At 69.6% G+C, this 55,220-nt stretch carries 53 protein-coding genes and 3 pseudogenes (1 of these 56 running past the window's edge); 19 read left to right on the forward strand and 37 right to left on the reverse strand.

Annotated elements, in window-relative coordinates:
• The first annotated feature begins 220 nt into the window (after positions 1-220).
• Positions 221-1,063, forward strand: a complete 843-nt coding sequence (locus ACIRF9_RS38460) for an alpha/beta fold hydrolase (RefSeq protein WP_403832196.1) — start codon at positions 221-223, stop codon at positions 1,061-1,063.
• Positions 1,064-1,170: 107 nt separating this feature from the next.
• Here the strand turns inward: ACIRF9_RS38460 and ACIRF9_RS38465 are convergent, their stop codons facing one another.
• Positions 1,171-1,710: a hypothetical protein gene (locus tag ACIRF9_RS38465; RefSeq protein WP_403832198.1), complete on the reverse strand. Its 540-nt coding sequence runs from the start codon at positions 1,708-1,710 to the stop codon at positions 1,171-1,173.
• A 365-nt stretch (positions 1,711-2,075) separates the two neighbouring features.
• On the opposite strand from ACIRF9_RS38465, the gene ACIRF9_RS38470 reads away from it, so the two are divergent.
• The 3 genes from ACIRF9_RS38470 to ACIRF9_RS38480 all read left to right on the forward strand — a co-directional run bounded on the left by ACIRF9_RS38470 (position 2,076) and on the right by ACIRF9_RS38480 (position 6,405).
• Positions 2,076-4,295, forward strand: a complete 2,220-nt coding sequence (locus tag ACIRF9_RS38470) for an MMPL family transporter (protein WP_403832200.1) — start codon at positions 2,076-2,078, stop codon at positions 4,293-4,295.
• A 140-nt stretch (positions 4,296-4,435) separates the two neighbouring features.
• Positions 4,436-5,749, forward strand: coding sequence for a sensor histidine kinase (locus ACIRF9_RS38475; protein WP_403832202.1), 1,314 nt, complete (start codon positions 4,436-4,438; stop codon positions 5,747-5,749).
• Positions 5,746-6,405, forward strand: a complete 660-nt coding sequence (locus tag ACIRF9_RS38480) for a response regulator (protein WP_403832204.1) — start codon at positions 5,746-5,748, stop codon at positions 6,403-6,405. Before ACIRF9_RS38475 ends, ACIRF9_RS38480 begins: the two co-directional genes overlap by 4 nt.
• Before the next feature lie 60 nt (positions 6,406-6,465).
• On the opposite strand, the gene ACIRF9_RS38485 is transcribed toward ACIRF9_RS38480, so the two are convergent.
• Entirely contained in the window at positions 6,466-6,792 is a 327-nt protein-coding gene (locus ACIRF9_RS38485) for a hypothetical protein (protein WP_403832206.1), read from the reverse strand.
• On the opposite strand from ACIRF9_RS38485, the gene ACIRF9_RS38490 reads away from it, so the two are divergent.
• Positions 6,779-6,985, forward strand: a complete 207-nt coding sequence (locus ACIRF9_RS38490) for a hypothetical protein (RefSeq protein ID WP_403832208.1) — start codon at positions 6,779-6,781, stop codon at positions 6,983-6,985. The genes ACIRF9_RS38485 and ACIRF9_RS38490 overlap by 14 nt on opposite strands.
• Before the next feature lie 31 nt (positions 6,986-7,016).
• Here ACIRF9_RS38490 and ilvY read toward each other — a convergent pair whose 3' ends face one another.
• Positions 7,017-7,907, reverse strand: coding sequence for an HTH-type transcriptional activator IlvY (gene ilvY / locus ACIRF9_RS38495; RefSeq protein ID WP_403832211.1), 891 nt, complete (start codon positions 7,905-7,907; stop codon positions 7,017-7,019).
• Positions 7,908-7,981: 74 nt separating this feature from the next.
• On the opposite strand from ilvY, the gene ACIRF9_RS38500 reads away from it, so the two are divergent.
• Positions 7,982-8,698 carry a class I SAM-dependent methyltransferase gene (locus ACIRF9_RS38500; protein WP_403832213.1) on the forward strand — a complete coding sequence of 239 codons (717 nt, stop codon included), beginning with the start codon at positions 7,982-7,984 and terminating at the stop codon, positions 8,696-8,698.
• Positions 8,699-8,710: 12 nt separating this feature from the next.
• Here ACIRF9_RS38500 and ACIRF9_RS38505 read toward each other — a convergent pair.
• Positions 8,711-9,105: pseudogene (locus tag ACIRF9_RS38505) on the reverse strand (transposase); the annotation flags it as partial.
• Between ACIRF9_RS38505 and ACIRF9_RS38510 the strand changes: the two are divergent.
• Positions 9,103-9,563, forward strand: a pseudogene (locus ACIRF9_RS38510) (transposase); the annotation flags it as partial. The pseudogenes ACIRF9_RS38505 and ACIRF9_RS38510 sit on opposite strands and share 3 nt — an antisense overlap.
• A gap of 342 nt (positions 9,564-9,905) precedes the next feature.
• On the opposite strand, the gene ACIRF9_RS38515 reads toward ACIRF9_RS38510, so the two are convergent.
• On the reverse strand, positions 9,906-10,316 hold the full coding sequence (locus tag ACIRF9_RS38515; RefSeq protein WP_403832216.1) for a hypothetical protein: 411 nt from the start codon (positions 10,314-10,316) through the stop codon (positions 9,906-9,908).
• Between ACIRF9_RS38515 and ACIRF9_RS38520 the strand changes: the two genes are divergently transcribed.
• Both ACIRF9_RS38520 and ACIRF9_RS38525 read left to right on the forward strand, forming a co-directional pair.
• Complete coding sequence (locus ACIRF9_RS38520) at positions 10,309-10,395, forward strand: DUF3761 domain-containing protein (RefSeq protein WP_225075656.1); 87 nt, start codon at positions 10,309-10,311, stop codon at positions 10,393-10,395. The two genes, ACIRF9_RS38515 and ACIRF9_RS38520, sit on opposite strands and share 8 nt — an antisense overlap.
• Before the next feature lie 188 nt (positions 10,396-10,583).
• Positions 10,584-12,446 (forward strand): TerD family protein, encoded by a 1,863-nt coding sequence (locus ACIRF9_RS38525; protein ID WP_403832218.1) that lies wholly within the window; start codon positions 10,584-10,586, stop codon positions 12,444-12,446.
• A 110-nt stretch (positions 12,447-12,556) separates the two neighbouring features.
• Here ACIRF9_RS38525 and ACIRF9_RS38530 read toward each other — a convergent pair whose 3' ends face one another.
• Positions 12,557-13,672, reverse strand: a complete 1,116-nt coding sequence (locus tag ACIRF9_RS38530; RefSeq protein WP_403832221.1) for a serine hydrolase domain-containing protein — start codon at positions 13,670-13,672, stop codon at positions 12,557-12,559.
• A 348-nt stretch (positions 13,673-14,020) separates the two neighbouring features.
• Here ACIRF9_RS38530 and ACIRF9_RS38535 point away from each other — a divergent pair, with 348 nt between their 5' ends.
• Positions 14,021-14,914 (forward strand): GyrI-like domain-containing protein, encoded by an 894-nt coding sequence (locus tag ACIRF9_RS38535; protein WP_403832224.1) that lies wholly within the window; start codon positions 14,021-14,023, stop codon positions 14,912-14,914.
• Positions 14,915-15,243: 329 nt separating this feature from the next.
• On the opposite strand, the gene ACIRF9_RS38540 is transcribed toward ACIRF9_RS38535, so the two are convergent.
• Positions 15,244-16,383, reverse strand: a complete 1,140-nt coding sequence (locus tag ACIRF9_RS38540) for a PucR family transcriptional regulator (RefSeq protein ID WP_403832226.1) — start codon at positions 16,381-16,383, stop codon at positions 15,244-15,246.
• Positions 16,384-16,470: 87 nt separating this feature from the next.
• Between ACIRF9_RS38540 and ACIRF9_RS38545 the strand changes: the two genes are divergently transcribed.
• From ACIRF9_RS38545 to ACIRF9_RS38555, 3 genes and pseudogenes are all read left to right on the forward strand, one after another.
• On the forward strand, positions 16,471-17,526 hold the full coding sequence (locus ACIRF9_RS38545; protein WP_403832229.1) for a ferredoxin reductase: 1,056 nt from the start codon (positions 16,471-16,473) through the stop codon (positions 17,524-17,526).
• A 7-nt stretch (positions 17,527-17,533) separates the two neighbouring features.
• Positions 17,534-18,652, forward strand: a complete 1,119-nt coding sequence (locus tag ACIRF9_RS38550; protein WP_403832231.1) for a fatty acid desaturase family protein — start codon at positions 17,534-17,536, stop codon at positions 18,650-18,652.
• Between the two features lie 69 nt (positions 18,653-18,721).
• Positions 18,722-19,048 (forward strand): annotated as a pseudogene (locus ACIRF9_RS38555) (DUF6207 family protein); the annotation flags it as partial.
• A 381-nt stretch (positions 19,049-19,429) separates the two neighbouring features.
• Here ACIRF9_RS38555 and ACIRF9_RS38560 read toward each other — a convergent pair.
• The 4 genes from ACIRF9_RS38560 to ACIRF9_RS38575 form a co-directional block, all read right to left on the reverse strand.
• Positions 19,430-20,563, reverse strand: coding sequence for an alpha/beta hydrolase (locus ACIRF9_RS38560; RefSeq protein ID WP_403832234.1), 1,134 nt, complete (start codon positions 20,561-20,563; stop codon positions 19,430-19,432).
• 708 nt (positions 20,564-21,271) lie between these two features.
• Positions 21,272-22,273 (reverse strand): alpha/beta hydrolase, encoded by a 1,002-nt coding sequence (locus ACIRF9_RS38565; RefSeq protein ID WP_403832237.1) that lies wholly within the window; start codon positions 22,271-22,273, stop codon positions 21,272-21,274.
• A 249-nt stretch (positions 22,274-22,522) separates the two neighbouring features.
• A complete protein-coding gene (locus ACIRF9_RS38570; protein WP_403832239.1) occupies positions 22,523-23,566 on the reverse strand; it encodes a zinc-binding dehydrogenase in 1,044 nt (347 codons plus the stop codon).
• 55 nt (positions 23,567-23,621) lie between these two features.
• Entirely contained in the window at positions 23,622-24,890 is a 1,269-nt protein-coding gene (locus ACIRF9_RS38575) for an MFS transporter (RefSeq protein ID WP_403832242.1), read from the reverse strand.
• A 135-nt stretch (positions 24,891-25,025) separates the two neighbouring features.
• Between ACIRF9_RS38575 and ACIRF9_RS38580 the strand changes: the two genes are divergently transcribed.
• Positions 25,026-26,006: a helix-turn-helix transcriptional regulator gene (locus ACIRF9_RS38580; RefSeq protein WP_403832245.1), complete on the forward strand. Its 981-nt coding sequence runs from the start codon at positions 25,026-25,028 to the stop codon at positions 26,004-26,006.
• 68 nt (positions 26,007-26,074) lie between these two features.
• Here the strand turns inward: ACIRF9_RS38580 and ACIRF9_RS38585 are convergent, their stop codons facing one another.
• From ACIRF9_RS38585 to ACIRF9_RS38600, 4 genes are read right to left on the reverse strand one after another with little or no spacing between them, the layout of a single operon-like run.
• Positions 26,075-26,482 carry a hypothetical protein gene (locus ACIRF9_RS38585; protein WP_403832247.1) on the reverse strand — a complete coding sequence of 136 codons (408 nt, stop codon included), beginning with the start codon at positions 26,480-26,482 and terminating at the stop codon, positions 26,075-26,077.
• A complete protein-coding gene (locus ACIRF9_RS38590) occupies positions 26,479-28,563 on the reverse strand; it encodes a hypothetical protein (RefSeq protein WP_403832249.1) in 2,085 nt (694 codons plus the stop codon). Before ACIRF9_RS38590 ends, ACIRF9_RS38585 begins: the two co-directional genes overlap by 4 nt.
• Positions 28,560-30,377, reverse strand: a complete 1,818-nt coding sequence (locus ACIRF9_RS38595) for a hypothetical protein (RefSeq protein WP_403832252.1) — start codon at positions 30,375-30,377, stop codon at positions 28,560-28,562. The genes ACIRF9_RS38590 and ACIRF9_RS38595 overlap by 4 nt, the downstream gene beginning before the upstream one ends.
• Positions 30,374-31,804: an integrase gene (locus ACIRF9_RS38600; protein WP_403832255.1), complete on the reverse strand. Its 1,431-nt coding sequence runs from the start codon at positions 31,802-31,804 to the stop codon at positions 30,374-30,376. Before ACIRF9_RS38600 ends, ACIRF9_RS38595 begins: the two co-directional genes overlap by 4 nt.
• A gap of 263 nt (positions 31,805-32,067) precedes the next feature.
• Here ACIRF9_RS38600 and ACIRF9_RS38605 point away from each other — a divergent pair, with 263 nt between their 5' ends.
• Positions 32,068-32,286 (forward strand): hypothetical protein, encoded by a 219-nt coding sequence (locus ACIRF9_RS38605; protein ID WP_403832257.1) that lies wholly within the window; start codon positions 32,068-32,070, stop codon positions 32,284-32,286.
• Between the two features lie 452 nt (positions 32,287-32,738).
• On the opposite strand, the gene ACIRF9_RS38610 is transcribed toward ACIRF9_RS38605, so the two are convergent.
• Together ACIRF9_RS38610 and ACIRF9_RS38615 are read right to left on the reverse strand one after the other, a co-directional pair.
• On the reverse strand, positions 32,739-32,990 hold the full coding sequence (locus ACIRF9_RS38610; RefSeq protein WP_403832259.1) for a hypothetical protein: 252 nt from the start codon (positions 32,988-32,990) through the stop codon (positions 32,739-32,741).
• A gap of 45 nt (positions 32,991-33,035) precedes the next feature.
• Positions 33,036-33,407: a transposase gene (locus ACIRF9_RS38615; protein ID WP_403832262.1), complete on the reverse strand. Its 372-nt coding sequence runs from the start codon at positions 33,405-33,407 to the stop codon at positions 33,036-33,038.
• A 428-nt stretch (positions 33,408-33,835) separates the two neighbouring features.
• Between ACIRF9_RS38615 and ACIRF9_RS38620 the strand changes: the two genes are divergently transcribed.
• Positions 33,836-33,970 carry a hypothetical protein gene (locus ACIRF9_RS38620; RefSeq protein ID WP_403832264.1) on the forward strand — a complete coding sequence of 45 codons (135 nt, stop codon included), beginning with the start codon at positions 33,836-33,838 and terminating at the stop codon, positions 33,968-33,970.
• Positions 33,971-34,057: 87 nt separating this feature from the next.
• Here the strand turns inward: ACIRF9_RS38620 and ACIRF9_RS38625 are convergent, their stop codons facing one another.
• Both ACIRF9_RS38625 and ACIRF9_RS38630 read right to left on the reverse strand, forming a co-directional pair.
• Entirely contained in the window at positions 34,058-34,246 is a 189-nt protein-coding gene (locus ACIRF9_RS38625) for a hypothetical protein (RefSeq protein WP_403832266.1), read from the reverse strand.
• A 15-nt stretch (positions 34,247-34,261) separates the two neighbouring features.
• On the reverse strand, positions 34,262-34,921 hold the full coding sequence (locus tag ACIRF9_RS38630) for a polysaccharide lyase family 7 protein (protein ID WP_403832268.1): 660 nt from the start codon (positions 34,919-34,921) through the stop codon (positions 34,262-34,264).
• Between the two features lie 426 nt (positions 34,922-35,347).
• On the opposite strand from ACIRF9_RS38630, the gene ACIRF9_RS38635 reads away from it, so the two are divergent.
• Positions 35,348-35,542, forward strand: coding sequence for a hypothetical protein (locus ACIRF9_RS38635; RefSeq protein ID WP_403832270.1), 195 nt, complete (start codon positions 35,348-35,350; stop codon positions 35,540-35,542).
• A 102-nt stretch (positions 35,543-35,644) separates the two neighbouring features.
• Here the strand turns inward: ACIRF9_RS38635 and ACIRF9_RS38640 are convergent, their stop codons facing one another.
• The 3 genes from ACIRF9_RS38640 to ACIRF9_RS38650 all read right to left on the reverse strand — a co-directional run bounded on the left by ACIRF9_RS38640 (position 35,645) and on the right by ACIRF9_RS38650 (position 36,865).
• Positions 35,645-36,436, reverse strand: coding sequence for a hypothetical protein (locus ACIRF9_RS38640; RefSeq protein WP_403832272.1), 792 nt, complete (start codon positions 36,434-36,436; stop codon positions 35,645-35,647).
• A gap of 70 nt (positions 36,437-36,506) precedes the next feature.
• A complete protein-coding gene (locus ACIRF9_RS38645) occupies positions 36,507-36,725 on the reverse strand; it encodes a hypothetical protein (RefSeq protein WP_403832275.1) in 219 nt (72 codons plus the stop codon).
• Entirely contained in the window at positions 36,722-36,865 is a 144-nt protein-coding gene (locus ACIRF9_RS38650; RefSeq protein WP_403832278.1) for a hypothetical protein, read from the reverse strand. Before ACIRF9_RS38650 ends, ACIRF9_RS38645 begins: the two co-directional genes overlap by 4 nt.
• 345 nt (positions 36,866-37,210) lie before the next feature.
• On the opposite strand from ACIRF9_RS38650, the gene ACIRF9_RS38655 reads away from it, so the two are divergent.
• Positions 37,211-37,984, forward strand: coding sequence for a sulfite exporter TauE/SafE family protein (locus ACIRF9_RS38655; protein ID WP_403832280.1), 774 nt, complete (start codon positions 37,211-37,213; stop codon positions 37,982-37,984).
• 228 nt (positions 37,985-38,212) lie between these two features.
• On the opposite strand, the gene ACIRF9_RS38660 is transcribed toward ACIRF9_RS38655, so the two are convergent.
• The 10 genes from ACIRF9_RS38660 to ACIRF9_RS38705 all read right to left on the reverse strand — a co-directional run bounded on the left by ACIRF9_RS38660 (position 38,213) and on the right by ACIRF9_RS38705 (position 49,115).
• Positions 38,213-38,371: a hypothetical protein gene (locus tag ACIRF9_RS38660; protein ID WP_403832282.1), complete on the reverse strand. Its 159-nt coding sequence runs from the start codon at positions 38,369-38,371 to the stop codon at positions 38,213-38,215.
• A 1,810-nt stretch (positions 38,372-40,181) separates the two neighbouring features.
• The gene (locus ACIRF9_RS38665; protein WP_403832285.1) at positions 40,182-40,508 is read right to left on the reverse strand and encodes a hypothetical protein; all 327 of its coding nucleotides are present in this window, start codon (positions 40,506-40,508) and stop codon (positions 40,182-40,184) included.
• A 1,143-nt stretch (positions 40,509-41,651) separates the two neighbouring features.
• Positions 41,652-42,227, reverse strand: a complete 576-nt coding sequence (locus ACIRF9_RS38670) for an isochorismatase family protein (protein ID WP_403832287.1) — start codon at positions 42,225-42,227, stop codon at positions 41,652-41,654.
• A gap of 216 nt (positions 42,228-42,443) precedes the next feature.
• On the reverse strand, positions 42,444-43,205 hold the full coding sequence (locus ACIRF9_RS38675) for a 3-hydroxyacyl-CoA dehydrogenase (protein ID WP_403832290.1): 762 nt from the start codon (positions 43,203-43,205) through the stop codon (positions 42,444-42,446).
• Positions 43,206-43,257: 52 nt separating this feature from the next.
• The gene (locus ACIRF9_RS38680; RefSeq protein WP_403832292.1) at positions 43,258-44,448 is read right to left on the reverse strand and encodes a thiolase family protein; all 1,191 of its coding nucleotides are present in this window, start codon (positions 44,446-44,448) and stop codon (positions 43,258-43,260) included.
• A 37-nt stretch (positions 44,449-44,485) separates the two neighbouring features.
• On the reverse strand, positions 44,486-45,271 hold the full coding sequence (locus ACIRF9_RS38685; protein ID WP_403832294.1) for a crotonase/enoyl-CoA hydratase family protein: 786 nt from the start codon (positions 45,269-45,271) through the stop codon (positions 44,486-44,488).
• A 17-nt stretch (positions 45,272-45,288) separates the two neighbouring features.
• Complete coding sequence (locus ACIRF9_RS38690) at positions 45,289-46,554, reverse strand: cytochrome P450 (RefSeq protein WP_403832296.1); 1,266 nt, start codon at positions 46,552-46,554, stop codon at positions 45,289-45,291.
• Positions 46,555-46,594: 40 nt separating this feature from the next.
• Positions 46,595-47,815 carry an NAD(P)/FAD-dependent oxidoreductase gene (locus tag ACIRF9_RS38695; protein WP_403832298.1) on the reverse strand — a complete coding sequence of 407 codons (1,221 nt, stop codon included), beginning with the start codon at positions 47,813-47,815 and terminating at the stop codon, positions 46,595-46,597.
• Positions 47,812-48,003 carry a ferredoxin gene (locus tag ACIRF9_RS38700; RefSeq protein WP_403832301.1) on the reverse strand — a complete coding sequence of 64 codons (192 nt, stop codon included), beginning with the start codon at positions 48,001-48,003 and terminating at the stop codon, positions 47,812-47,814. Before ACIRF9_RS38700 ends, ACIRF9_RS38695 begins: the two co-directional genes overlap by 4 nt.
• Positions 48,004-48,017: 14 nt before the next feature.
• Positions 48,018-49,115: an NAD(P)-dependent alcohol dehydrogenase gene (locus tag ACIRF9_RS38705; RefSeq protein ID WP_403832303.1), complete on the reverse strand. Its 1,098-nt coding sequence runs from the start codon at positions 49,113-49,115 to the stop codon at positions 48,018-48,020.
• Between the two features lie 242 nt (positions 49,116-49,357).
• Between ACIRF9_RS38705 and ACIRF9_RS38710 the strand changes: the two genes are divergently transcribed.
• Complete coding sequence (locus ACIRF9_RS38710) at positions 49,358-49,996, forward strand: TetR/AcrR family transcriptional regulator (protein ID WP_403832305.1); 639 nt, start codon at positions 49,358-49,360, stop codon at positions 49,994-49,996.
• Positions 49,997-50,228: 232 nt separating this feature from the next.
• On the opposite strand, the gene ACIRF9_RS38715 is transcribed toward ACIRF9_RS38710, so the two are convergent.
• The 5 genes from ACIRF9_RS38715 to ACIRF9_RS38735 all read right to left on the reverse strand — a co-directional run.
• The gene (locus ACIRF9_RS38715; protein WP_403832307.1) at positions 50,229-50,924 is read right to left on the reverse strand and encodes a maleylpyruvate isomerase family mycothiol-dependent enzyme; all 696 of its coding nucleotides are present in this window, start codon (positions 50,922-50,924) and stop codon (positions 50,229-50,231) included.
• Positions 50,925-51,374: 450 nt separating this feature from the next.
• On the reverse strand, positions 51,375-52,475 hold the full coding sequence (locus tag ACIRF9_RS38720; RefSeq protein ID WP_403832310.1) for a phosphotransferase family protein: 1,101 nt from the start codon (positions 52,473-52,475) through the stop codon (positions 51,375-51,377).
• On the reverse strand, positions 52,472-53,212 hold the full coding sequence (locus ACIRF9_RS38725) for an SDR family NAD(P)-dependent oxidoreductase (RefSeq protein WP_403832313.1): 741 nt from the start codon (positions 53,210-53,212) through the stop codon (positions 52,472-52,474). The genes ACIRF9_RS38720 and ACIRF9_RS38725 overlap by 4 nt, the downstream gene beginning before the upstream one ends.
• Entirely contained in the window at positions 53,209-54,417 is a 1,209-nt protein-coding gene (locus ACIRF9_RS38730; protein WP_403832316.1) for an acyl-CoA dehydrogenase family protein, read from the reverse strand. Before ACIRF9_RS38730 ends, ACIRF9_RS38725 begins: the two co-directional genes overlap by 4 nt.
• Positions 54,414-55,220: the 3' portion of an AMP-dependent synthetase/ligase gene (locus ACIRF9_RS38735; RefSeq protein ID WP_403832318.1), read on the reverse strand. Its footprint extends 999 nt past the window's final position; 807 of the gene's 1,806 nt are visible here — the last part of the coding sequence; its start codon lies beyond the right edge, outside the window; its stop codon occupies positions 54,414-54,416. The genes ACIRF9_RS38730 and ACIRF9_RS38735 overlap by 4 nt, the downstream gene beginning before the upstream one ends.

A 55,220-nucleotide genomic window follows, 5' to 3' on the forward strand; every position in this document is an offset into this window, starting at 1 on the left:
GATCTCGACGTCGGAGCCGTGGGGAAACTTCTGCAGAGCCTGCGCAAGCAGCATGTCGGGGGGCCGGCCTGTAGCAGAACGGACACTTGACTTCCTCCCCCCGCCTAGAGTTGATTGCAGTTGTTCTCCACGTGAAAATTCCTTCACCTGCGACGCCGGTCTCTCCTGAAGCGCATGCTCCTGCCCGCAGCCCCGCCTCCACTGGAACAAAGGAGTGGCCATGACCTTCACACCACTGCTCTTCCTGCACGGTTACTGGCACGGTTCCTGGTGCTGGAGCGAGGTCATCACCAAGGTGGCGGCGGCCGGTCGGCAAGCAGCCGCAGTGGACATGGCGGGGCATGGGCTGTACAGCCGCCGTCCGGAGTGTCTCTCCCGGCGCCCCTTCGATCCCGACGCGGTCGCCACGGAGGCCTCTCCGGTAGCGGGCGTCGGCCTGGACGAAGCGGCCGAGCTCCTCGTCTCGCAGATCAGACAGGTCGGCCGCGGAGGTCCGGTCACCGTGGTGGCACACAGCATGGGTGGCACGGTGCTGACCCGTGCGGCCCAGCAAGTGCCGGAGTTGGTCGGACACATGGTGTACCTGACGGCGTTCATGCCGGCCTCGGACGTCCCGGCCTTGGCGTACATCCAGTCGGCCGACAACGAGGGCGAACTCGTGGGGCCGTCGCTGCGTGCCGACCCCGCCGTGATCGGCGCACTGCGCTTCGACCTCGCGTCGGATGACGCCGCCTACCGGCAGCAGTTGCGTCAGGCGTTCTTCGGCGACGTGGATCCAGCCGTAGCCGACGCCGCCCTCGGTCTGCTGTCACCCGACGCCCCGGTCGGTATCGCGCTGGGTGCCACCACCCTGACCCGAGATGGCTGGGGATCGATTCCGCGCACCTATGTCACGTGCGCGCAGGACATGGCGGTACGCCCGGCGGTGCAGCGCAGATTCATCACCGAAGCCGACGCCGCTTTCCCGGACAACGCGACCTCCGTGGTGGCGCTGGACGCCTCCCACTCCCCGTTCCTGTCGATGCCGGACCAGGTTGCGGAAATCGTCACCAAGTTGGGCTGACACCAGGACGGCTGGAGGTCGAAGTTGGCCCCGGCCGTACATCTGTCTCGTCAGCAGTCTGATTCTGATGACGTTGCCCTCGACCGCTCCCGAGGTGTGGGTGGTGGTCAAGGCGGCGAGTACGGCTGCGCGGTCGCGCCGTATGCCGCGGCCAGGGTGCGGAGTTCTCGTTGTCCGTCGAACGGGACATCGGCGAGCCAGACGTCGAGGGCCAGGTGCTCGCCGCGGCGTTCGCGCACCATCGCGGCCAGGCGCCGGGCGTACTGGGTGGTCGTGGCCAAGGCGGGGCTGCGTTCGCACAGCTCGTCGAGACACTCGCGCTCGGTGGCGGTGAGTCGCTCGGGCCGGCGCATGATCCAGTCGGTGACCCCGCGGACGGTCGAGTGGGGCAGCGGGGCAGCGGTCGGGATCGTCCCGCTGCGGTAGGGCCGCAGACGGCGGCGGACGGTGTTGATGTGGCCGCGGTAGCCCAGTTGCTGAATCTCACGGGTGAGCGCGGCAGCGTCGATGCAGCCCTCCATCCACCGGTGATGCAGGCCGATCCGTACCTCGGGGTGTTCGCGAGCCAGGCGGCCCAGATCGCGCTCGGCCGGACCGGCACGATCCGTGAGGCCGCGGACGCCGTCTTCTGGCTCTGGCTCCCCCATGTCGGACTACGTCACCGGGGCGCGTATCGTGCGGGGGCGGCCCGTCCTTCGGTGTGGGTGCCGCCTGTCGGCCTGCGCTCCCCGTCCTTGGTGACGCGCCGAGGCGCCCAGGCAGCCCGGCGCGGGCATCGACGCCCAGTTCGTCGGTGACGCCGGCGCGGTGCGGATTCCGGCGAGGCGAGCCGTACCAGCACACCAGTACCGCGGTACCGCCCCCCGCAGTACCGCGGTACTGGCCGCCGCCCGGATTCGGTCCCGTGGTGCCGGGTGGACGCCGGGAGCCGCCCATAGCTTGGCACCGGGCCCGGCCGAGAGCTTGGTCCGATGCCCTCAGCGACCCTCTTTCTCCTGGTGGGAGTACTTCCGTGGCCACGTTCCTGTACCGCCTGGGCCGGCTGGCCTTCCGGCGACGACGACTCTTCCTGATGGTGTGGATCGTGGTACTCGCCGCCGTCGGTATCGGTGCCGGCAGTGTCTCCGCGACCACGACCGACGACTTCACCCTGCCCGGCACACAGTCGCAGAAGGCCATCGACCTGCTGGGGAAGGAGTTCCCGCAGGCGTCCGCCGGCGGAGCGACGGCGCGGGTCGTCTTCGAGGCCCCCAAGGGGCAGAAGCTGACCGACGCGGGCAACAAGAGCGAGATCGGCACGCTCATCGAGGAGCTGAAGGCCGCTCCGCAGGTGGGGAACGTGTCCGAGCCGTTCTCCAGCGGCCTGGTCAGCAAGGACGGCACCATCGCCTACACGCAGGTCACCTACAAGGTGCCCAAGGCCGACATCACCGACGCCGCGTCCGACGCCCTGCATGAAGTCGCCAAGGACGGAGAGAAGGCCGGTCTGAGCGTCAGCCTCGGCGGTAACGCCGTACAGGAAGAGGGTGGCAACACGGCCGCCGAGCTGGTCGGGCTGGTCGTCGCCGCGTTTGTCCTGGTCATCACCTTCGGGTCCATGCTCGCGGCGGGGCTGCCGCTGCTCACGGCGATCGCCGGGGTCGTGGCAGCGGTCTGCGGCATCACCATCGCGACCGAGTTCGTCTCCCTGTCCTCCGCCTCCACGACACTGGCGCTGATGCTGGGCCTGGCCGTGGCGATCGACTACGCCCTGTTCATCGTCTCCCGGTACCGCGGTGAGATCCGGGAGGGGCACGATCCAGAGGAGGCCGCCGGGCGGGCCCTGGGTACCGCCGGTTCGGCCGTGGTGTTCGCCGGTCTGACCGTGATCATCGCGCTGGCCGGGCTCAGCGTCATCGGCATCAAGATGCTCACCACCATGGGCCTGGCCGCCGCCTTCGCGGTCGCCGTCGCCGTCGTGATCGCCCTGACCCTGCTGCCCGCCGTCCTCGGCTTCGCCGGGATGCGGATCATGAAGGGCAAGCTCACCACCAAGCGGCACCGCGACGAGGAGCGCGGCGAGCGCGAGACGATGGGCACGCGCTGGGGACGGTTCGTCACCCGCAACCCGGTGAAGCTGCTCGTGGTCTCCATGCTCGGCCTCGGTGTCCTCGCCCTTCCGGCCACGGACCTGCGGCTGACCATGCCCGACGACAGCATGTCCTCCCCGGGCTCGACCCAGCGGATCGCCTATGACACCCTCAGCAAGGGCTTCGGACCCGGCTTCAACGGCCCGCTGACCGTGGTCGTCGACGCCCGCAACAGCGACGATCCGAAGGCGGCCGCCGAGGACGCGCGCACCCTCATCAGCAAGCTCGACGACGTCGCCACCGTCAGCCCGGCCAACTTCAACCAGGCCGCCGACGTCGCCCTGATCGCCGCGATCCCCGAGAGCTCCCCCTCCAGCGAGGCCACCAAGGACCTCGTCACCACCATTCGCGACAACAGCGCCGAGCTGAAGAAGGACACCGGCGCCGATCTCATGGTCACGGGCACGGCCGCCGTCAACATCGACGTGTCGCAGAAGCTGAGCGACGCCATGATCCCGTACCTCGCCATCGTCGTCGGGCTCGCCCTCCTCCTGCTGCTCCTGGTCTTCCGCTCGATCCTGGTCCCGCTCAAGGCCGCCCTCGGCTTCCTGCTCAGCGTGGTCGCCACTCTGGGCGTAGTGGTGGCGGTCTTCCAGTGGGGCTGGCTCAAGGACCTCTTCGGCGTCGACCAGACCGCACCGATCATCAGCATGCTGCCCATCCTGCTGATCGGCGTCGTCTTCGGCCTCGCCATGGACTACGAGGTCTTCCTCGTCACCCGCATGCGGGAGGAATATGTCCATGGCGCCGAACCCACCGAGGCCATCGTCTCCGGGTTCAAGCACAGCGCCCGGGTCGTCAGCGCTGCCGCGGTCATCATGATCTCCGTGTTCGCCGGGTTCCTCCTCGACGACGTGGCGCTGATCAAGTCAATCGGCCTGGGCCTGGCCACCGCGGTCCTCCTGGACGCGTTCGTGATACGCATGACCATCGTGCCGGCCGTGATGGCACTGGTCGGCCGCAAGACCTGGGCGCTGCCGGAGTGGCTCGACCGAATCCTGCCCTCGGTGGACGTCGAGGGCGAGAAGCTCCGGCATGTCCTGGAAGCCCGGGAGGCGTCGGACAACGAGCTGGCTCCCGCCACGGCGACACCACGGGGCTGACCCCTACGGCCGCCGCGGCAGCCGTACGATCCACACCGCGGCGGCCGGTCACCCACCGGCCGTGTCCCCCAGCCCGTCCGCCGGTCCACCTCCCCCGGGACCGGCGGGCGGCCCCGCCTGCACCTCGAAGGGCGCACACCGTGACCGCACCGTCCGCGCCGGCCGCCGGGCCCGACCGGCAGCCCCGGATCCTCATGCCGCTGCCGAGCGAACCCGAGCAACAGGTGATCGTCTCGATCATCGCCCGGCTGGCCCGCTGGCGGCTGGCCGACCAGGCCCACCCCCGGGTACGCCGGTGGGGCGTTCCCGCCCTGTGCGCCACGCTGGGCATCCCCTCTCTGCTCAACCCGGCCAACACCGCCCAATGGCCGGTCCAGGTGGCGCTGACCTTCGCCTTCGTCGTGCCGATGCTGTGGCGCGAGCGCCGTCCCATGCTCGTCTTTCTCGCCACCACCGCGGTGTCCGTGATCGCCATCGCCATCGATGTCTTCAACGGCGCCGACGCCGCACGCGCCGTGGCCCTGTACAACGTCGGCCGTCGCGGCAGCCCCCGGCAACTGGCCATCGCCTACGGCATCACCTGCGCGCAACTCCTCACCTGGGCCGCCGCCTACTGGAGAGGCGGCCAGCTCCACTACGCCACCCGCCCCGAGGTCGTCACCGTCCTCGCCATCGCAGCCATGGGCGCCTTCGCCGGACTCGGCCTGGCCGGACGACTGGTCAACACCATCATCGCCGCCCTGGACAAGGACCGAGAACAGCAGGCCCGCCTGGCCGCCGCTCAGGAACGCGCCCGCGTCTCCCGCGAGATGCACGACATCCTGGGCCACACCCTCGCCGTCATCGTCGGCCTCGCCGACGGCGCCGCCGCCCTGTCCGAGACCAAGCCCCAGCACGGCACCAACACCCTGCGCATCATCGCCGACAGCGGCCGCGACGCCCTCGGCGAGCTGCGCCGGCTGCTCACGGTGATCGGCACCGACGACACCCCGCGGCGCGGGGAAGCCCCGCTCGCCCCGCAGCCGGGGCTCGGCGACCTCGACGCTCTGCTGGAACCCTTCCGAGCCGCCGGCCCCACCGTCACCCTGCGCAGGGAGGGCGACCTGACCGCCCTCTCCCAGGGCCTTCAACTCGCCGTCTACCGCATCGTGCAGGAGGCCCTCACCAACACCCTCAAGCACGCCGCACCCGACACCGGCGTCACCATCATCCTCACCGCGGACTCCGACGCCGTCCGGGTCACGGTCGAGGACACCGGACCTCCGCGCACCACTCGGACCAGCGGCGGCGGCAAGGGCCTGGTCGGCATGCGCGAACGCGCCGCCCTCTACCAGGGCGAGATCGCCTCCGGCCCCAACCAGCACGGCGGCTGGAGCGTCCACGCCCGCCTCGTCCCCACCACGCCCGCACCGTCCCCCGGGCAGCGGGAGAAGCCGGAGAATCCGCTCGCATGACCACTGTCCTCATCGTCGACGACCAGACCCTCCAGCGCCTCGGCTTCCGCATGCTCCTGGAGGCCCAACCCGACATGACCGTCGCCGGGGAGGCCGCCAACGGCAGCGAAGCCGTCCGCATGGCCGCCGAACTGCACCCAGACGTCGTCCTGATGGACGTCCGCATGCCCGGCATGGACGGCATCGAGGCCACCCGCCGCATCGCCGAGTCCGGCGGCCGCTCCCGCGTCCTCGTCCTGACCACCTTCGACCTCGACGAGTACGCCTACGAAGCCCTGCGCGCCGGAGCCAGCGGCTTCTTCCTCAAGGACGCCCGCCCCGACGAGCTCGTCGTCGGCATCCGAGCGGTGGCCGCCGGCGACTCCGTGATCTCCCCCGGCATCACCCGCCGCCTCATCGACACCTACACCCAGCGCGTCCCCGCCGGACGCACCGTCGCGCAGGAACACCGGCTCGCCCAGCTCACCGAACGCGAACGCGACGTCCTCACGGCCCTCGCCGTCGGCGCCACCAACGCCGAGATCGCCGACCAGCTCCACCTCGCCGAGTCCACCGTCAAATCCCACGTCAGCCGCATCCTCACCAAGATCGACGCACGCGACCGCGTCCAGGCCGTCATCTTCGCCTACGACACCGGACTGGTCCGGCCTGCCTGACGGCGGTCCTCCCCACTGCAGTCCCCACCGCTCATGTCCCGCAGCCCACCACTCCCCCCTTTACGGGTCCGGCGGTTCTTGTGCACGGCCACGGTCTGCGGTCGGCGGACGTTCGTCGAACAGGTACCGGGGCTGACCCGCCGCCACGGCCGAGCCACCGAGCGGCTGCGGCAGGCGATGGGCGCCATCGGCCTGCCCCTGGCCGGCCGGGCTGACACTCGCCTCGCCCATGTGATGGGGATTGTTACCAGCCGCACCACGCTGCTGCGCCGCGTGATGCACCTGCCCGACCCAACCGCTTCGGACCCTCGTGCCGTCGGCGTCGATGACTTCGCCCTTCGGCGCGGTCACGTCTACGGAACCGTCGTGATCGATGCCGAGACCCACCAGCCTCGACCTGCTGCCCGAACGGGACGCCACCGCCCTCGCCCCGTGGTTGCGTGCCCACTTCGCCATCGAGGCCATCTGCCGTGACCGCTACGGCGCCTACGCCGCCGCCCACCGCTCCTGCCTGGGCGGCCTGCCGCCAGCCAGCCCGGAACCCGAGCCCGAGTGGGAGACGCATATCGAGGCGACATAAGTGCGTGCTTTCAAACCCCTTCGTAACTGGGCTAGGCGGTCTGCTCTGCCTGGGTGCGCCGGTCGGGCCGAGTTGCCGCCCAGGCTGCGGCGACCAAGGGCCGGTGTACGTCGGCCCGTCGGATGCAGACGCCGATCGCGAGCCGATCTGGTACGGATGAGGCGTTCACCGGGCAAAGTCTGGCGCGGAGTCCGCTGTGTTGCAGGACAAGATCGGGCACGATGCCCGTGCCGTAGCCCAGAGCGACCAGGGTGAGCAGCGCTTCATGGCCGTCGGTCTCGGCAGCGATGTGCGGACGGATACCCAGCTCTCGGAACCAATGGTCTGCGGCAGCGCGCACGAGTCCCTGCCGTGGCAGGACGAAGGGCTCCGCCACGGCGGTGAACTCCTCGTCGGCCACCGCGGGACCGGCTTGGACGAGGACGAGCGGGGTCTGTGTGATCTGCCGGGCGAGCACGGTGGCGGGAATCCGGGCTGGGAGGGCTGCGACGGCAAGGTCGGCCTCGCCCTGGTCGAGCAGGGCAAGGGCTGCTGCGGCGTCACCGGTGCGTAAGGAGATACTCACGCGCGGGTGCGCGTCGCGCAGGGGGGTAAGCAGGTCGGGCAGGAGGGTTTGGCATGCGGTGACGGACGCGAACACCCGCAAGTGTCCGCTGAGGTCGTCGTCCGCTGCACCGTCGCTGCGGTAGCGAGCCCAGAGGTCCAGGGCTTCGGCTGCGTATTGGCGGAAGGCGCGGCCGTGCGTGGTCAGGCATACCCCATGAGGACCGCGGTCGAGGAGGCGATGTCCGGTGGCGGCCTCAAGCCGCTGCACGGTGCGGGACAGCGTGGCAGGGCTGACGTGGCAGTCAGCCGCGGTGCGGGTGAAGCTGAGCGTCTCTGCGAGGTGGAGGAAGAGCCGGTACTGGTCGTGGTCCTGCACCTTTCACCTTTCGCAATGCCATGGTGCGCAAGTTGCCGTTGCCGTAACTCCTGCGGGGAGCCTACAAACAAGGCATGCCACGAAGCGACACCACACATCCCCGTCCCGTCTGGTACTTCTCCGAATATGCGCCGGTCGGCATCGACTTGGGCAGCAAAGCCGCAGTCGCTGCCTACGACCGCAACCAGGGCACTGACCCGCAAGCTGACAACGCGCTGCTGGACCGTTTGGGCGTCACCGAAGGCACCCAACTGATCGATCTCGCGTGTGGTACCGGCTCACTAGCTGTCCAGGCCGCACGGCGCGGGGCCGTCGCGCACGGTGTGGATGTCTCCGAGGAAATGCTGGCCTTCGCCAAGGCGCGGGCCGATCGGTTCGGTGTTGCACCGCAGTGGCACCACGCCGGCTTTCTCGACTACACCCACCAGGGTCCTCTCGCCGACGTGGTGACCACCAAGTCGGCCCTGCACCAGCTCCCGGACTTCTGGAAACAGCAGGCCCTGCTCAACGCAGCCGGGATGCTCCGTCCCGGCGGGACCTTCTACTTGTGGGACGTGATCTTCAGTTTCGAGCCCTCCAGCGCAGAGACACACCTGCAGCAGTGGATCAACACAGCTGGCCGCCCGGACGGCGAGGGCTTCACCAAGGCCGACTTCGAAGCCCACGTCCGAGAGGAGTTCTCCACCTACACCTGGATCATCGAGGGCATGCTGCGCCGAGCCGGGTTCGACATCGTCTCCCGCGCTTTGCCCCGTCCCACTCATGCAGAGTTCTGCTGCAGCCGCCGATAGCCGCTCACACCAGGCCTCGTTCGGCTGGGCCACAGGCTCAAGCGTCGGCGGCGCCGACTTCCTCGGCCCGCTGGGGGTGGCGCCTTTCCGGGCGAGGCGCCTGGTCATGAGAGTGACACGCGAGGGCGACCTCCCGACGACCCAGCGGCGGGGCAGCACGACGAAGCCGGAAGCGTCCATGGGACGGCTGACAGGCTTGATGGTGAGGTTGAGGTGCTGTTTGGCCGAGTCGACGAGCTTGCCGGCGTATGCGGAGTCGGCCCACACGATCGTGATCTCGGGTGCATCAGGCGCAGGCGGAAGAGGACTCCCTTCGCTGCTGCGGCGTCGTGCAGGTCAGCGGGGGTGACCATGACCATGAGGGGCAGGTCGCGGGGGGGGGTGTCGACGACCATGTGGCGCTTGCGGACTCTTCCCACGTCCGGGCCGCACGCAGGGGCCCGAAAGCGGCCCCAGCCCGGTCGACCGCGCACGCCCGGGCAGCAAGCGCCACATCATCACCGATGGCCAGGGCATCCCGCTCGCGGTGTCGCTGACCGGCGGCAGCCGCAACGACGTCACCCGGCGACTGCCGCTGTTGGACAAGATCCCGGCAGTGGCCGGAGTCGTCGGCCGGCCGCGCGGGTGGCCCGAGATGCTCTTCGCCGACCGGGGGTACGGCCACGACGAGTACCGCCGGTTCCTGCGGCAGCGCGGGATCCGGCCGGTGATCGCCGAAGGGGGACAGCCGCACGGCACCGGTCTGGGTGCCTTTCGTTGGGTCGTCGGGGGGACGATCTCCTGGCCGCACGGCTTCCGCCGCCTACGGATCCGCTGGGAGCGACGCGACGACATCCACGAGGCGTTCCTCGGAAGGCTTTGTTAGGGCCAGTTAGCGCACGATCTGACATGGCTGTTCCTCAACCCCGAGTACCGTACCTGTCACGAACTGCACCCTCCTGGATCCACTGGGCCCAGTCCTCGATGCGTTCAGCGGTTACGGGTGTGACCAACGTACCCGCCGGATGAGCAGAAGCGATGGTCCTGAACCTGCCTCGCCGAATGCGCCGACGCTTGCCCGGCATCGGTTCGCCTGCCACGACCTGAACCACCTCGCATGTCGGCTCCCCGGGTCCGCCAAGTAGGTAATTCAGGCCCGGCTTCAGCTCTTGTGCAGGGACAGAGACGCGCGTGTCCGGGTGTCCGTTTGGGGGGATCATCGCGTGAGTCAGTACCAGCCCGGCCCGTGGGCCGTCCGTCCACCTGAGCCTGTCCGCATGCCTGATATGCGCCCACTCCACAAGCGCAAGCGCGTATGGGCCGGCGGTTTCGTGCTGCTCGCGGTCGGTGCCGCGTTCGGCGGCGGTAGTTCCAGCGCGGCCAGTCCCGCGCCGCGCCCTACGGTCACCGTCACCGCGACCGCCACGAAGACGGCAGCACCTGCCCCGACGGTCACTGTGACGGAGTCGGCAGCGCCGGCCCCCACGGTCACCGTGACCAAAACGGCCAAGCCGGCATCTACGACCACGCGCAACTCAAGTTCCGGCTCCTCGGGCAGCGGCGGCACCGGTTCGTCATCGGGCGGCTCGTCGAGCTCCAGCGGCACGACCGAGTCGGCAGGGGCTACCGCCTTGTGCAATGACGGCACCTACAGCTACGCCGCTCATCACCAGGGCGCGTGCTCCCACCACGGCGGTGTTGCCGTCTTCTACAGGTAGCAGGCCGCCGCGGCGGCCGGGCGAAACAGCGCACCGCCGGGGCAGCCCCGTCGGCTCGCCAGTCCTCATGGGTGGTGCCGACCGGTACAGCCGGATCGTGCGGGGCAGCCAGGGTGCGATCTGGCAGCGAAGTGGTCACGTCGAGAGCAGTGTGCCTTGCGTGAGGAAGGCAGGAACGGAGAAAAACCATGGCATTCGGCTTTCGCGTGGGCGTGCCGGGCATGAGCGTGCGAGTCTCCACCCGGGGTGTACGCACCTCCGTCGGGCCCCGTGCAGCGCGTATCAGCGTGGGCAGCGGCGGCACGCGGATCTCGTCGGGAGTGGGCCCGCTCTACGCCTCCAGCTCCCTGGGCGGAGGGCGCCGCCGCACGAGTACGACCCGCTCGCGGGCCGCCGCCCCGTCGGCAGCGCAGCTGGAGCGGGCTCGCCGGCAGGCCGAGCGGGCCCAGCAGGAAGCGGAACGGGACGCGGCGATTGCCCAGTTGAACGAGCTGCGACGGCAGGCGACCAGCGTCCACCTGCAGTCCTTCGGGCCGGCCCGCCCGCCGGTGGTGCCCGGGCCTCCGCAGCTGAGCCTGGCCTGGGCCCTCGCGGAAACCCAGGCCCACCACTTGGCAGGGCTGGGGATCTTCGCCCGCGCTGAGCGTGCCGCGGCCAAGCGCAGGGCCGAGGAAGACGCGCCAACCTACCTGGCCGCCGAGGAGACGCGCCTGCACGCCGTCCACAGCGAGTTGACCGCCGAGGCCGGTCGGTGGTGGCAAGCCTTGGTCGCCAACGACGAGGAGACCGTGTGCGAGGCGGTCAACCACGCCTTCTGCGACAACCCTGCCGCGGGCTGCGCGGTGGGAGTCGACGGGGCTGTCCTTTCCGTGGTCATGCGACAGCAGGACATCGACTCGCTGCCCGATCAGATGCCAGGAGTCACCCCCAGCGGGCGCCCCACTCTCAAGACCCTGAGCAAGCGCGACCGCACCCTGTGGTGGCTCACCTCCATGGGGTCGAACATCGTCGCCACACTCAAGGAAGCGTTCGCTGTCGCGCCGGGGATCATGGCCATCGACCTGGCCGTGCTCACGCGCCTGCCGGCCACTCAGCGTCTGGGATTCGTGGCCTACGGCCGCTGGACGCGCCAGGCCATCGAAGCAGGCCCCTGGCGGGAAACAACCGACGCGCTGCGGTTCCTCGACATCGGCCAGGACGTCGCGTGCTCGGTCACCACCACCGCTTCCGGGAACCTGTCCAGCACCATCAAGCCCCTCGACACCAGTAGGCTGCCCGGCCTGCAATGCCTTCTCGACCACGCCCAGGACGATGCCGAATCTGGCGATGCGACCCTGGCCGGCCTCGACGGAGACCTGCGCGCCAACACCCCTGCCGCCCACTCGGCTCCCCTGCCGGATCACTACCGGATCCACTCCGTCGCCGAGTGGAAAACCCAGACCGCTTGTCCGACGCCACCGCCCACCCCCGCGGCTCCGACCCACGCTCCCGCGCTGCCGAGCCACGCCCCTGCGACCGCACTCACGCCGGGCCAGAACCTGGTGCTGCCCGAGGAGGCATGGCAGGAGCTGTTCATCGCATTCAGCTTCGCCGGCGCCGACGCCGACCTCACCCTCTTCCTGACCGGCACCAACGGCCAGGTCACCTGCGATGAGGACTTCGTCTTCTACAACCAGCCCTCTGCCGCGCAGGGCGCGGCCCGCCTGCTGGGCAAGCAACCCGACGGCCCGCACATCGTCGAACGCGCAGCCCTGCACCTCGCCGCCCTGCCCGCCCACATCCAGCGCGTCACCGTCGCCGTCAACATGGACGTCGACACCGGCCTGACCTGCGCCGCGCTCACTCACGCGGCCCTGCACATGGACTGCGCCACCGGGGCCGCCTGGACCTTCCGGCCACCCGCCGAACCCGACGTCCGCGCCATGGCTGTCGCCGAGCTCTACCGACACACCACTCACGGCCAGCAGGTCTGGAAACTCCGTGCTATCGGCCAAGGCTGGGCCGACGGCCTCGACGGACTCGCCCGGGCCCACGGCGTCAACGTCACATAGCCAGGCAACCGCTCCCCCATCCTCGGAGCGACACGGAGTCGCGGTCGAGGTCGACGAGCACCACGGGCGCGTGCGGACGTGGGTCCGCCGGCGGGGCCAATCGTGGGTTGTCACCGCAGTCCGCTGTAGGCGGCCATGATGATCTCCATGCCGCGGTTGTCCTCCTGCTGCTCTCGGTCGATCATCTGGTTCATGACATAGGCCACTGTCATATGTGAATCGGGGTCGCTCGCGACCAGCGAGCCGCCCCATCCGCCCCAACCGAAGGTGTTGCCGAACTTGCCGAAGCCCAGGGTCCAGGACATCGGCGTCCGCAGAACGCGGTCCTCGCCGCGGAACACCTCCTGCCACGCGGGCTCGCAGCCCTGGGGGGACAGCAGCCGCACGCCGGCGGCCGTTCCCTGGTTTGCCAGTACCGACTGGAGGAGGGCGACGGAGTGAGCGTTGCCGAAGCCGTTCACCGCAGGGATCTCCGCACGGCGCCAGGCCACGGAGTTGGCGTCCTTGACCCGGATTGCGGGACCGGTGTGCTCCCTACGTGTGCCATCCGGTCCGGGCGGTGCGCTGGAGGCGTACTCGTCGGTCAGCGACGGCGGCGGGATGAGCGGTGCGACGCGGTGGTCGTGCTCCGCGGAGAGCCCGATGTGGAAGTCCGCGCCCAGCGGTTTGGCTACTTCCTCGGCGAAGAACTCGCCGAGGCTGCGGCCGGTGACGCGGCGGACGATCTCACCGATGAGGAACCCGAAGGTGAGCGCGTGATAGCCGGCGGCCGTTCCGGGTTCCCATTCGGGAGCCTGCGCGGCCAGCCGTGCCGTAGCGCCCTGCCAGTCGTAGAGGTCCTGGACCGCATTCAGCCCGGACAGGTCCGGCAGTCCCGCGGTGTGGGACAGCACGTGCCGTACCAGCACGCTCTCCTTGCCGGCCGCGGCGAACTCGGGCCAGTAGGCGGCGACCGGCGCGGACAGATCGAGCTGCCCCCGGTCGGCCAGGATGAGCGCACACAGGGCGGTCATGTTCTTGGTCGTCGAGTTCACGCCCGTGAGGGTGTCGCGCTCCCATCTGACGGAGCGGTCCGCATCGGCGTAACCGCCCCAGATGTCGACCACGGGCTCGCCATCGAGGTAGACAGCGACCGAGGCGCCCACGTCGTCCTTGCCGAGCGAGGCTGCAAGGGCCGCACGGACCGCGGCGAACCGAGGCTCGCACAGCCCCTCAATATCAGTCATGGGCGCAAGCCTCGGGTAACGCCGGGGCTTTCCGCCCGACAATTCCCGCACGGATTCTGTCGGGCGGGTCGCGAATGAGTCGTCTCCGCACCTGAGGGCGGCCGGACAGCCGTGCGGCCGACCGCTCGGCCGGTCGCATCGGTAGCTGTTCCCACAGGCCCCGGGATCACTCGTGCGCCCTGTGCGGCACGACAGCCCGGCCGGCCCCGAGATCGCAGCGCTGATGACAGCTTGGCCGCCGCTCGCGGCAAACTACTCCGGCGTGGGCTTGGGCCCTGGCCGCTGCGGATCCTGAGGCTGGGTGGACGTTCCCACGCGGGAAGAGACAAGCAGGAAGGACAAATACGCGTGCTGGAGCGGCTGAATCAGGGCCTGGACCACCTGGAGGCCTGCCTCGACCGGGAAGTCGACGTGGCCGAGGTGGCACGGATCGCCGCGGTGTCGGAGTACCACTTCCGGCGGCTGTTCTCCGCGCTCGCCGGGGTGCCACTCCCGGTCTACGTGCGGCGCCGGCGGATGACGCTTGCTGCGGCCGAGGTGCTGGCCGGGGAGTTGACGCTGCTCGATGTCGCCGTGCGGTACGGGTACGGCTCGGGCGAGGCGTTCGCCCGGGCATTCCGGTCGGTGCACGGCATCGGGCCGGGCGAGGCCCGGCGCGCGGGTGCGGTGCTCACAGCACAGCCGCGGATGTCCTTCCGTGTCGTCGTCGAAGGTAGTACGACCATGCGGTACCGAATCGTGGAGAAGGAGTCATTTCGGGTCGTCGGCAGGAAGGCCAGGGTCCCCCTCGTGCACGAGGGGGTCAACGCGGCTGCCGCGGCGCACCTGGAGAGCCTTGACGAGCGGGCGATCGCACGGATGAAGGAGCTCGCCGACCGGGAGCCGGCAGGGATCTTGTCGGCGGCGGTGTACCTGACCGACAGCCGGGAGGAGGGCTCCGAGGCGGACTACTGGATCGGTGTGGCCACCGGCCCCGAGACGGCCTCCGAGGAGCTCGATGCCCTCGACGTGCCGGCCGGGACCTGGGCAGTCTTCGACAACCACGGTCCCTATCCGAGCGCGCTCCAGGAGCTGTGGCGAGACGTGTTCACGCAGTGGTTCCCCTCGAACCCTTACGCGAGTCGGCCAGGTCCGGAACTCCTGCGGACGCAGCCGGTGGAGATCGGCCAAGAGACCGACGCCCAACTGTGGATCCCGATCGAGCGGAGCAGCGGGAACCCGCTTCGCCATGGAAACCCCTGACCTCACGTACCGTCATTCCATCCCCGTCGTCCCTCGCGCGGTGTGCCAGGCCGGCCCGGTCCGGCGTCCGGTTGACTGTCGGAAGGGAGGCACGGGGCCGTCGCAGCACCACGGTGGTCCCCGGCGCGAGCGGCCCGGCCCCCGCCCCTGGTGACCCGGCCCGGCCGCCCCGCTGGTCACCCAGCTGCAGCCCGCCGCGCGCCCGTGGGTCAGCTCGTGCCAGGAGAGCGGGCCGGTGCGCATCGTCCGCATGAGCCAGCTGACGGCACCGAGAACGAGGCACGATTCCTGGACCTCGCGGACGCGGTCGTGGAGGGTCGACGTACGCGTCAGCCGACCCGAAGACCGACCGCCAGCGTCAGTTCAAGGACCCGGTGTGGTGATGCGAGATCCGGAAACAGCTCCCGCAGCTGCGACATCCTGTACCGGACTGTCTGGGGATGGACGAACAACGCCGCCGCCACCTCGTCCCGCCTGCCCTGGTGCAGCAGCCACGCCCGCAACGTCTCCTCCAGCCGCCGTGCGGTCGCGACAGGCAAGGTCCGCAACGGTGCGAGGGCTCGGGCGCGCAGGTCTGCGAACGCGTCCACGTCGGCGCTCAGCACCAGCTCGGGCAGGTGGTCCTCGGTGTCGCGAATATCGGAGGAGAGGGAGCGCGCGCGTACGGCTCGTGCGTACGAGGCGGACGCACGAGTCCATGGCCGGGCCGGGCCGACCACTGCCGTGCGGTCGGTCAGCTGCCGCAAGAGATGTGATCGGTCGGCATCGGGGACGAGCAGCACACCGGTGGCGTCCGGCAGATCGTCCAGGACGAGGGTGTTCGGGTCGAGCGCGCGGTAGGCAGGCCGGGCCTGGGCGGCGGGCAGCAGGACCGCGGTCAGCGAAACCGGAGGCTGCCACGCGGCCCGCTGGGCAGAGGCCAGCAGCACATCCGGGTTCGCGCCGGTGAGGAGGTCGCGGGCCAGGTGTTCCAGGTGGCGCTCGTGGGCCCGACCCTGAGCGGCCAGTTCGTCGGCGTGGCCCGCGGCGCTCGCGGCGGAGAGCTCGTCGATGTAGGCGAAGGTCAGCTCGGCGAACTTGGCGACCTCGGCGGCGGGCAGACCCGCGGGTACGGCACCCGCTGCCAGGCATCGCCAGGCCACGCGGGCGCCGACGCGGTAGGCGCCGAGCAGGGCGTCCATCGAACGGCCGTCGCGGACCTCGCCGCGGCCCAGCTCGTAGGCTGCGTCCCCGGCGTCGCCGCCTGTGGCGTTCCCGCTCGCGAGGTCCAGGTAGTGCCCCAGGGCGGTGCGGACGGCTCGGCGGATGGTGCCGCCCATGCGGCCCGAAAGGGCGTTGGCGTAGGGCGGGACCTCGTCGATGATCGCCTGGACGACCTCGTCAGCGGTGGTCCTCAGCGCGGCCCGAAGCGCTGTGACCGTCGTCTCATCCAGGGCCAGTTCGCTGGCCCTCCGGATTGCATGGCTCACGTTTTTGTTCCCTGCGAACAATTCAGCCGATCAGATTCACATCCTGCGGTCAGGACTTTACGCCCTGAGGCGCATCAAGCTGGAGTCATGACAAGTGCAGCCCTCCGCAGTAGGGCGTGGAAACTGCTGGAGATGGTCACGACGCCGCTGCTGCCGTCGGACTACCTCGACCTGGTCAGCCCGCTGCGTGCGGGCGCCGACCTGCGGGGGCGCATCGAGGCCGTGCACGCCGAGACGGGTGACGCCGCGACCATCGTGATCAGGCCGGGACGGGGCTGGCGCGGCCACACGGCCGGTCAGTACGTGCGGATCGGGGTCGACGTCGACGGGGTGCGCCTGTGGCGTGCCTACTCCATCACCTCGCCGACAAACCGCCAGGACGGCCGCGTCACGATCACCGTGAAGGCGATCCCGGACGGCAAGGTCAGCAACCACCTGGTCCGCAGGGCGAAACCGGGCATGCTGATCCAGCTCGACCAGGCGACCGGTGACTTCGTGCTGCCGCGGGCCAAGCCCGCCAAGGTGCTCTACCTGACGGCCGGCAGCGGCATCACGCCCGTGATGGGCATGCTGCGCGACACCGAGTTCGACGACGTCGTCATGGTCCACTGCGCGCCACAGCCGCAAGACGTGATCTTCCGCAACGAACTGCACGACCTGGTCGCGGACAAGAAGCTGCGGCTCACCGAGGTGCACACCGACACAGACGGCATGCTCGACATCGCCCGTCTCGACGAACTCGTGCCCGACTGGGCCGAGCGCGAGACCTGGGCTTGCGGGCCCGCGGGCCTGCTCGACGCCGCCGAAGAGCACTGGAGCGAGCACGGCGTCCAAGAGCGCCTGCACACCGAACGCTTCCGCCCCGGCATCGTCGTCGCCGGCGACGGCGGCGAGGTCACGTTCAGCGCCACCGGCAAGACCGTCGACGCGGACGGCGCCACGCCGTTGCTGGACATCGGCGAGGAGGCCGGCGTGCTCATGCCCTCCGGGTGCCGCATGGGCATCTGCTTCGGCTGCGTCACGCCGCTCAAGGCGGGCGCCGTCCGCGACCTGCGCACCGGCGAGATCACCGAGGCCGAGCCGGGCGTCCTCATCCAGACCTGCGTGTCCGCCGCGGCGGGCCCCTGCGACATCGAACGGTAGGAGCACCTTGACCGCCATCGACCCCACCGCCCACCTGACCGCGGAGCAGATCGAGGAGCTCGGCCGCGAGCTGGACGCGATCCGCGACGAGGTGATCGCCGGCCGCGGCGAGAAAGACGCCGCCTACATCCGCAAGGTCATCTCGGCGCAGCGCAAGCTGGAGCTGGTCAGCAGGGGCGTGCTGCTGTTCTCGATCTTCCCGCCCGCGTGGCTGATCGGCACCGCCGGGCTGTCCGTGGCGAAGATCATGGACAACATGGAGATCGGCCACAACATCCTGCACGGCCAGTGGGACTGGATGCGGGACCCGAAGATCCACTCCACCACCTGGGAGTGGGACCACGTCTCGCCGGCCGACCAGTGGAAGCACTCCCACAACGAGCTGCACCACACGTACACCAACGTGATCGGCAAGGACAACGACCTCGGCTACGGCATCATGCGCGTCGACGAGGACCAGAGGTGGCACCCGTTCCACCTCGGCCAGCCGCTGTGGAACTTCATCAACGCCTGCTTCTTCGAGTACGGCATCGCGGCGTACGACCTGGAACTCGGCAAGAACCTGCGCAAGCGCCGCCGCAAGGACCCGGAGTTCCGCGCGCGGGCCAAGGCCGTGGGCCGCAAGATCCGCAAGCAGGTGCTCAAGGACTACGTGATCCACCCGCTGCTGTCGGGCCCGTCGTTCCTCACCACGCTCGCCGCCACGTTCACCGCGAACCTGGTCCGCAACATCTGGTCCCACTCGGTGATCATGTGTGGGCACTTCCCCGAGGGCGTGCAGGTCTTCGAGCGCCGGTCGATCAAGGGCGAGACGCGCGGCCAGTGGTACCTGCGCCAGATGATGGGCTCGGCGAACATCAGCGGCAGCAGGGCCATGCACTTCATGACCGGCAACCTGTCGCACCAGATCGAGCACCACCTGTTCCCGGACCTGCCGAGCAACCGGTACGCCGAGGTCGCGGTGAAGGTGCGCGCGCTGTTCGAGAAGTACGAGCTGGAGTACGTCACCGGGCCGCTGCCCAAGCAGGTGTTCTCCGCGTGGCGCAAGGTCTTCCGGCTCTCGTTGCCGAACAAGAAGCCCAAGGTCAAGACGCCGGACCGCGAGCAGGAGCTCGTCGCGGCCTGATCCCCGTATTGGTGCAGATCTTTCGGCCGTACCGGCGGCACCGCCGGGTTCGGTGAGACCCGTTGCGGACGGTGGGCGGCCGCGACATCAGACCGTACGACACGGGGATCCGGGCAGCCCGGTGTCCGGCTGCGCTGCCTGGACGTGCGCCAGGAGCTCAGCACACAGCCCCCGGCGGAGTGTTGTAGTGCGCTGACCTGCCGTGGTCGGGCCGGTAGTCGGGTGCGTACGCGCACTCGGTTTGCCGACGGGCGGGCTGGGTGGAAGGCATGGGTTGTGACGTGGACACTGCCGGAACCGATGCTCGCCACCCCTGTGTCCGACCCTGCGCTGCTGCCGGGCTGGGCGGGTGAGCCGAAGTTATGGACAGGGTTGTGTGCTGTCCGTTGTCCATGACGGAGTTGGGCAGCTGCAGGCCATGTACGGCTGGCGTGGTGTACAGCGCGCCGAGGGTGCCGAGCAGGAGACGCACGCAGTGCGGTTTCGGGGGCGCTGCCGGCGGGCGGAGGGGTGACTTCAGGGCGCCGTGCTCCCGGGCGCGTCCTGCTCTCCGCGCCTTCAGGGCTGGGGTGTCGCAGCTTGGGAAAGGGCTCGCTGCAGCAGGTCCTGGAGTGTGTCCTGCTCTTGCCAGACCCCTAACGACATCGGATGCACAGGTGGCAGGGCAGGTGCGGGTTGCTGCCGCTGGGCGGTTTGCCTGCCGCAGCGCAGGGGTGAAGTCGCGAGGGCTACCCGCCAGGCCGGTGGGGGTATCGGCCTGGCGGGGAGGGTTTGCGGTCAGGCGAGGTTCTTGGTGAAGAACTCGTCCAGGGTGTTGAAGGGGATGAGGTCCTTGCGGTCGTACAGGTCGACGTGGTCCGCGCCCGGGACGACCACGAGGTCGACGGCGTCGGGGGCCATCTTCTGCACGTCCTCGGAGTAGTAGCGCGAGTGCGCGTTGGTGCCGGTCACCAGCAGGGCCTTGCGGGGCGCCAGCATGTCGATGTTGGTCATCTGCTGGAAGGCGAAGAACGACATCGGCGTGGTGGCAGTCCACGCGGTGGTGGAGTTGATGGAGCGGGGGTGGTAGCCGCGCTCGGTGCGGTAGTAGTCGAAGAAGATCTTCGTGATCGGGTCGGCGTCCGCCGGGAGGGCCTTGGGCAGGACGCGGTTGGAGGGGGCGACGTTGCCGTTCTCGTCGAATGGGACCTCGTGGGAGCCGCGCGCGTAGGTGCCCTTCTCAGCGTCGGTCCAGCGCTGCTGGCTGAGGTAGTCGATGACCTTCTGGCGCTGCTCACGGGTGTAGGAGTCCTGGTAGCTGCGGGACATGCTGCGCGACATGTCGTACATCGCGGAGGTGGCGACTGCCTTGATGCGGCTGTCGGCGGCCGCCGCGGTGAGGGCCATGCCGCTCAGGCCGCAGATGCCCTGGACGCCGATCCGGTCGCGGTCGACAATCTTCTGCAGGCCGAGGAAGTCGATGGCGGCGCTGAAGTCCTCGGTGTAGATGTCGGGCGAGCCCACGTCGCGCACCGTGCCGCCGCTCTGGCCGGTGAAGGAGGGGTCGAAGGCGAGGGCGACGTAGCCGCGGCGGGCGAACTCGTTCGCGTACAGGCCCGAGGACTGCTCCTTGACCGCGCCGAACGGGCCGCTGACGGCCAGGGCGGGCAGCTTGCCGCGGGCGTTCTTCGGTACGTACAAGTCCGCGGCGACGGTGAGGCCGTAGCGGTTCTTGAACCGCACCGAGGTGCGCCTGACGTTCTGGTCCAGTGCGAAGGTGTAGCCGCCCTTGCCCGTGGCCTTGCCCTGGCCTGTGGCGCCTGCGGCACCGCCGGTCTCCTCGCCGAAGGCGGGCAGAGCCGAGAAGGAGGCGGCCGTGGCGGCGCCGGTAGCGGTGGCAGCGATCAGTCCGAGCGCTTTGCGACGTTCCATGACAGTGGACCTCATGTTCGATCGGTGGGGGAAAGGTGCGCCGGTCGGTGCTGTCGTGACCAGGCGTGATTCCAGAGAACCGCTTCTGCGCCGGATGTGGCAGGTCGGGATTATGGGGGGTACAAGCTCAACCCCCATGCCGGTTCGGGGTGTTGTCACCTCAGACAACGAGGGCCAGGCTTCGATCGGTAACCGAAGCGGCGGGTGAGCGCGCGGTGCGGGGTGCGCGGGAGAAGCGAGGTGGCGGATGCTGAGTGAGACCGCTGGCCATGCGGATGAAGATTCACGGCACGGCCGCCGGCGGAATCCCGTTGCGGGCACGTCCTCGCGGTAACAGCAGCTGATGGCCGTGCACTCGGCCTGCGCTGCCCTTTCATCCCGACAGCCCAGTTCAGCGCTGCCGAGTGGTCGTGCCTGGTGCTCAAGGGCAGCCGTTTTACAGCGGTACTTAACCGCTATGCCGTCTGCCGGTCGGAGAGCAGTGGGCCGCCGTCCCGCTCCCTTCTCAACGCAGGCCCGGACACATTCACCGGCCCTGGGGCGGGGTCAGAGACGATGCCCTCCGATGTGCCTGGAGGCCGGGGAGTGGGCGGGGCTGCGCCTTGCTGCGTCTCGTGGATTTGGGTGAGGTGGGCGCTGCGGCGGGCGGTTTGCGTCCGCGTCGTGCGGATACCAACCGCCCACCGGATAGGCAGCGGAGTGGATTGGTCAGGCGAGGTTCTTGGTGAAGAACTCGTCCAGGGTGTCGAAGGGAATGAGGTCCTTGCGGTCGTACAGGTCGACGTGGTCCGCGCCCGCGACGATCACGAGGTCGACGGTGTCGGGGGCCGTCTTGTGGACGTCCTCGGAGTAGTAGCGCGAGTGCGCGTCGGCGCCGGCCACGAGGAGAGCCTTGCGCGGGGCGAGCATGTCCAGGTTGGCCATCAGAGGGAAGGCGAAGAAGGCCATGGGGGTGGTGGCGGTCCACGCGGTGGTGGAGTTGATCGAGCGGGGGTGGTAGCCGCGCTCGGTGCGGTAGTAGTCGTAGAAGGCCGCCAGGACCGGGTTGGGGTCCGCGGGGAGGGTTTCGGGGAAGATGCTGTCGGCCTCGACCAGGTTGCCGGCCTCGTCGAAGGGGACCTCGTGCAGGCCCCGGGCGTAGGTGCCGTTCTCGGCGTCCTTCCACCGCTGGCGGCTGAGGTAGTCGACAACCTGGTGGCGCTGCTCGGGGGTGTAGGAGTCCTGGTAGCTGCGAGACATGCTGCGTGACATGTCGTACATCGAGGCGGTGGCGACTGCCTTGATACGGCTGTCGGCGGCCGCGGCGGTCAGCGCCATGCCGCTCAGGCCGCAGATGGCCTGGACGCCGATCCGGTCGCGGTCGACGATGTCCTGCAGTCCGAGGAAGTCGACGGCGGCGCTGTAGTCCTCGGTGTAGGTCTCGGGCGAGGCGACATCGCGCACGGTGCCGCCGCTCTGGCCGGTGTAGGACGGGTCGAAGGCGAGGGCGACGTACCCGCGGCGGGCGAACTCGTTGGCGTACAGACCCGAGGACTGCTCCTTGACCGCGCCGAACGGGCCGCTGACCGCCAGGGCGGGCAGCCTGCCCGTGGCGTTCTTCGGTACGTACAGGTCACCGGCGACCTCGATGCCGTAGCGGTTCTTGAACCGCACCGAGGTGCGCTCGACATTCTCGTCCAGCGCGAAGGTGTAGCCGTCTGAGGTAGTCATTGCTCTCTCCTGGTGCCCAGCAGTGTTTCCGGTCCGGGCCGGGGGCTGGGGTCGATTCGTTTCTGGGTTCAGGGCCTGCGGGACCGGTGGCACCCGCATGTCCGGGAAGCCGCCGTGGTCACGCCCGGGGACGGGCGGACAGGACAGGGCGGCGATGGCGATGCCGTACCTGTTCTTGTCCGTCACACGGGGGGCGGCGCTGTCGTCCTCGTCGAAGACGTTGCGGCTGCTGTGTCGGTAAGGGTCGGGTCAGGGGTTGATGAGAACCTTGAGGCTCTTGCGGTCGGCCATGTCCTGGTAGCCGGCCGGGACGCCGTCGAGGGTGGTGGTGACGTCGAAGACCTTCCCGGGTTCGATGGCGCCGCTGAGGATGTCGGGCAGCAATTCCTCGATGTAGGCGCGCACCGGCGCGGGTCCGCCAGCCAGGCGGATGTTGTGGCGGAAGAGGCTGCCGAAGCCGATCGGTGCCTCCTCGTACTGCGGGACGCCGACCCGGCTGATCACGCCGCCCGGGCGGACGACGCCGACGGCTTGCTCGTAGGCGCGCCTGTTGCCGACGCACTCCAGGACCACGTGGGTGCCGTGCCCGCCGGTGAGCTCCCGCACCTGGGCGATGCCTTCTTCGCCCCGTGCGGAGATGACGTCGGTGGCGCCGAACTCCCGGCCGAGATCGGTACGCGCCTGATGCCGGCCCATCAGGATGATCTGCTCGGCGCCCAGCCGCCTGGCCGACAGCACGCCCAGCAGGCCGACCGCCCCGTCGCCGATCACGGTGACCCGGGTGCGCTCACTGACCCCGCCCGCCACGGCCGCGTGGTAGCCGGTGCCGAGCACGTCCGAGAGGGTCAGCAGGGACGGGATCAGGGCGGAGTCCGCGGCAACGGGGAGCTTGACCAGCGTGCCGTCGGCGAGCGGGACGCGGGCCGCCTCGGCCTGGCCGCCCTCGTCCGGCAGACCGTCCCAGAAGTTGGCCTGGGCGTGAGCGCAGGAGGTGTGCAGGCCCTCACGGCAGAACGCGCAGGTGTTGTCCGAGATGGCGAAAGGCGCGACGACCAGGTCGCCCCTCTTGACGGTGCTCACTTCGGAGCCGGTGTCCTCGACGATGCCGATGAACTCGTGCCCCATCCGCGCGGGACCGTCCTCGGGCTTCGCCGAGGCGTACGGCCACAGGTCGCTGCCGCAGATACACGAGCTGGTGATGCGGACCAGGGCGTCGGTGGGCAGCTTGATGACGGAGTCGGGGACGTTCTCGACGCGGACGTCGCCGGCGCCGTACAGGAGTGTCGCGCGCATGAAGTGTTCTCCAGGTGCTGTTTCGGGAACTGCTGGTCAGAGGGGGCGTGACGGTTCAAGCCTGGTCGGCAGGGGCGGGGGCCGCATGCCGGACGCTGGTGCCGGGTGAACCGGCACGGTGGTGCCGTCGCAGGGCGAGGGCGATGGTGGGGATCAGGGTCAGGGCAGCGATGGCGGCCCCGACCACGGTGGGGCCAGTGGCGCCGGCGCGCTCCAGGGCGATGCCGGCGAACCAGGAGCCGATCGCGGTGCCGAGGTTGAACGCCGAGACGGTCAGAGCCGAGGCCAAAGTGGGGGCCTGGCCGGCGTAACGGACGGCCAGGGCCATCAGGACCGGGTTGGCGCCGAGGCCGAAGAAGCCCAGCAGGGTGACCAGGACGATGGTGGCGGGGGCCGAGCCGGCCGACAGGACGATCGCCAGGAGCAGGAGCATGGCGCCCGCGGCAGCGACGATGGTGACCGTGTGCGGACGGCGGTCGCCCAGCCGGCCCCCGACCAGCGAACCGGCGAGGGCGCCGAGGCCGAAGCCGACGAGGACCAGCGGCACCAGCCCGGCGGCGAGACCGGCCCGGTCCGTCAGCAGCGGTGCGATGTAGGAGTACGCGGCCAGGACACCGCCGGTGGTGGTGGCACAGGCGGCCAGCACGAGCCACAGGCGGCCCGAGCGCAGCGCCGTCAGCTCGGAGCGGATCGTTCCCGCCTGCTGGGCCGGACCGCCCTGCGGGACGGTGCGGGCGATCAACGGGACGGCCGCGGCGGAGAGAGCCGCGAGGGCCCAAAACGGTCCGCGCCAGCCCATGAGCTGTCCGGCGAACGCGCCCAGCGGCACGCCGACGACATTGGCGAGCATGGCTCCGGCCCCGACCAGGCCCAGAGCGCGGGCGGCGGCGGCCGGACCGGCGGCGCGGGTGGCAGCCACGTTGGCCACAGCCCAGAACGCCCCGGTGGCGATCGCCGTCAGGAAACGTGCCGCGAGCAGCAGGCCGAAGCTGGAGCCGACGGCGACGATCACGTGCCCGAGGGCGAAGACGCCCAGGGCGAGCCGGGTGGGCAGCCGCAGCGTGAGCATCGCCATCAGCGGCGCCCCGACGATCATCCCGACGGCGAAGACCGTGATCAGAAGTCCGGTCTGGGCGACGCTGACCTGCAGATCTCCCGCGATCTCGGGCAGCAGGCCAGCCACGACGAACTCGGTGGTGCCCATCAGGAAGGTGCCCAGCGCGAGCACGTAGACGACGAGCGGCAGCCGGGCGGACGGAGGCTGGAGGTTGTCAGCCCGTACGGTCCCGGCGGGGGCGTGGAGGGTTGCTCCTCGCGTACTCAAGGTTCATCTCCGTGGGGGTTGTGATCGGGGTACGTCACCCAGAAAACAAGCCGCTCCACCCTTGAGGAAGGTCGCGTTTATAGGGGGGACAGACTCAACCTCCCTCTTCGCGCGCTGATGGCTACCGTGAAAGGCATGGAACCGCTCCCCGACGCCCGCCCTGACCACCGCACCGAGATCCGCGACTTCCTCGCCAGCCGCCGCGCGAAGATCACCCCTGAGCAGGCCGGGCTGCCCACCAGCGGCCGACGCCGCGTGCCCGGGCTGCGGCGCGAAGAGGTCGCCGTGCTGGCCGGAGTGAGCACCGAGTGGTACACCCGCCTGGAGAAAGGCCACATCAACGGCGTCTCCGAGGACGTGCTCGCCGCCGTCGCCCAGGCCCTGGAGCTGGACGAGGACGAACGCACCTACCTGTTCGACCTGGCCCGCGCGGCCCGGCCCGCCCGCCGCACACCGTCACGCCGCAGGGATGTCGAGGTCCCGCCCCGCGTCCAGTGGCTGCTCGACTCCATGACGATGTCCTCCGCGTTCGTACGCAACGGCCGCCAGGACGTCGTCGCCAGCAACTCGCTGGCCCGGGCCCTGCACGCGCCGCTCTTCGAGAGCGAGACCACCGACAAACGCGGCAGGCCCAACGTCGCCCGCTACATCTTCCTCGACCCCGGCTCCCAGCAGTTCTTCGTCGACTGGGAGGCCGCCGCCTCCGTCACCACAGCACTGCTGCGCGCGGAAGCCGGACGCGAGCCCCACGACCGGGCCCTGCGCGAACTCATCGGCGAACTGTCCACCCTCAGCCCCGACTTCCGCAGCCAATGGGCCGCCCATGACGTCCGCATCCGCCACGACGGCATCAAACGACTGTGGCACCCCGAGGTCGGCCACCTGGAGCTGACCTACCAGTCCCTGGACCTGCCCCTGTCCCACCGGGCCATGCACGACCTGACCCTCTACACTGCCGAACCCGGCAGCACCTCCGAAGACCGGCTCAAGCTCCTGGCCAGCCTCGCAGCAACCCACCCCCACATGACAGAGCAGGCTGACCAGCCACACCAACCTGCGCCGTCAAAACTCACACCCCGCTCCGGCACCAGCGAAAACCGCCCACCCACATCCTGAATCCCCGACAGGCTCGCCCACGCGAGCGCGCCGGCGCCCACTGTCGGACTGTCCCGCATGGGCCCAGGTCAGGGCCGTGATGGCGCGGAGGTTAGGCCCCGGGCGGGGAGCGGGACGACGGTGGCGCTGTTGCGCAGGGCATCGTTTTCGAGGGTGAGCTGGCGGATGGCCTCCTCGAACAGGGCGAGGGTCCGGCGTAGGTCGGTGTTCTCCTGCCGCAGTCGGCGCAGGTTCTCTTCCCTCGCCGTGGGCGCCGGGAGCTGGACCGTGTGCGTCTCGGCACGGGGTGCGGGGATCCGCGGCCGGAAGTGGGTGTCGATCAGGTGGGCGTAGTGGCGGTGGAAGGTGGCGTGAGGGATGCCAAGATGCCGCTCGATGGCGGTCACGGTCGGCCGCCGTCCGCTGGAAGCCGCCTCGTCCAGGACGGTGTCGATGGCGGCTTTGACGGTGTCGGTGTCGGGCAGGGCGCGTTTCACTCGGGGGGCTCCAGCTCATGGCGGGCAAGGAACGCGGCCGTGGCACGGTGCTGTTCCTGAAGACGGTGACGGACGTAGGGGGCGAGGCGGGCGCCGTCGCTGAGGGCTTGTTCCAGCTGGGTGAGGTGACCGGCGAGGGCCTCGTGGTTGGCAGGTGTGAGGGCAGTGTTGCGGCAGGCCAGGGGCTGGCAGTCGGCCAGCACCGGCTGATCGGACGCGGTCCCGGGGGTACGACACAAGGCACGGTCGGGGTTGTAGACGCAGGTGATGAAGGTGCCCGGGTACAGGTGGGTGTCGTGGCGGGCCAGGATGCGGCGCAGGCGCACTTCGTCGGTGACGACCTGGCCGTCGAAGACGGTGTGGCGGGCGAGCTCGGCGAGCCGCGCTTCGGCTTCCGGTCCTGCGAGCCCGGTCAGCGTGGGCCGGGCATCGTCGGCGCCCAGCTCGGCGAGGAACTGGCCGCGGGCGAAGGCTTCTTCGGCCTCGACCTCGTCGCGGAACCCGGAGTCGCTGGTGCCGGCGTAGCCCTCGAACATCTGGATGCACTGATGGCGGTACTGCAGGGCACCGGCGATGGTGCCGCCGGGACGGCGCGCGATGAACCAGGCCAGGGTGCGGCGGAACTGTCTCAGCGTCAGGTGCGGCAGCCGCCCGTCAGTCTCGGGGATCGCGTCCACGCGCGTGTGGGCAGCGCAGTAGGTGTTGATCCACTTGGCGAATGCGGTGATGTCTCTGATGGTAGTGCCGCTGGTGCGCACGTGCCCGGCAACGTGGTGGCTTTGATGGTTGGCCGATTTGCGGGGGTGCGCGAACAGGTAGGGTTCGTCGGCCGGCTGGCAGCGTTCCAGGACGGCGACGGCCCGGGCGACGGGAGCGGTGACGATCCAGGTGGCGGCCGCGCCGTGGACGCCTTCGCCCTTGAAGGCCAGTCCGCGCAGCTGGTAGCGGTAGATGCGGCCGCCGGTGTCGCGTTGAGCGCTCACGCAGCCACGCTGCAGATGTTTGATCTCGGAGTCGCGCAGGCCGGAGAGGTAGGCGATGACGATCCAGCAGGACACCTGCAGCAGTCGTTCGAACTGACCTACGTCGTAGTAGGAGATCTGCTTCAGCCACCGCCGCCCGTCGATCTGCCCTTGCACGCGATGGTGCAGCGGGGAATCACTGCCCACGCCGAGAGCGCGGGCCGCTTCCTCGATCAGACGCCGCTCGCTGGCCTTGCTGAACCGGTACTGGGGATACCCGGCGAGCCGGGCCAGGTAGCCGAAGTTCGGGGACACCCCGGTGCCGTGCCGTGCGGCGGCCGGGCGATCGGGTGCCGTCGGCAGGGGCTGGCCGCGGCGGCGGAAATCGTCCAGGACCGACCGCAAGGCCGCCAGTGGATCGGGGTGGAGGGGCGGGCGGGCATCGATGGCGTCGCGTTCGGCGCGGGCGGCGAGCACGTCGTCGGCGAGGTCGTCCACCCAGCGCAGCGCCCAGACCAGCAACGGCCCCGTGAGGTGCTCGGGGATGCGGTCGGTGAGGTTCTCGTCGTACCTGCGGGGGTTGGCGCGCGCCCATGCCTGCCACAGCGGACGACGCAGCGGGTCCTGTCCGAGGCGGTCGGCCAGGCGGGAGCGGTAGGCCCACAGCAAGCGCACCGCACGGCGCTGGCGGTACACCCCGCTGAGCGACATCCGCAGCCCGGTCACCTCGCTGTGGTAGGCATCCAGGTCCTCGCCCGTCAGCTCGGCCAGTGCGAGCTGACGGCCCTGTGCCCATACCAGGACGTGACGTACGCAGGTGAAATAGGCGCGGATGCTGGAGATCGTGATCGGCTCTTCGCCGGGCGGGGTGTCCTCGGTCAGCAGGGCGTAGAACAACAGCTTGGCGGTCTCCCGGTGCGCGGGCGGGACCAGCGTGAAGTCGAGCCGGTGGGGCTTGCGGTCGGCGCGCAGCCACGCCGGGGTGAGCAGCCACAGGTCGTCGCCGTAGCGGGAGGTTTCCGCCAGCCGGGCCTCAGGGCGCAGCGGGCGGGCGGCCAGGACCAGGGCATCGCCGGGCACCGCGGCGCGGGGTGCGGAGGCTGCGGAGGCGGGTGTCATGACCACTGGATGGGTCCCTCCAGGAGATCGAGCATCAGGCGGGGCTGCCGCTGTTGGGCGGCGGCGCGCTGTGCCGGGCTGAAGCGGGGCAGGATGTCGCGGGTGAGGATCTGCCAGGTGGCCCCGTACCGGGCCGCCCACTGCGCGGCGTCCCGGCGCTGAAGGTCCTCTCGCAGGGCCTCGGCCAGGGCGAGCAGCGCCGGGAGGTGGCGTTCCAGCACCAGGGCGTTGGGGCATCCGAAGCAGGCCAGGAACGACTGCCCGCATCGTCCTCCGCCGGGTGCATGCTCGATGTCCGTGCACGCACTGGCCAGCGTGTCGAGCGCGCCGGCGGCCGCCTGCTCGCGCACCCGCTCCGGCACGTCAGCCGCCGGCTCGCCGCCGAGGCGGAAGACGACCGCGCGGGCTTTCTCCTCCGCGTCGGTGATCGCCTCCGTGAGGACGTCGGCCGCCCACTCGGCGACGAACGGGTCGGCGCGCAGGTAGTGGGTGAAGGAGGTGTCCGCCGTGTTCGTCAGCCGCACCGATGGCAAATGCCCTCCGACCTGCTTCGCCGTGCGCACCTCGACGGTCTTCTTGATGCGCGTCACCAGCATCTCCAGGGGCTTGCCGTCATCGCCGACCAGGCCGTGCCGCCCGGCCCACGCTCCGAGCTTCAGCTTGCGGGCCAGCTCCGCATCGAAGGGACCGATGTGCCCGCCGGTGGCGGCATGGAGGACACGACCGCGGCCGTTGCCTGCCCAGATCGACCACACCGACCCGGTCCCGGAAAACGCCCGACTGCGGGCCATCAACCGGTGCAGCAGCAGGTAGAAGTCGCCCATCGTCCGCAGCTCCCGCTCGGTATCGACGCTCCAGTGCACCGATGTACGGGAGTTGGCCTTGCCCCGGCGGCGCTTGGTCAGCGTGAGGGCCACCGCCCGCCCCTCCAGCAGCCGGTGCTCGGCGGGCAGTTCCTTCAGCGTCTCCGGATTGCGCCCGCTCAGCCCGGCCGCGTAGATGAGCAGCGGAGCAAGGTCCGGATCGGTCACGAACAACTGCCGCGCCTGCGCGTAGCAGGCCGCCGGATACTCGCCCACCGCAAGCCCGCGGTAATCGACCTGAACCCGGCCCGTGGCCGCCATCGCCGCCAGCCGCGCCCCCTGCCCCCGCTCAGCCACCGACAGGCTTTCGTCGTTGTCCAGGAAGCGCCCCAGCAGCCTCTCGCCTGCCATGATCCGGTCACGGATGGCGGCCACGTCCGAACGGGCGGCAGCCATGACGGCCTGGAACTCGCGATCCGAGTACCCCGGGCGCCCAGCCTGCTGGGCATCCACGCCATGGCCGGGCTGCCCGGCATAGTCCGCCACGGCCCCCTCCAGCCGGTCCTGACCGGGCAGGACACGCACGATCCGCAGCAGGTCCTGCAGATTCCGGCGGGCCGACCTCTCCTCACACGTCTGCCGCCGCGCGACCAGATACCGCTCCAGGTGACGCACGCGCAGCTCCTCCACCCGCCGCGGCGGTTCCGCAAGCTGGTCCAAGAGCAGCAGGAACCGCTTGACGGTCTGCCACTGGCTGCTCGCCGCCCTCTGCGTGCGACGCCCGCCGCCGGGCCCGATCCGCACCCCCAGCGCATGGGCGAAGTCCCGATGCAGCCCTGGCAGCGGCAACTCCTCGAACCGGAACACGCACTCCCGGCCGTCCTCACCCGTGAACCGCACCACCGGCGCCCCGCCGCCCTCGGGGAACTCCACCACCGGGGGCGGCTCGTAGAAACCGTCGGGCACGGCCGCCGCACGGCCGCGCTTTGCGCGCGGCGTCTGTTCGCTCACGCGGCCACCGCCGACTGCTCCAGCCAGCCCTCCTCGCTGAAACCGGCCGGCTCCCACGCCCCCTCCGGCACCAGCTCCAACCGGGTGCGCATCTCCAGCTCCTGCAAGGTGTGCAAGTACAGCGCCGTGGTCGTCGCCGAGCGGTGCCCGAGCCTGATCCGCACCCAGTTCAGCGGATCACCGAACACCCGCTGATACGTCAGCCGCTGCCGCTCGTTCATCTCCCCCAGCGCCTGCAGATGCCCCCGCCACAGCAATTCCAGTGTGATCACCGCGTACGAATGCCGCAGCATGTGCGGCGTCGCTCCCACTTCCACGCCCTGGGCGCGGCAACGTGCGTTGGCATCGGCGAAGACCTGTTTCCATCCCGACATCGTCATCGGCAGACCCCACTGGTTCAGCCACACCATCGCCGGTTCCCACCCACCATCTACCGTCGCCACCAGCAGCCGCCGCCGCTCACCGTCGTCCAGGCGGGCCACCGGCACCCACCGCCCTCCCATCCGCACCCGCGGCACGGACGGGTCCTCCACCAGCAGCGACCGGCGGGTGGGAACGTAGAAGCCGCGCGAGCGGCCGTAATCAAGCGCCCCGGCCCGGTCCCACTCCATGTAGTCGCGCACGTCCCGCAGCACCGACACCGGCCAGTACACCGCCCGCCCCGAGCGCCCCTTGGAGATCGCGTGCGGCAGTACCGCCCGCGCGTTGACGATCCCGGACACCGCAGGCGGCAGCTCCGGCAGGTCGAACACCGTCAGCGCCGAGTGCTCGCACGACCGAAGCCCCGTCCGGACCATCGAATCCGCATACGCCGCATTCCGTGCAGCCCATCGCCCGCGGAACCCCCGCCGGGGCATCTCCTGCGCATCGAAGCCGCACAGTCCGACGTTGCGCCACAGCCGATACGACCGCGGCGGCAGCCACTTCACCTCCCGCCGGGCCCCCGCGTGCGACGACTCCGCCGGCACCTGCCGCACCATGCCCCCACTGGTCCCGCCCCGCCAGGGCGACCACACCGCGCCCGCGCGCTGGCGGATGGGATTAGCCCTCACCAGGTCCTGCTCGATCGCCCACAGGTAGAACTGGTTGACCGTGGATACCTCCCGGTCCCAGCTCGTGTCCTCCAGGCGAGGTCCATGCTCGTCGCGACGACGCCACCACTCGTACGCCGCCCGGTCGTCCATGAACGCCTCACGCCAGTCACGCCGGCCTCGCGCGAACCACAGGAAGTTGAAGAACGTGCGCAGATCCCGGGCATGGGCGGCCTGGGTGTTCCACGGTGACGATGCCAGCCACACCGAGAAGTACCGGTTCAGCGGCACGTCGTACCCACCCGCAGGACTGATCAGGAACGGCTGCCCCTCGGGCACCCCCAGATCGTCCAACCCTTGATCGAGACCGGCAAACAAGGCACTGAACTCCCGCATGAACGGGGTCCTTTCGCGCGGCAAGGCCAGGTCTCGGCGAGTGAAATGCACCCGCCAGCCAGTGATCGACATGACGCTGGACGATAGCCCGTGGACAGCTCAACAGCGCATAAATGAAGGTCGATGGCCATCGGACCGTGCTGTGGCGGAACGAGGACGGTGTCCGGCTGCAGTCGCGCATCGGCCGCGACGTCACCGCTCTCTGGATGGATCTTTGACCGTGTCCGTTGAGGGAAGCCGCACCGTGTACGGCATGGCGTTCGGTGACGCCCAGACCCTCGTACTTCCCGTCGGCCCACGGCACATCTGTCCTTGGGCACCGAGGACGTCATGCTCACCTCCCCCGGTCCTTCGTCGACCGCCTCAACGCCCTGCAGGTCTACGCCGCCCACCGTTACGTCTACATGCACCCCGAGAGCGGCCTGGAGCCGTTCGTGGAGCGGGCCGCGCAGCGACGACTGGCGGGGGGCCGTACCACCTGACAGGCGATCGTCATTGCTGTACCTCTGCAGGAACCTGCGGCGACGCGTCGGCCGGCGCATCCGACCGACCGGGACCAAGTGAAGGTCGGGCTTCGGGCGGATCATCGCGATGACCGTCTCGTTGACGGTCATCGCGTGCGGAACCCCCAAGCGGCCTGAGCTCTTGGGCATGCCGCCCATCTCCTCCGGCCCCCGGTCCAACTCGAGTCCAGCGGGGCCCAGGCTGTCCTTGGTGAGCAGGTGCACCTTCTCCCCACCTCGAGTTCGGCCGCCGTCGCCGGACAGGCCGTGCCTGCGCAGATCGTTGCGCGCCGCGGTGCGCACCAGGTGCGTATCGCGCGGCGGTCGGTGCGCTGTGGACGGTCACGTAATTCGGCTCTGGCGAAGATCTTGTGGTGGCGGCTCCGCGGAGCGGTGGTCGGCAGGACTCGACGCTCGTTGGCCCTGTTCGCCTACTCGTAAACGGTGGCTGCGCTGAGGGCTCGTGCGATGAAGGTCCAGTCGCCTTTGGCTGGAAGTTCCTTGTCGAAGTTCCGATACCAGCCGTCCGAGCTGGCCATCCATGCGGCAAGGGCTTCGAGGAAGCTGTCGAGGGTGCGGTTCTCCCAGTCGTGTCCTTGCCGGAGATAGTCCTGGTGCAGCTCGCGGACGAATGCCACCAGCTCATCGCGTGTGTGTATCTCGTCATCAGGGGTGAGGGGCATGGGAGCAACCTAGCCTGTGGGCGCCCAGGGGCCCCTGGGCGAACGTTAGGTGGCGAGGAGTATGCGGCGACGGAGCAGGGCGAGGCTGGCCCGTCCGTAGCCCTTGCGCTTGAGGAGTTTGATTCGTGTTACGTGGCCTTCAACCTGGCCTGAGTTCCAGGGGCTGGAGAGCCCTGCGATGACGGCATCCTGGTCGCGGCGCAGGCCGGTGATCAGGGAATGCAGTGCTGGTAGGTCGTCGGCGAGGACACGGTTCATCCAGTCGGGCAGCAGGTCGCCGCGGCGGTCATGGAGCATGGCGGCGAAGTCGCGGACGTGCCTGGCTGTGGCGGCGAGGTGTGAGCAGGCGGTGCGGATCTCCTTGAGTTCCTGGGCGTCGCTGGAGGAAAGCCGGTCCGGGTCGGAGGTCTCCAGCACACTGGCCGGTGCACCGTCCTGGTGCGCGAACCGTCAAGCTCGCGTCCGTCGCACCCCCGGTGATCGCGTTCAAGGCGTCCGCCGCCTCCTCCTGCGTCATGTTCAGCGCGAGCCGGGTGGACCCATGCCTGGGCCCCGGCAAGAACTGGGCGCTTCGGCCCTGTCTGCTGCTTTGGGGCATGTCACGGGTGTTGGGACCAGGGGGCGACGCGCCGCCGGAGATGGAGGGTGGAGCGGCCAGCGGAGCGTAGGCGGCGCCGCGGGCTGCGCGGGCGGGATGGACCGGCGCCCGATCCTGTGCGGCGACCTGCCGGACGGCGAGACGCACGTCCACGCGGTTCGCCAGGGACCGCTGGGCCAACCAGCCTGCCCCGAGCGACCCGCAGGTCACCGCCGTCGAGGCCACCGCGCTCGGCCTGCGGCCGTCCGTGACAGTCACCCCGGACTGGAAACTGGGTACGCTGAGCCACACCACGGCAGGCGACACCCCGCCGGTCGTCAGCTGGCGGTGTGACAACACCGCCCTGTGCGACACCGTCACCAGCTACCGCATCAGCCGGTAGAACCGAGTGATGGTACAGGCGCGCGCCGACGACGGTCAGCCCGGTGGCCGTGGCGGTGGGCTTGTCGAGGAAGCCCCGGTTGTCGACTCAGGAGGCCGCGGCCGTGCCGCGCGGGGCGCCGTAGGGGGTGAACTGGCGCCAGGAGGGGGTCTGGTAGGTGGACTCCGGGTAGCGCCCGCTCGTGCCGTGCTGGTCGGCGAACTCGTAGCCGTAGGAGACCACGGTGCGGACCGCAGTGCCGCCGCCGGGGAGTTGGTAGTAGCGGGAACCCGCCATTCGACTGACATACCGTCACTTACGGTACAGATGGATGTTCTTGAGATAGATGTCGCTGCGCGCCGACATGCCCTCCCGGCCATAGAGGCCGCACTTGAAGTAGTGGGTGGCCGGGCCGTGGCCCTTGAAGGTGGCGCGGAAGGCGCGGTTGACGAAGACATGGACGTTGCCGGTGTCGGTCTCGTGCACCACGTTGAGGCGGATGATGGTGTCGTAGACCGGTGAGTAGATCTGCTGCGCGGCGTAGTCGTAGTAGTTGATGCTGTTGGTGTTCATGGCCAGCGTCATGAACGTCGTCGCCTGGGTCTGGGCGCCGAAGATCTGCATCACGCACACCCGGTGGGCGCCGGCCGCGATCCTCATGTCGCACTCGAACTGCGCCTGCCCGGAGGTGTAGTCGTTCTTCCACCGCATCTCGCTGCGTGGGCCCGAGTCCTGGCCGGGGAAGGTGCTCGGATCGGTCGAGTACAGCCAGAAGTGGTGCTCGCCGGTCGACGACAGGTACTCGTAGCGCGTCCGGTCCGGCGGCTGGTGCAGGGTGAAACCGGGGTTGACCTCCGTCCAGCCCGTGCCGATGGGAGCGGCCCGGGCGGCGGGGGCCGCCAGGCTCCAGCCCGCGAGTCCCAGTCCTGTCGCTGCGGTACCGGAGAGCAGCTTGCGCCTGTTGAGGGGCATGGGGGTTCCCTTCACCTGCGTCGCCGGGGTGCACGGAGAGGCGCGTGCCTCCATCAGATTGGTATGGACCAACTCCCGTGTCAAGCTGCCGAGTTGGAAGGCCCCCCGGTGAACGGTTCAGTGGTGGCGGCCGTAGCGTCCGCCGTGGGGCCCGCCAGGGCGCACGCCTGGGCGGCCAGTTTCCCGGCCTGGCCGCCTCGTCCTCGCGGTCGGCGCCGGCCAGGGCACGGGCGAGGTTGTTCGCCGTGGTCCCGGTGACGTACCAGTTGTCCTCTTCCCTGCGGATGCGCAGCGACTCCCGGAAGGCGCTGATGGACTCCTCCAGCCCGCCGGCCAAGTGCAAGGCGCAGCCAGGGCTGTTGAGCGAGTCGCCGTGGAAGATGCGGTCCGTCGCCGCGTGCCGGGCGCAGGCCTGCCGGAAGGGGCATGGCGGCCTCGGCCCGGTGGCCCACCGCGTCGTGGACGAGGGCCGAGGTTGTTCCAGGCCAGGCCCTCGCCGGTGAGGTCGGCGACCCGACGGCCGGCGGGTGGTCGGTCGGCGGGTGGTGGCTCGCGTCGCACATGATCACCGAGCCGTGGATCCGGCTGCCCCGGAAGTCGATGTGGTCGTGGTACCGGTGAAAACCAGCGACCGTGTCCTTCCGCTCCCCTTCCGCCTCCACTCGCCCCGCTCCCCGGTCGGAGTTCGGGCGTCCGGGCACCCCTTTCGCCAGCCCGGCGGTATCACCTCACGTCGACGTAGTCACCGGCCGCCGTGGAGGGGCCGGTGGTGCCGGTGCCCGCGAAGACGAAGCGGTAGTAGCCGTCACCGGTGGCCTTCGTGGTCGTCCTCAGCTTGCCGCCGCTGCCGGTGGTGATGGTCTTCAGGGTCGTGTAGGTGCTGCTGCCCTTCTTACGGAACTGCAGCTTCACCGCCTGGCCCTGGTAGCCCGTGTAGGTGCGGCTCTCCCAGTTGGCGCGGGTCAGCTTGCCCGTGACCGTAATGGTCCGGCCCTTCTTCACCGGCTCCGGCGAGGCGTTGACCGTCACCTTGCCGGCTCGCTTGAACCGGCCGGTGCCGATGACGTCGATCTCCGTCCAGTCGTCGCCCGAGTCCTGCACCGCGCCCGGCATCTTCCAGACGCCGGCGAGGATGTTCTTGCGGAAGTCCCGCGCGGCGTCCACACCGAAGCTCAGTGTGCAGTTGACGGTGGTGCGGGCGGCGGACGTGGGGGTGCAGTCGCCGGGCGGCGGGTAGTGCGGCAGATAGCCGTTCATGTCGTCGACGTTGGGGCCGTTGTACAGGTAGGACCAGGAAGCGAGGATGCCGTCCGGGTCCGTCGCCGTCCAGCTGATGGTGACGGTCTTCCGGGTGGTCAGCCCGAGTACGACGTCCTTGCCGCCGTTGACGGAGACGTTCGAGAAGACCGCGTCGGCTTCCGCGGCGGGGCTTGCCGCGTGTGCGGCCATGGGTGTCACCGACACGGAGAGCGCGGTCACGACGGACATGGCGGCGACGGCGGAGCGGGTGCGCATGGAGTCCCCCTTCGAGGTGGAAAAGACCTGCCGCCCCCTCACGGCGCGGCCTGACGATGTGCCACGCGTCCTAGACCCGCGAGGGACACCGGCGGTTGCCCTGGGGCGGGTAGGGAGAAAAAACGTAGACACTGGCAGGGAAACCGCGCGGAAACACCTCCGCACGGTGGTTCCCGGAGAGCACCTCGGCCAGAAAGCCGAGGATCCCGCCGTCGAAGGTCGGCCCCCGCACGTTGCGCACCGCGTTGACGGTGATCGTCCGCCACTCCGGGTCGCGTCCTGACGTCATACGCAGTACACCATGTCGCCGTTGTCGGTCTTCGCCACGGGAAGCAGTTCGCCGGTGGCGCACGGGACCGGCTCGCCGTTCCACCTCAGCCGCTGAAGGATCTGCCAGTGCCCGGCCGGATCGGGGCGAAGGGGGAGCACGGCTGGAGGACATGGAAGAAGCCGTCGAAGGAAACCGGGCCGAAGCGCTCCACCAGCCACTTGTAGTCGGCCTCGGGCGGGGCACGACACCGACGAGCCGATCGCCGACGAACATTCCGGCCACCCGAAGGAGACACAACGGTAGCGCTGTACCGGCGTCGGGCCGGAAGGGGTCCTTCGGGGCCGGGGTGGGGCGGGGTGACGGCGCCGTATGACCAGCCCTGACATTCGCTGCCCGCATAGTGGGCGCGCGCGTCGGGGTCCGTGCCGAGCGTGCATGATCCATGCGAGCCCCTCGACCGCCTGCCGTGCGGCGGGGAGGCGACACCCTGATCATGTGAGGAGATGGCGTTGTCCATCTGGGAAGCACTGGCCGTCTTCACGGCCGGCATCGGAGCCGGCACCATCAACACCATCGTCGGTTCCGGCACCCTGATCACCTTCCCGGTGCTGCTCGCCACCGGGCTGCCGCCGATCACCGCCAACGTCTCCAACGCCCTCGGCCTCGTCCCCGGCTCGATCAGCGGGGCCATCGGCTACCGCGCCGAACTCCGCGGCCAGGGCCGGCGCGCACTCGTCCTCGGCCTCACCGCGCTCCTCGGCGGACTGGGCGGCGCCGTCCTGCTGCTGGCCCTGCCCTCCGAGGCCTTCGACACCATCGTCCCCGTACTGATCGCCCTCGCGCTCGCCCTCGTACTGCTGCAGCCACGCCTCGCCGCGGCCGTACAGCGCCACCGCGAGAGGAACGGCACCACCGGCCGCCCGTACGGCGGACCCCTGCTCCTGGCCGGGCTGCTCCTCGCGAGCGTGTACGGCGGCTACTTCGGCGCCGCCCAGGGGATCATCTACCTCTCGCTGATGGGCCTGCTCCTCGACGAGACCCTGCAGCGCCTCAACGCGGTCAAGAACATCCTCGGAGCCGTCGTCAACGGCGTCGCCGCCTGTTTCTTCCTCTTCGTCGCCGAGTTCGACTGGACGGCCGTGCTGCTGATCGCCGTCGGCTCCGCCCTCGGCGGGCAGATCGGCGCCAAGGTCGGCCGCCGACTGCCGCCCCCCGCTCTGCGCGGCGTCATCGTCACCGTGGGCGTCCTCGCGATCGCGCAGCTCCTGCTGCGCTGAGGCCGGGGGCTCGGTTTCTGTCCGCGTAGTGGACCCCGACGACTTTCTTCCTCGGCGGGACCGAGCCCATGTCCCAGGGACGGGTTCAGCGTCCGGCTCGGTGTCCGGGGCCGGCCCGTCGCCCACGACGTACCGGCGCAGCGCCTTCTTCCAGGGATCGTCACCGCAGAGCACAGTCATCCGGTCGTCCTTGACCCAGCAGACGTCTGTCGTGGCGGCGTTGAGGGCTCAGTAGACGACGTCGGGACCCTTGGCGGCGGGAGAGGTGACCCACCCGAGCCGGGTGTCGTCCGCACCCGTGTCCTGGACGACCGAGTAGCCCCGCAGTGCTTCTCCGGTCGCGTCCACCGCCACGACGTCGATCGCCTCGGCGCGGACCTTGGGCATCGGTGCCGGCCGCTGGCCGCCCTTTCGGCGCGGACGGTGGTGCTGATGCAGACGGTTCTGGCGCTGTCGGCGCGCACCGTGCAGGAGGTGGCCTCGGGGCCTTCGTCGAACACGAGGCCGATGCCGACGTCCGCCATCAGCCGCCGCAGCTCGATCGCGCCGGGCCGGTACCCGGGAGCGTCGTAGCAGGCCTCGAAGACGTCCTGAAGCACGTCTGCCGGTCTCCCGGCTCGCGGCGTCCACGAACACGACGCCGTCCCGCCGCCGGCACTCCGGCCACTGCGCCGGGTGACGACGGTGACGACGGACTGCTCGGCGGAGACCACTATCTTGTGGTCACCGATGACGACCTGGCCCCGGACGTCTCCGCTGATCCGGACCCGGTCCTGGCGTCATCGGAGCCCTCGGAGTCCTCGGAGTCCTCCATCAGCGGTTCGGTGCGTCTCTCTCGGGCCGCTGGCCGCCGAAGTGGCGGTCGTACTCGAGGGCCGGCTGATCGCTGGCCTGGCTCAGCCACGCTCTCCCGCGTGATCACCAGTCGTGACAGCTTCTCGGAACAACGAGCCCATCGACGCCCCCCACGGCAGAAGGACCTCTACCCGCCCACACCTCCGATCAGCGTTCTGCCAGCTCAGCTGTCCCCTGACGCCGAACCTTGACCGATTGCCACTGAAATTTGACCGGCGAGTTTCATTTGAGGGCACGATGCTCCGAGCTCACCGTCTGGCTACTGCGCTGTGGCTTTGCGCTCCCTGCGGGACCGCAACCACGAGACCAGAGACCAGAAGGCCACCACCAACGCGGACGTGACCGCAGTGGTCAACCAGCCCCTGTAGATGTCCGCGAGGCCGGTGACAAAGCGCATGACAACGGTGAAAACGGCCCAAACCACCAGCCAGTGAACCGCCGTGCCCATTCGTCCCTGTCGTCGCATGGCGTGAGCATATCCGCGGGAAATGCTCACACAGAGGTCAAACTTCAGTGGCAGCGGTCAAGTTCCGGTGCCAAAGAACATCAGCCGAGCTCAGTACTTCCCACCCAGTCGTCTGCCGGAGAACGTGCCTTCTGTCGACGCGGAACTGGTAGAAAGACGGTTCGGGTCAGGTCGCTCCCCTACCAATCATGACGCCCCTCAGCATCGATCACCATCGCCACCCTGCAGTAACACGCCATGCAACTTGTACACAGTGGCGGGTTAACGGACCGGATTTTATACAGAAACGGTCCAAGACTTTCCCCGTTTGCAGGCCATAACGTTGAGGCTGACGGGCAGGCCGCGAGCCCTGGAAGGCCCGTAAATGACGGTACACATAGACGCCACGCGCGTCTTGATCCTGGTGGTCGCCACTCTGGTAGCAGCGATGGTGTATCGCCGGAGTCACCAGCAGAACGGTTCTGCAACCACGATTGTGCAGGGCGACCTAGCCGCCGCCGTAACAGCTTGGGCGGCGCTGGTCGCCGGCCTCGGCCTGCTGCTGCTCCCCACCACGAATACACAAGGGGCAGAACCGAAGATTCCCTCACCATCCTCCATCGCTCCGGATTCCGGCGCAGAAGTCCAGCAGCCCACCTCCCAGTCCCACCCGTTGACCTGGCAGGTACGTTGCAAAGTGGCGACTCTGAGCCCGTCGACTTCTCGCATGGGCCCTCATGGGGGGCCTGCCGTCACCGTGGTGACCGCCTCCGCCGTCTGGCCTGGCATGAGCTGGTGCCGCGTCAGGCAACGTGCCATCGCGTCCATGCGGGCACGCGTACAGGGCCCCGTTGCGACGGGGCCCTCTACCAGCCGGCATCAACGTGCCGCTCGGCGTTATGCGTAGCGGTCCATCGGTTCCGCGACAAAGCTGCCGTCGCGGAGTCGGACGTTCGTCAGCTCGAACCGTTCCGGTCCGCGCCCCACATCGCGGACGATGACGGTGCCGGCCCGCCGGGTCGTGAGGTGGGAGACGGGGTTCCCGTCCGTATCCACGCTGCTGAGCAGGACGTACCGGCTGAGCCCCTCGGACAGCTTCTTCCAGCTGGTCTCGAGCCATTCGATGAAGTTGCCGCTTTGGGGGATGCCGGCGCCGGTGGAGGCGTAGATGTCTGCGAAGCCGGCCCGGGTGATCGGGGCGTCGGGGGTGACCAGCGAGCGCATGAGGTCCCAGTCGAGGTCCCGGAGCTTCGCTGGTCCTTCCCGGCGGCACTCCTCCAGTTTCGACCGGCAGAGCCGCCTTGCGCCGCCTGAGCCTGGCCCAGCCGGTCCCAGGCTCAGGCGGCACGGCCGAAGCCGTCGGCAGGCCGCTCGGAATGAAGTGCGTGAACAGCACGATGTAGGTGTCGGAGATGTGGCGGTGGGCGATACCGCCCGGCTTGCCGTACCGCACGCTCCTCTCGGCGAGCGGGTTCTGCTGTCGATCAAGATGCCGCGGTTACCCATGGCCAGGAACTCACCGGCCACTCTGCCTCTTGAGGCACAAGCTCCCTCCGGTTCCCCGGAATCGCCCTCCGAGAATCCGCGCACCCGTCGGCTTGGAGGCGAGCCGAGTCCGACCACGTGCGGACCCTGGGATGGACCAAGCCCACGAAATGGCGGGAAGTTCGGTTCGGTACCTCACGGGCCGGGGCAGCCGACGTGCCGATGGTCACCACGGCGTCCGCCGACGCGATGGTCGCCGCGCACCCCGAGGCCGACTGGACCCAGCTGCGCAACACCGGGAAAGGCCTGCGCTCCCCGCTCGCCGCCCTGGTGAAGGCGCAGCAGAAGGCGAAGGCGGGGCAGGGCGTAGACGTCCTCGACCGTCTCCTCTGCGTTCGAGGGCCATCAGCTAGTGGGCGATCGACGACGTGCTGGCGAGGTACACGGCCTGCCGGTCGACCGTGTGGGTGATGAAGCAGACGATGGCCGACTGCCGGGTCGTCATGGCGCAGTAGCACAGGCATGGGCGCCACTGTCCTGCTCCCAGCGCGACCTCCACGCCTGCTTGACAGGTAGAGGGAGACGAGTTGTTCGAACTCACCGACGCGCTGCCCTGCACGGACGGGCATGGAGCGTGTGTCCTTTTGTGGCGTCGGTGGTGGGACTGCTGCCCTATCGTGACGCGGTGGAGGCAGCGCTGGAGGTCTCCCGCGGTCGCGCCCGGCCGGTACTGGAGAGGCATTCCGCCGCCTACCCGTGCGACCGCGCCGACGGGGCGCTCCAACCACCGGTCCCGAACCGCCTGAGTGCGTTCGCGTTCATGACGACCGAAGGACCCGCGGGTCCGGGACTCGCGGGCCTTGGCTTCGGTGGCGGGGTGGTTCAGGCGAGGCCGAGGACGGCGGCCAGGGCGGCGCCCCTCGGGGTGGTCCAGTCGACCGCGAGTTCGGAGACGACCTGCGCGGTGGAGGTGATCACGGCGCCGGCCTGCTCGATACGGCGCAGCGCGGCATCGTCGCCGATCTTGGTGAACGAGGAGGAGGCGTCGGTGACGACCTGGACCTCGTAGCCCTCGTCCAGGAGCTGCAGGACGGGGAAGACCACGCAGACCTCGGTGGTGATGCCGGCGACGATGACCTTCTTGCGACCCGTCGCGCGCACGGCGTTGGCGAAGTTCTCGTCGTGCATGGCGTTGACGATGCCGGCCCGCTTGATCCGGTCGGCGAACGCCTTCGGGGCGATCTCCTCCAGCTCCGGCAGCAGCGGGCCCTGGATGTTCTCCTCCATGCTGGAGGTCAGCACCAGCGGCATGTCGGTGGCCGTGGCGATCTTCGCCAGGCTCAGCGCCGACTTCTTGACCTCCTCGACGTCGTGCGAGTGCGTCCACGACATCGTGCCGGTCTGGTGGTCGATGAGCAGCATCGCCGCGTTCTCCGGGGTGAAGACATTCTTGTGCATGGTTCGTTCCTTCTGCTCTTGCGATCGATAGGAGAGTCGTCAACCCGAAGGGGAGCCACATCCGGCCGGATGGCTGGATCCGTTCGTTGACGCATCATCTTTATACATGATGCATCAACTATTTGTCCAGAGCCAACGTCTAGACAGACTGTCCAGACATGCGGCGAAGGCCGCGCCGCAGCGCCGGCGCGGCCTGACTCGTCAGTTCTGCGGCCTTCAGCGGGGGGCCATGCGGATGGCGCCGTCGAGGCGGATGGTCTCGCCGTTGAGCATGGCGTTCTCCACGATGTGGGCGGCGAGGGCGGCGTACTCCGACGGCTCGCCCAGGCGGGCGGGATGGGGGGTCGCAGCCTCCAGTGCGGCCTTCGCCTCGTCGGGCAGCCCGGACAGCAACGGGGTGCGGAACAGGCCAGGCGCGATGGTGTTCACCCGGATCTTGAGCTGAGCGAGATCACGCGCGATCGGCAGCGTCATACCGACGACACCGCCCTTGGACGCCGAGTACGCCGCCTGACCGATCTGCCCCTCGTAAGCGGCCACCGAAGCGGTGTTGACGATCACACCGCGCTCGTCGTCCACCTCTTCCAGCAGGCTCATCCGGTGAGCGGCGAGCCGGATCACGTTGAAGGTGCCGATGAGGTTGAGCTTGACGACCCAGGCGAAGTCCTCCAGCGGGTACGGGCCCTTCTTGCTGACCGTCCTGCCGTTACGGCCGCTGCCCGCGCAGTTGACGGCGATGCGCAGGTCGCCGAGCTCCGCCGCCTTGTCCAGCGCGGCCGTCACCTCGTCCTCGTCGGTGACGTCGGCGGGGGCGAACAGCACCTTGTCCCCCAGTTCCTTCGCCACGTTCTCTCCGTCCGAGGACGGCAGGTCCACGATCACCACCCGCGCGCCGCCGGCGGCCAGTCGCTCGACGGTGGCCCGGCCCAGGCCGGACGCACCGCCTGTGACCAGCGCGACACTCTTGCTGATGTCCATAACGTTCCTCCGGGAAAGCTCAATCGATGGAGAGCTCAATAAATGGGGTGGGTCAAAGTCGTTCGATGATCGTGGCGTTGGCCATGCCGCCGCCCTCGCACATGGTCTGCAGTCCATAGCGGCCGCCCGTGTCCTCCAGCGCGTTGACCAGCGTGGTCAGCAGCCGGGTGCCGGAGGAGCCCATCGGGTGGCCCAACGCGATGGCACCGCCGCGGACGTTGAGCCGCTCCGGGGCCGCGCCGACCTCGTGCTGCCACATCAAGGGCACCGAGGCGAAGGCCTCGTTGACCTCGTAGAGATCGATGTCCTCGATGGACAGACCGGTGCGGTCGAGGACCTTCTGAGTAGCCGGCACCACGCCGTCCAGCATCAGCAGCGGGTCGCTGCCGACAACAGAGAAGCCGTGGAACCGGGCGCGCGGCCGCAGGCCCAGTGCGGACGCCTTCTCCTCGCTCATGATCAGGGCGGCGGAGGCCCCGTCGGTCAGCGGGGAGGAGTTGCCCGCGGTGATCCGCCAGGCGATCTCCGGGAACCGGGCCGCGAGCGCCTCGTTCTGGAACGACGCCCGCAGACCGGCCAGGCCCTCCGCCGTGGTGCCGGGGCGAACCGTCTCGTCCGTGCGCACGAGGGTCTCCGAGCCGTCCTCGCCGGTGACTGTCACGGGGACGATCTCCCGGTCGAACGCCCCGGCCCCCGCCGCGGCGGCCCGCTCGTGGGACCGCGCGGAGAACGCGTCGAGGGTCTCACGGTCGAGCTTCCAGCGCGCCGCGACCAGCTCCGCCGAGATGCCCTGGTTCACCAGGCCCTCGGGGTAACGGGCGGCGTGCGCGGGCCCGTAGACGCTCTTGCCGCCGAAGGCGAAGCCCATGGGGACCCGGCTCATCGACTCCACGCCGCAGGCGATGACCACGTCGTATGCCCCGGCCATCACTCCCTGGGCGGCGAAGGCGGCGGCCTGCTGGCTGGAGCCGCACTGCCGGTCGATCGTGGTGCCGGGCACCGTCTCGGGCAGGCCTGCACTGAGCAGGGCCGTACGCGCGATGTTGAGGGCCTGCTCACCGGCTTGCGAGACGCAACCGGCGATCACGTCGTCCACCAGGACGGGATCGAGGTCGTTGCGTTCGACAATCGCCTTCAGGACGTAGGAGAGCAGATCGGCGGGGTGAGTGCCGGACAGGATGCCGCCCGGCTTGCCCTTGCCGGACGGTGTCCGGACCACGTCGACGATGACGGCGGAAGTCATGGCCGCCCCTTTCCTGTTCGGTTGCGGACGGATGCGGTCATCGGCCTTCCCAGACCGGGGCGCGCTTCTCCGCGAAGGCCTGCGCGCCCTCCTTGGCGTCCCGAGACGTGAAGACCGTCTCCACGAGCGGCCGTTGGCGGTCGAACCGCTCGTCGGCGGGCCAGGACCGGGACTCGGTCAGTACCTGCTTGCTGACCTTGGTCGCGAGCGGGCCGTTGGCCGCGATGCGGGCGGCCAGCTCGTGCGCGGCGGTGACGGCCTCGCCGTTGCCGACGACCCGGTTCACCAGGCCGAGCTGGTGGGCGCGTTCGGCGTCGAGCGGGTCTCCGGTCAGCGCCAGCTCCATCGCCGCGGCGGGCGGAATCCGGTCGGGCAGCCGGACCAGACCGCCCGCTCCCGCCACGAGGCCGCGCTTGACCTCGGGAATCCCGAACCTGGCGTTCTCCGCCGCGACGACCATGTCGCAGGCCAGGACGATCTCGAAGCCGCCGGCCAGCGCGTAGCCCTCCACCGCCGCGATGAGCGGCTTCACCGGCGGCCCTTCGACCAGACCGGCGAAGCCCCGTCCGGGAACCGTGGGGTCCTCGCCACGCAGGAAGCCCTTGAGGTCCATTCCCGCGCAGAAGACGCCGCCGGCGCCGGTGATGATGCCGACCGCGATCTCGGGGCGGCTGTCCAGCTCTTCCACCGCGGCCGCGATGCCCTGGGCGACATCCGCGTTGACGGCGTTCTTGGCCTCGGGCCGGTTGATGGTGATCTCCAGGACGGCGCCGTGCTGAGCAACCAGCACGGCATCCGTCGACGTCGAAACCCTAGTACTCATCATCACGCCCCGTCGATTCAGAAGTAGCAGGGCATCGCGCGGACGCCGTGGATGAGGTTGCTGGTCAGCAGCTCCGGCTCGCCGGCCTTGATGTCGGGCAGCTGGGTCAGCAACTCGCGGAAGAGCGCCTTGAGTTGGGCCTTGGCCACCTGGTTGCCCAGGCAGTAGTGCGCGCCACCGCCGCCGAAGCTGACATGCGGGTTCTCGGCGCGGCTCAGGTCGTACCGGGACGGGTCCGTGAACACCTCGGTGTCCCAGTTGCCCGACGAGTAGAACATGACGACCTTCTCGCCGGCCCGGATCTGCCGACCGCCCAGCTCGACGTCTGCGACCGCGGTACGGCGGAACGTCATGACCGGGCCGGCCCAGCGGACGAACTCCTCCATCGCCTGGTTGATCCGGCCCTCGTAGTCCTCCATGAGCCAGGCGCGCTGGCCGGGGTGGTCGGTCAGGGCCTTCAGCGTGTGGCTGGTCGTCTGCCGTGTGGTGTCGTTGCCGGCCACGCACAGCAGGATGAAGAACGCGGCGATCTCCTCGTTGGTCAGCGTCTCGCCGTCGACCTCGGCCTGGACCATGTTCGTCATCAGGTCTTCCTCAGGCTGGTGGCGGCGCTTCCCGGCAAGGTCGAGGGCGAGTTCACGCAGGTAGGCCTGGCCCTCGTACAGCACCGCCACGGGGTTGCGCCCGGCGAGGAAGACCGGGTCGCCGGTCGACAGCAGCGCTTCCGCGGCCTCCGCGACCTTGTCGTGCTCCTCCTCGGGGATGCCGACCATGTACGACAGGGTGAGGATCGGCAGCCTGGCCGCGCAGTGCGCGACGAAGTCCGCCCCGCTGCCGGTGGCCGCGAGCTTCTGCACGATGGCCTTGGCGTTGGCCTCGATCAGGTCCTGGATGCGCTTGACCTGCTTGGGCGTGAACGCCGCGCTGACCAGTTTGCGGATCTTGGTGTGCTTGGGCGGGTCCATCGCCAGGATGGACATGGAGGCTTCCAGGACGTCCTGCGGGAAAGTGTCGAACAGGACGCCGTCGCTGGAGACGAACACGTCGTTGCGGCGGCTGACCTCCACGATGTCGGCGTGCCGGGTCACCGCCCAGTAGCCGCGGTCGTTCGGGTCTCGTGGCACGAAGCTCAGGCTCTCGGCGGGAGCGTGCCAGGACACCGGGCGTTCCGCCCGGAGCACGGCGAAGGCGCGCTCACGCTCGGCCGCGGTGGTGGACCAGAAGTCGCGGGAGGACAGGTCGATCTCGTCGTACGGCCTTGTCATGGAGTCGTCGATGGTCATGGCGCACCTCTTCGGGATGGGGGAAGAATGGGGCGGGGCTTCATCGGGCGCCGGCGCGGGCCAGTTCACGGCGCTGGGCAGCGAAGGCGAGGGCGTCGGACCAGGTGGCTCGGCGGGCGATGAGTGCCCGGAATTTCATGATCTCCCTGGGCTGGTTCATGGCGAGGGCGCCGGCCAGCCGGTCGCCGGCGCGGTAAAGGGTCACGAACCGGCCCGACTCCACGTCGCCGAGCGCGATCTGCGCCTCCTCGGCGTCGGGCACACCGACGAACTGGATGCGGGCGTCGTACCAGTCCGACCAGAAATACGGGACGGTCTCGTACGGCACGGCCGTACCCGGAATCGCCGCGGCGGCGCCCGCCGCCGCGCCCTGTTCGGCGGCGCTGCTCCAGTGCTCAAGGCGCATGTACCGGTCGAAGAGCGGGTTGAACCAGCGCACCACGTCCCCGGCCGCGTACACACCGGGCAGCCCGGTCGCCAACGTCGCGTCGGCGACGACGCCGTTTTCGATGTCCAGGCCGGACCCGGCCAGCCAGTCCGTCGCCGGCACGGCCCCGATCCCGGCCACCACGAGGTCGGCGGGGATCACGTTGCCGTCAGTGAGGCGTACCCGCTCCACCCGGCCCTCGCCCTCCAGCGCCGCCACGCCCACGCCGAAGCGCAACTCGGCGCCGCCGGCCAGGTGCAGTGCCGAGCAGGCCCGTCCCATCGCGGTGCCGATGGCCCGCACCAGGGGTGTCGGCTCGGTCTCCACGATGGTCACCGGCAGACCGCGCTTGCGGGCGGCCGAGGCGACCTCCGAGCCGATGAACCCGGCGCCGATCACCACGACGCGCGGTCCCTTCTCCAGCGCCGCCCGGACGGCGAGCGCGTCGTCCAGCGTGCGCAGCGCGTGCACACCCGCGAGCTGCCCGGCACCGGGGAACTGCCGCGCTCCGGCGCCGGTCGCTATGACGAGGCCGTCATAGGGGATCTCCCGCCCGTCCAGCACGACGACCCGCTGCCCGGGGTCCAGCAGCCGGGCAGGGGCACCGAGCAGGAGCTCGGCCTTCAGCTCGCCGGTGATCTCCTCCTCGGTGCGGTAGAACGGCGCCTGTGCCCCGTCCTCGAGGAACGCCTTGGACAGCGGTGGGCGGTCGTAGGGAAGGTGGTCCTCGGCACCGATCAGCGTGATCGGGCCCTCGTACCCGGCCCTGCGGGCTCCCTCCACCGCCCGCAGTCCGGCCAGCGACGCACCGACGACGACCAGACCGCGCGTCACGACTGCAGCCTCAGGGCCGCGGTCGGGCACCCGTCCACGGCGCGCCGCACCGCTGCCTCCATGCCCTCCGGGACCTCCTCGGTGAGCAGGTCCAGATCCCCGTTGTCGTCGACCTCGAAGACATCGGGCGCGAAGGATTCGCAGATGCCGAGTCCGGTGCACTTGTCGCGGTCAAGAATGATCTTCATGGCTGTCTTCTCACTCACGTCGCCGGCAGCAGGACCGGCTTGACTACATCGCCCTTGAGGCTGGCCTGCTCCGCCTCGTTGATCTGGTCGAGGGGGAAGGTCTTGACGAGCTTGTCGAACGGGAACCGGCCCTGCCGCCACAGTTCGATCAGCTTCGGGATGAACACCCGCGGGACGGTGTCGCCCATGAGGATTCCCGTCACCGTGCGTCCGGGACCGAGCGCGTAGGGGTTGAGCGCCAGGTCGCCCTGCTGCACTCCCACCAGGCCACACGTGCCGGTGGGCCGCAGCGCGTGAACCGCGGTGCTGATCACCGCGGGGAGGCCGGTGGTGTCGAGGCTGTACTGTGCGCCTCCGCCGGTCACCTCCCGCAGTGCCGTGAGCAGGTCCTCGCGCGCACCGTCGAAGGCGTGCGTGGCGCCCAGCTCCCGAGCCAGTTCCAGTCGGCCCGCGTTGAGGTCCACGGCGACGATGGTGGCCGCACCGGCGATCTTCGCCGCCATGACCGCGGACAGGCCCACGCCGCCGGCTCCGAACACGATCACGCTCGACCCGGCGGTGACGCCGAGCGAGTTCAGCACCGAGCCGGCCCCGGTCTGCACACCGCAGCCCAGCGGGCCGAGCAGCTCCAGCGGCAGCTCGGGGTCGACTTTCACCGCGTTGCGCGCCATCGCCAGCGCGTACGTCGCGAACGACGACTGCCCGAACCAGCGCGCGGCCACCGGGTCACCGGCGTCGTCCCGTACCGGCGACGAGCCGTCCAGGCCGAGGCCCGTCAGATTGCGTGGGAAAAACGTGTCGCAGTAGGCGTTGTGGGCCGACTGACAGTTCGCGCACTCCCGGCAGGAGTCATAGGAGAGGACCACATGGTCGCCGAGGGCGAGGCCGGTCACGCCCGGGCCCACCGCGTCGACCACGCCGGAACCCTCATGCCCGGTGATGATCGGCGGGACGGCCATGGCCCCGGGAACGCGGGGCATCAGATCCGTGTGGCAGATGCCCGCGCCCACGATCCGCACCCGAATCTCACCAGGCCCCGGCTCCGCCAGCTCGAGCTCCTCGATCGCGTAGGGCGCATCCGGGGCCCGTAGCACCGCTGCCTTGATTCGCATGGTGGTTCTCCTCATTGAGTCCGGTCTCGGTCGCGGATGACGTCTGCGGAGGAGGCATGGGGGCGGCCCTCACGGGGCCCGGTCGCCTGATCCCTCGCGGATTCGAGACGGTGCGATTTCCAGAAGGCTAAGAAGTGCGTTACATACTGTCAATACATCCACTCTAGACAAGGCGTCTAAAGTTCTGGGTGATCGACTACCGTGGGTAGGCTGGCGGCACGATGAAAGGAAAGGGAGACGGAATGCCGACGGTGACGGGCGGGGCAGGGGCAAGGCGCAGGAAGCGCCAGGCCGAGATGGAGCAGCTCCTGCTGGCGGCGATGGGGCGCCTGATGGGAGAGGGACAGACGTTCACCGAGCTCAGCGTCGATCGGCTGGCGTCCGAGGCGGGGATGTCCCGGGCGACGTTCTATCTCTACTTCGAGGACAAGAGTCATCTGCTGCGGAGCCTCATTGCCCAGGTCTTCGCGGAGATAGTGGAGACCAGCCGCACGTGGTGGGACGAGTTCGAGCATCATGACCTCGCCGACTTCCACACCTCGATGTCGGGGCTGATCGCGACGTACCGAAAGCACCAGTCGTTGGTCACCGCCGTGGTCGAGGTGGCGACGTACGATCCCGAGGTCGACCAGGCCTACCGCGGTCTCATGGAGAGCATCCAGGACACCACGCAAGGCTTCATCGAGCGGGGCAAGACCGAGGGCTCGGTTTCTGAGTCGCTCCCGGCCAAGGAGACGGCCGCCGCGCTGACGTGGATGGCCGAACGCACCGTGCACCAGATGGCGCGGGTCACCTCGTCCGACCACGACGACCGTCTCGCGAGGGCCCTGGCCCACATCTACTGGAACACGTTGTACGCGCGCCCCGATGACACCCGCTGACCGCCCCGGCCCTTGACGCATGCCGTCAGCCTGACACCCCTGCCGCGACGCCGGACGGCACCGGTCACCGCTTTCTCGTATGCGGAACAGGCAGGACTCGCCTCATCCCCGTCGTCGACGCACACGCGAGCACGAGGCATGGCCATGGCGTTCCCATCGCCGCCATGGCCGTGCCTCGTGTCGTCAAGCCCTTGGTGCCCGCCACAGCGGCTGGACGCCAAGGGCGTCGTTTCTACAGCCAGCGGCCCAACACAGGCTTGTCCCCGGTCCTCCCCCGCCCGGCCAACCAACGTGCGAGTTCGGCCGCGGAGCCTCGCACGACGGCAGGTTCGCCACCGAGCACGTCGACGATCCGCCAGCGGTCCTCCCGGTCATCCGGGTGCAGCGCGAGTGCGGGGCCGCCGTCACGGTATTGCCGCAGGCCGGTGATGTCGGTGATCAGTGCGCCGAGCAGATCCGCGGGAAAGTCCTCGAACCGGAAGCCGGTGCCGAGGTCGACGGTGTGGATCCACACCTCACGGGTCCGCAACCAGGGGATCTCCGTCGCGGGTACCGTCCGGCCCTGCGCGGTGCGGACCTGCGCGTCCCATGCGCTCAGCCCGCCCAGGTCGGCCCGCAACTGCTCGTCGGTCTCCCGGACCAGGGCCCGCAGGCGGGCCGGCGGCAGCGTCGCCCCGTGTTCGATCTCTGCGGCGCGCTGCTCCGGGCCGCTGTACATCGGCGTCTCCTCACCCGTGCGCGCCCAGTGCACGAGCCGGGACAACGCCGCCGCGTTGTAGGCGACATGGGCGATGAGGTGGGCGAAGCCCCAACCGGGCAGGCCGACCGGTTCGGCCCAGTCGCCGTCCGGGACCTTCTCCAGCTCTCCGAGGAAGATCCGCGAGCCCTCGTGCATCCAGCCCAGCCGCTGGTCGGGCGCCGCCGTCATCGCCGCCCGACCGCGGAGTTCGTCATGGCCCTGTTGCTCTCCCTCATGTCCGGCACACTACGGAGCTCGGCACGGCCATTCCGGCGACGGGGCGTTCTTTCTTGTCTGCGGAACCGCCGTTCGGAAGTGGCACGGCATGGCCCGGACACCATGAACGAAGTTGCTCGTCAGCAGGTCCTGTTCGCCGGCGACAGCAGCGACTCCGCCGCCTCGGCCACCTTGTCGTGCTCCTCCTCGGGTATGCCGACCATGTACGACAGCGTGCGCATCGGCAGGCGGGCCGCGCACTGTGAGACGAAGTCCGACCCGCTGCCGACCGCCGCCAGGTCCCGTACGACGGCCTGGGCCTGGTGTCCATCAGTTCCTGGATCCGCGCCTCCAGAACCTCCTGGGGAAAGGTGTCGGACAGATCGATCTCGTCGCAGGGCCGCGTCCGGGCGGTAGTGGTGGTCATGGTGCTTCCCCTGAGAAGGGCGAGGTAGGTGAGGTGGGGCGGCGGATCAGCCCGTCCGCCTGGTCGATGAGTGCCTGGGCCATGGTGTGCAGTCGCGCGCCCATGTCGGCGGGGGCCTGGCCGGCGCCGGCGCGGGCGTGCGTGCCTTCCAGCACCACGGCGAGGCGGTAGCAGGCCAGGACGCGGAACCAGGTCAGTGCGTCGAGGTCCCGTCCGGTGCGGGTCGCGTAGTGCTCGACGAGGTCGTCGCGGCTGGGCAGTCCCGGTACCGAGAGGGACGCGCTGACGGGGTTGCCGTCGACGGGCCAGGTGGCGAGGAGATGGCCGAGGTCGAGCAGTGGGTCGCCGATCGCGGCCAGTTCCCAGTCGACGATCGCCGCGACAGTTCCGGTGTCCGGGCGCACGATCACGTTGGCGAGGTGAAAGTCCCCGTGGATGACGCCGATTTCGGAGATACGGGGTTGGTGGTCGTTCAACCAGGCCGTGACGCGCTCCACGGTGTCGGGCGCGAACCCGGGGTAGCCGTCGTATTTCTCGTAGGAGCTCAACTGGGCGCTCCATCGCCCGACTTGGCGGGTGAGCCAGCCCTCGGCCCGGCTGGCGTCGTAGTAGGGCACGGCACGGGGATCGACCCGGCTCAGGGCCGCGATCGAGTCGATCACGGACAGGCCGAGTTCCCGCTGGAGCGCGGGGTCCTGGGAGAGCGGCGCGAGCAGTTCCGTCGCCGGGGTCACGCCCTCGACCGGTTCCATGAGGTAGAAGGCCGCGCCGATCACGTCGGTGGTGTCGCAGGCAGCGATCAGCCGGGGGTGGGGCACGTCGGTGCCGGCGAGCGCGGTCAGCAGCTGGGCTTCACGGCGCATGGTCTCGTCGCTGTTGGGCCGCTTGTGCCGGGGCGGTCGGCGCAGGACGTACTCCTGCCCGCCCCGCTCGAACCGCACGAGCACGTTCTGTGTGCCACCGGTGACAGGCCGGACGTCGCCGATCCGGCCGCCGGGAAGTCCACGGTCGTCCATCCAACGGCTCAGTCGGTCCGGATCGAACAGCTCTCGGTCGACTGGTGGTGTGCCTGTGTCCTTCATCGCGCTCCTGCTCATGGAAGGCCTCCGTCGAGGCGCAGCACGGCGCCGGTGCAGTAGGAGGCTTCGTCGCCGGTCAGATACATGGCCGCGCCAACGATTTCGTACGGTTCGGCGCAGCGGCGCAGGGCGAGTGTGCTCGCCAGCTGGTCACGTTCTTTCGGGTCCCAGGCCGTGGCGATGTCGGTGAGGACCAGGCCGCACTGGATGGCGTTGACGCGCACCCCGGGTCCGAACGCCTTGGCCATTCCCTCGGTCAGGGTGTTGAGGCCGGCTTTCGCCGCCGCGTAGGGCAGCGAGTACGGGTCGGGGCGGATCGCGGCCATGGAGCTGATGTTGAGGATCGATCCGCCGTCGCCCTCGGCCATGCGGGTGCCGATGAGCGCGGAGAGCCGGAACGGACCCTTGAGATTGACGCCGATCACCTTGTCGAACAGGGCCTCGCCGACCTGCTCCAGGCCGGGGTAGAGCGGGGCGATCCCGGCATTGTTGACCAGGACGTCGACACGGCCGAACTCGGCGTAAGCGGTGTCGACGAGCGCGTCGCACTGCTCCCAGTGGCTGACGTTGCACGCGACGGGCAGAGCGCGCACACCGTGGCGAAGGCGGACCGCGTCGGCGACCGCCACGCAGTTGTCGAGCTTGCGGCTGGCGACGACCACGTGGGCGCCCCGTGCGGCGTACGCCTCGACGAGCTCTCTGCCCATCCCCCGGCTGCCTCCGGTGACGACGACGACCTTCCCGGCGAACGTCACGTGTACTTCCGGAGTTCGGCGCGGGCGAGGGAGTTCTTGTGCACCTCGTCGGGGCCGTCGGCGATGCGCAGGGTGCGGGCGTTCGCGTACAGCTCGGCCAGCGGGAAGTCCTGGCTGACTCCCCCGGCGCCGTGTACCTGGATCGCCCGGTCGACGATCCGCTCGACCGCCGCGGGTACGGAGATCTTGATCGACTGGATCTCGGTGTGGGCGCCGCGGTTGCCCACGGTGTCCATGAGCCACGCGGTCTTGAGCACGAGCAGCCGCAGTTGCTCGACGGTCACCCGGGCGTCGGCGATCCAGTCCCGGATGACGCCCTGCTCGGCGAGCGGCTTGCCGAACGCGACGCGGGCCGAGGCCCGCCGGCACATGAGCTCGATCGCACGCTCGGCCATCCCGATCAGACGCATGCAGTGGTGGATCCGGCCGGGGCCGAGCCGGGCCTGAGCGATCGCGAAGCCGCCGCCCTCCTCGCCGATCAGGTTCTTGGCGGGCACCCGTACGTTGTCGAGGACCACCTCGGCGTGGCCGCCGTGCGCGCCGTCGGTGTAGCCGTAGACGGTCAGGCCGCGGCGGACCGTCAGGCCGGGGGTGTCACGCGGGACGAGGATCATGCTCTGCTGCCGGTGCCGTTCGGCATCCGGATCGGTCCGGCCCATGACGATGAAGATCCGGCAGTTGGGGTTCATGCCGCCGGAGGTGAACCACTTGCGGCCGTTGATGACGTAGGAGTCGCCGTCGCGCACGATGCTGGTGGCGATATTGCGGGCGTCGGAGGAAGCGGTGTCGGGCTCCGTCATCGCGAAGGCGGACCGGATCTCGGCGTCCAGCAGGGGGCGCAGCCAGCGCTGCCGCTGCTCGGCGGAGCCGAACATGGAGAGCACTTCCATGTTCCCGGTGTCCGGTGCGGCGCAGTTCAGGGCGGCGGGCGCGATGCTGGGGCTGCGGCCGGTGATCTCGGCCAGGGGGGCGTACTGCAGGTTGGTCAGGCCTGCACCGTGCTCGCCCGGCAGGAACAGGTTCCACAGTCCGCGCTTGCGTGCCTCGGTCTTGAGGTCCTCGATGACCGGAGGGGTCACCCAGGGGTCTTCGCTCGTGCCGATCTGCTCGTGGAACACCGGCTCGGCGGGGTAGACGGACGTTTCCATGAAGTCGAGCAGTTCGGCGCGCAGCCGCTCGGTCTCGGTGTCGTAGGAGAAGTTCACGGGCGCTCCCGGTAGGTGTCGTCTTCCGCCTGCTTGCCCGACCCGTTGCCGGCCGGATGTGCATGCGCCTGGTAGAGGCCGTCGAGGGTGTCCCGGTGGCGGGTCTCGATGGCGGAACGGCGGAGCTTCAACGTGGCGGTCAGCGTGCCGTCGTCGGTGCTCCATGGCTGCGGCAGCAGCTCCCAGCGCTTCACCTGCTCGGCGCGGGAGAGTTTGCTGTTGGCGTACTCCACGGCGCGGGACACCTCCGCGTGGACGGCGGGGTGCGCGGCCAGTGCGGTGTCACTCAGGTCGTCGGCGTCGAGGCCGTGTTGCTCGCGCAGCCAGGTGCGGGTGAGCGTGGGGTCCAGCGCCAGCAGCGCCACGACGTAGGGCCGGCCGCTGCCGTGGGCCAGCGCCTGCGCGATGAGCGGGGACAGGGTGAGCAGGGACTCGACGGCGACGGGGCTGACGTTCTTGCCGCCGCTGGTGATGATGACTTCCTTCTTGCGGCCGGTGATCCGCACGTTGCCGCGCGCGTCGATGTCGGCCAGGTCTCCGGTGCCCAGCCACCCGTCGGCGTCCATGACCGGCAGGAGGGTGCCGTCCGGCTGGAGGTAGCCGGGTGTCACCTGCGGTCCGCGGACCAGCAGCTCGCCGTCACCGGCCACCCGTAGCTCGACGCCGGGCATCGCCCGGCCGACCGTCCCCGGCTCGAATTCGGCGGCGCTCGACGAGGTGATCGCGCCGGCCGCCTCGGTGCTCCCGTACACGTCGACCAGTGGAAGGCCGTATGCGTGCAGCCTGGCCGCCACATCGGGCGG

It is taken from the genome of Streptomyces sp. NPDC096132 (assembly GCF_044763345.1).
Lineage (GTDB): Bacteria > Actinomycetota > Actinomycetes > Streptomycetales > Streptomycetaceae > Streptomyces.

What these genes read in the sequence shown, in the direction of transcription:
- ACIRF9_RS38600 (WP_403832255.1), bottom strand. Translation starts at nt 31,804, where the DNA reads ATGCGGGAGTTCAGTGCCTTGTTTGCCGGTCTCGATCAAGGGTTGGAC.
- ACIRF9_RS38705 (WP_403832303.1), bottom strand. Translation starts at nt 49,115, where the DNA reads ATGCGAATCAAGGCAGCGGTGCTACGGGCCCCGGATGCGCCCTACGCG.
- ACIRF9_RS38710 (WP_403832305.1), top strand. Translation starts at nt 49,358, where the DNA reads ATGCCGACGGTGACGGGCGGGGCAGGGGCAAGGCGCAGGAAGCGCCAG.
- ACIRF9_RS38720 (WP_403832310.1), bottom strand. Translation starts at nt 52,475, where the DNA reads ATGAGCAGGAGCGCGATGAAGGACACAGGCACACCACCAGTCGACCGA.
- ACIRF9_RS38630 (WP_403832268.1), bottom strand. Translation starts at nt 34,921, where the DNA reads ATGCCCCTCAACAGGCGCAAGCTGCTCTCCGGTACCGCAGCGACAGGA.
- ACIRF9_RS38715 (WP_403832307.1), bottom strand. Translation starts at nt 50,924, where the DNA reads ATGACGGCGGCGCCCGACCAGCGGCTGGGCTGGATGCACGAGGGCTCG.
- ACIRF9_RS38545 (WP_403832229.1), top strand. Translation starts at nt 16,471, where the DNA reads ATGACAAGTGCAGCCCTCCGCAGTAGGGCGTGGAAACTGCTGGAGATG.
- ACIRF9_RS38635 (WP_403832270.1), top strand. Translation starts at nt 35,348, where the DNA reads ATGGCGGCCTCGGCCCGGTGGCCCACCGCGTCGTGGACGAGGGCCGAG.
- ACIRF9_RS38665 (WP_403832285.1), bottom strand. Translation starts at nt 40,508, where the DNA reads ATGCGCTCGCTGGTCACCCCCGACGCCCCGATCACCCGGGCCGGCTTC.
- ACIRF9_RS38465 (WP_403832198.1), bottom strand. Translation starts at nt 1,710, where the DNA reads ATGGGGGAGCCAGAGCCAGAAGACGGCGTCCGCGGCCTCACGGATCGT.
- ACIRF9_RS38700 (WP_403832301.1), bottom strand. Translation starts at nt 48,003, where the DNA reads ATGAAGATCATTCTTGACCGCGACAAGTGCACCGGACTCGGCATCTGC.
- ACIRF9_RS38570 (WP_403832239.1), bottom strand. Translation starts at nt 23,566, where the DNA reads ATGCGCGCGACACTCCTGTACGGCGCCGGCGACGTCCGCGTCGAGAAC.
- ACIRF9_RS38655 (WP_403832280.1), top strand. Translation starts at nt 37,211, where the DNA reads ATGGCGTTGTCCATCTGGGAAGCACTGGCCGTCTTCACGGCCGGCATC.
- ACIRF9_RS38670 (WP_403832287.1), bottom strand. Translation starts at nt 42,227, where the DNA reads ATGCACAAGAATGTCTTCACCCCGGAGAACGCGGCGATGCTGCTCATC.
- ACIRF9_RS38690 (WP_403832296.1), bottom strand. Translation starts at nt 46,554, where the DNA reads ATGACCATCGACGACTCCATGACAAGGCCGTACGACGAGATCGACCTG.
- ACIRF9_RS38675 (WP_403832290.1), bottom strand. Translation starts at nt 43,205, where the DNA reads ATGGACATCAGCAAGAGTGTCGCGCTGGTCACAGGCGGTGCGTCCGGC.
- ACIRF9_RS38565 (WP_403832237.1), bottom strand. Translation starts at nt 22,273, where the DNA reads ATGACTACCTCAGACGGCTACACCTTCGCGCTGGACGAGAATGTCGAG.
- ACIRF9_RS38490 (WP_403832208.1), top strand. Translation starts at nt 6,779, where the DNA reads ATGCCGAGACCCACCAGCCTCGACCTGCTGCCCGAACGGGACGCCACC.
- ACIRF9_RS38645 (WP_403832275.1), bottom strand. Translation starts at nt 36,725, where the DNA reads ATGACGTCAGGACGCGACCCGGAGTGGCGGACGATCACCGTCAACGCG.
- ACIRF9_RS38640 (WP_403832272.1), bottom strand. Translation starts at nt 36,436, where the DNA reads ATGCGCACCCGCTCCGCCGTCGCCGCCATGTCCGTCGTGACCGCGCTC.
- ACIRF9_RS38560 (WP_403832234.1), bottom strand. Translation starts at nt 20,563, where the DNA reads ATGGAACGTCGCAAAGCGCTCGGACTGATCGCTGCCACCGCTACCGGC.
- ACIRF9_RS38525 (WP_403832218.1), top strand. Translation starts at nt 10,584, where the DNA reads ATGGCATTCGGCTTTCGCGTGGGCGTGCCGGGCATGAGCGTGCGAGTC.
- ACIRF9_RS38625 (WP_403832266.1), bottom strand. Translation starts at nt 34,246, where the DNA reads ATGGCGGGTTCCCGCTACTACCAACTCCCCGGCGGCGGCACTGCGGTC.
- ACIRF9_RS38580 (WP_403832245.1), top strand. Translation starts at nt 25,026, where the DNA reads ATGGAACCGCTCCCCGACGCCCGCCCTGACCACCGCACCGAGATCCGC.
- ACIRF9_RS38530 (WP_403832221.1), bottom strand. Translation starts at nt 13,672, where the DNA reads ATGACTGATATTGAGGGGCTGTGCGAGCCTCGGTTCGCCGCGGTCCGT.
- ACIRF9_RS38680 (WP_403832292.1), bottom strand. Translation starts at nt 44,448, where the DNA reads ATGACTTCCGCCGTCATCGTCGACGTGGTCCGGACACCGTCCGGCAAG.
- ACIRF9_RS38610 (WP_403832259.1), bottom strand. Translation starts at nt 32,990, where the DNA reads ATGCCCCTCACCCCTGATGACGAGATACACACACGCGATGAGCTGGTG.
- ACIRF9_RS38590 (WP_403832249.1), bottom strand. Translation starts at nt 28,563, where the DNA reads ATGACACCCGCCTCCGCAGCCTCCGCACCCCGCGCCGCGGTGCCCGGC.
- ACIRF9_RS38460 (WP_403832196.1), top strand. Translation starts at nt 221, where the DNA reads ATGACCTTCACACCACTGCTCTTCCTGCACGGTTACTGGCACGGTTCC.
- ACIRF9_RS38480 (WP_403832204.1), top strand. Translation starts at nt 5,746, where the DNA reads ATGACCACTGTCCTCATCGTCGACGACCAGACCCTCCAGCGCCTCGGC.
- ACIRF9_RS38500 (WP_403832213.1), top strand. Translation starts at nt 7,982, where the DNA reads ATGCCACGAAGCGACACCACACATCCCCGTCCCGTCTGGTACTTCTCC.
- ACIRF9_RS38660 (WP_403832282.1), bottom strand. Translation starts at nt 38,371, where the DNA reads ATGCCCAAGGTCCGCGCCGAGGCGATCGACGTCGTGGCGGTGGACGCG.
- ACIRF9_RS38685 (WP_403832294.1), bottom strand. Translation starts at nt 45,271, where the DNA reads ATGAGTACTAGGGTTTCGACGTCGACGGATGCCGTGCTGGTTGCTCAG.